Here is a 56448-nt window from a genome sequence, read left to right as displayed (position 1 = left end):
ATACACTCCAAAGGCGAGGGCCGTCATTCCGATTCCTACTGCCACTAGCGAGGCCACGGAAAAGGAAGCCCCGAAAAGGACTACGGCGCCTAACCCGAGAATGACTAACCACAGCGTGGAGAGCGCCCCTGAGAGCACGATGAACCAGCCGATGACCATGACACTGGCACCCCAGGCGCGCTGAACCTTGTATTGCAGCACAGTGGAAAGCGCTGGGCCGCCTGGCAGGCTGCTGGAAACAGCGTTGGCTGCCAACACCAACGCTAGGGCTTGTCCGCGCCCTACTTTGACGCCACCGGCCGCCATAAGGACGGCCATGACTTCGCCCATCGCTAGGAATGATAATGCGCATACCAGCACGGAAATCCCAACCCAGAGCGGCGAAGCGGTGCGTACCGCACCCACGCCTTGGGAAATGAATCCGAGCTGCTCGCGAAAGAAAAAGACCGCCCCGCCAAGTAGCGCTGCGGTCACTGCGACGCGGGCCCAGCGAGCGGAGGTCAGCTTGCTGAGCTCCGCCATTACTTCTTGTCCTGATTCAGACGCTTCATCAGTTCTGAGAATGGGACCAGATTGTCGTCGCTGGCTATGCTTCGGCCGCCGCGGATCGGCATATCGGTTGGGATCGCGTCCTGGATGGCGGTGTCCTCGTGATCAGATGCGGTCGGAATTGCATTCGCGGCAGGCTCGGGACGCCGTGGTCGATATGGTCGCAGCTCTGGTGTAGGTAGCGCCGAAGACTCGGCCGTAGCGCGGTGCCAATCGACGTCGTTAAGCGGTGCAGCAGCAGCCGGTGCGGGGGCAGGGGTGGCGGGAACCATCGAGCCATGGCCCATCCGCTCGGAGGCCTTCTTGATGAAGGCCGGAGCCCACCAGTTGTCCTCGCGCAGCAGGTGCATAACCGCGGGGACGAGCATCATACGGATGATCGTGGCATCCAAAATGAGAGCGGCGATCATGCCGAAAGCGATGTACTTCATCATCACGATTTCGGAGAAGCCAAAAGCGCCACACACTACGATCATGATGAGCGCGGCAGCAGTAATAATAAAGCCGGTGTGCGCGGTGCCGTACTTGATGGCTTGATCGGTGGACTCGCCGCGATTACGGGCCTCCACCATGCGTGAGACGAGGAATACCTCGTAGTCCGTCGATAGGCCGTAAACGATGGCGACGATCAGCACCAAGACCGGAGACATGAGGGGTCCGGCGGTGAAATCGAAGATGTTTGCGCCGATACCGTCGACGAACATCGCAGTCAGGACACCCAAGGTCGCGCCCAGGCCCAATACCGTCATGATGATGGCTTTGGCTGGCAAAATGAGCGAGCCGAAGACCAGCGCCATCAAGATGAAGGTGGCGATGACGATGTACGTTGCCATCCACGGCAGCTTCTCGAACAACGCCTCAATTGACTCGACCTCCAGGGCCGGAGTGCCACCGACGTGGAGTTCCACGCCTTCCGGAACTTCGATGGCGCGTAGCTGCTCGACGACGGCCTCGTTATTCTTGCGGTCAACGATGCCTGCGGCCAACACCGTAGTGCCGTCCTTTGTCGCGTGCGAAGGAGAGAACCGGCCAGTCAGCCCCTCGATCGCGTTCGCCTGCTGGTAGACCTCCACTAGCTGGGCGTTGTCCGCGCCAGTAACGACGAGCTTGATCGGCTCGGTGCGGAACTCAGGGAACTGCTCGTCGAACTTAGCTTGTGTGACGCGGGTTTCATTGGACGGTGGTAGGTAAGTTTCGTTGATGCCGCCGAATTTCACACCCACCAGTGGGAAAGTCATTGCTAACAGCAGTCCGACCAATCCGACGGTGACCAATTTCGCATGCTTCATTGACCAAGCCGGGATGCGAGCCCACAAGGTGGATTCCCATTTGGACTCGTCCCGCGTTGTCGAGCGGATGGCAAACTTATCGATGTTCTTGCCCAACATGCCAAACAAGGCTGGTAACACGGTGATGGACAAGAAGGCCGCTAGCCCGACGGCGGAGATCGCTCCATAAGCAATAGACTTCAGGAAAGCCTGTGGGAAGACGAACAACCCAGAAAGCGCCACCACCACCATGAGCGCGGAAAATACCACTGTCTGGCCGGCGGTAGCAGTAGTGTTGGCCACCGCAGTCTTGGTATCCCGGCCGAGGGCCATTTCCTCCCGGAAACGGGAGACCATGAACAAGCCATAGTCGATGGCCAATCCGAGGCCGAGCAGGGTGACTACTGACTGTGCAAAAACGTTCACCTGGGCTTGGGACGCCAGAATTGACAGCACTCCCAGCGAACCCGCGATGGAGAGTAACCCGACGATCAATGGCATCGACGCAGAGACTACGGAGCCGAAGACCAGGAGCAACAACAAAGCTACCAGCGGCAATGCGAAGATCTCTGCGCGCTTGATATCTCCAGCCATGCCGGAATCCAGGGCATCAGCCACTGCAGTGGCGCCAGCAACCTCGGTAGTAACCCCAGCCGGAAGCTGTTGCGGAGTGAGCTTATCTTCCACGGCTCGGAAAGACTTGAGCGTCTGTTCACCGTCTCCCTTGAGACCGATGGCGGCAAAGGCGGTGCGGTGATCAGCGGTAATCAGCTTTGCATTCTTCTTGTCGAAGTAGCTGGTCACATGCGCAACTTGATCTGGGTTTTGATCTTTAAGCTGCGTTAGATGCGTCTGGATGGCTTGAAAGGCAGCTGGATCGTCGAGAGTAGCGCCCTCGGGTGCTTCGAACATCAAGATGACGTCGCCGGAGTTGTCGCGACCAAAGGTCTCCAGCTCAATTTGTGCCGCTTGAGTGGAAGAGGAATGTGGATCATCCCAGCCCTCTTGGCTCATGCGGTCACCGAGTTGGGTTCCCTGAAAGAAGAACAGCCCAAGGATGGCAGCAATGATCAGTATCGGAACGGTGATGCGAAAGCGGTAGGCAATTTCGCCCCAACGATAGAACACGAATTGTTTCCCTTCGGTGTGAGCGGATTATCGGCTGGAAAGCAGCGCGGAAAGCGGGCGGAATGGCTGCAGCCAAGCACCCTCGGCAGGCAGAGCATCAAGACTAATACGCGGCAGCGGCTCACGGAATACGCCGGGGATTTCCTCTAGGTCCACAAAGTTGATCGTGTCGTGGCCTACCGCCCATGAGGCATGCTCATGGAAGCCAATGACGGTGGCGGGAATGCCTTGCTGAGCTAGTTTTTCAAGGAGCTCGCGGAAGTTCTGGCCGTCTGCCGAGGCGACAATCACACCCTTGAGCACGCCTTCGTTGAAGCGTCGCTTGATGTGATCCAGCATGTCCGGATCGACATCGGAGTCCTCACCGATCTTCGGCTTGGCAAAAACCGCGAAGCCGACATTGCGCAACGCTTCCACCCAAGGGCGCATGACATCTGCTCCGCCGCTTGGGATGTTGGTGAACACGGTGGCCTCTGGCTCAACATGCTCGCCAAGAGTTTCGCTTAGCTCCGAGCCCCGGTTAAGTAGCCAGCGGCCGATGGCGTCGAAACGCGGGCGGTAGGCAGCTGTAGGGCGGCTTCCCAAAATGGCGCCCAGCCCCATATCGATGTTGGGGGCATCCCAAACCAACAACAGGGACTGTGGGGGCTGAAAGTCCTGCGGGCGATCGGTGTAGTTATGCATGAATTCGTGCATGGACATTTATACGACCTCGCTCGGCTTATTGTTACGCTGCCACAGGAATTCTGTGATGATGTGATCTTTTTCTAGGCCCTTGCCCTCAAACTTGGTTATTACCTGGCGGTCGGTGAGCTGTGGGCATTCCGGCCATGGCCAGCTCTTGTAGTCCAGTAGTGGTTCGACATCCACGAGCTCCTTGATCCACTCCGCGTAGTCCGCGTGATCGGTAGCCACATGAAGTACGCCGCCGGGCTTCAGCCGAGTTGCAATGAGGTGCAGCACGCCGGATTGAATGATGCGTCGCTTGTGGTGCCGCGCTTTCGGCCACGGATCTGGGAAGAAGATGCGTACGCCGTCGAGTGAGGCAGGCTCAAACATCCGGTTGAGAACTTCCACACCGTCGCCGCGAATCATACGAATATTAGTGAGGCCCTCACGGACGGCAGCGCCCATGAGTTTGGCGAGACCCGGCTTGTAGATCTCGCAAGCAATAATGTTCGTGTCTGCTTCGAGGGGAGCCATTGCTGCGGTGGAAGTGCCGGTTCCGGAGCCGATCTCCAAGATGGTTTTTGCATCCGAGCGGCCGAACCACTCTGCTAAGTCAATGCGCTCATCAGAGAGAATCTTGCCTAGCCGCGGCCAATTCTCATTCCACATCTTGGTTTGATTTGCGGTGAGAGTGCCACGACGAAAGCTCATAGAACCAAGTCGCGGATAGTCGCGACCGTCGTCAAATTCGGATTGCGGCGGGCGCCCAAATGGGACGTTGCCGACGGAAGTATTGACCGAATCAGGATTATTGGGGGAATCAGTATTATGCATCCTATCCATTTTGCCTGTTGGCGTTCCCATACTCAACATGGCTCCCAAGTTGCGTGCGACTCGCCGATGGGGTGCAATTGGGGGAAGTGATCTAGATCAGTGGGGGCTGACGGATATGGGGAGCAATGATCTACAGGAGTTGCGCGACTTTTGCCGCCAATTTTCTGCTGATCCAGCAGTAGCTGCGTTGTTGGCGCGCAGTGAGGCGCTGCCGCGAGTCGGTGCCTGCACCCTCGAATATCCGGTGCGCATTAAGCTTCCCGACGCCCACAGCGTGCACCTCGCGTGGCCTGCGATTGGCGCGGATGTGGATGTTGTTTTCCTCGTGCACCCTGCTGCACTGCCAGCTCGTGTACGGGATCGAATCTCGGCTGGTCCTGCAGAGTTCGTGGTTGTTTCCGCTGCGACTGATATCCCGGCTGCGTGGTCGGAACTGGATCCTGCGCGGGTAGAAGCAGCCCGATTGCGGAGTTTGCATGCCGGACTCAGCTCCCTCGGATTGGAAGTGCCGGAGATTGCGAGTCCAGTGGAGGCCTCGGGGTCAGTGGTTGTTGGCGTGGTAGGGCCGGAAGAATCGGACCGGCAGCGGGTGCGCGAACAGGTGGCGGCCGCTGGGTTTGCGTTGGGGCAGGGGGTTCACGTGGATGTGGTTGTTGCGGTTGCTCCCGCCGGGGGTTGGCGGAAAGCCGATTACCCCAATTTGGATAAGGCGTTTGTTCAGGTGGGTCGCTTGATTATTACGGCACCGATTCCCAGCGGGGTGTGTCCAGAGGCGGTGCTGACCGCGGAGCAGGAAATTCCCCACGTAATAGACACTGTGGTGAAGAATCCTCCGTTGGCGCCACTGCCAGCTGTCAATCCACTGAGTTGGGAAAGGTCGGTGGCTCGGTTGGAACAGTTGCAGCGTGCGCAGCAGCTTCAGCGAGTGGAAAACGGTGGCCCAGATGATCTGTCCATTCCTTGGGGAGTGCTGGCCCTGGTTTTAGCTGACGCACTGGTTATAACGATACTGAGTTACGTGGGGCTATCTCGTGTAGTTGCGAGTGGATTTGCACTCGCAGTTGCGGTGTTGGTGGGGCTCGTGCGTGGCTGGGTGCAATTGCGGGATCGGCTGCAGGCATGGCGCCGAACTCGGGCGCGCCTGGTCAGCGCTACTGCGTCTGGGCCAGGCGCTTGGGTGCGTCGAAAATTGGCAACGCAGGTCTAGGGGGTACATGGTGGACATGAACTGGCTAAATGTTGTTGAACAGGTCCTATCGCAGTCTGGTATTTCCGAGGGTGTTCCCCTGCTGGCGGAAGCCGGGCAATCTCACGTTGAATATGACGATACGGGGCTGACGGTTTTTGCCGATGTGGATGGCGATGGAGTGATTGATCAGGTTTCTCGAATGGATTACTCGGGGGAGTATTGCACCCTGGTCGTTGGCGAAAACATGTCACTCGCTTCGGAGGCGAGCTGGGAGTTATGGGAGGAATCGACCCCCGAAAGTGGGCAACATGGCAATGCAGATTTCAAACAAGTTACTGGTTGGACATGCGCTGATTGGGGGTAGCTGACAGGTAATGACAAATTGTGGTGGTTGTCTCAAGCAACGGGCACAATTCGGCGCTCGTTGTGACTAGTCTTTAAAGGGAGAACGGAAAACGAGCCGGTTCGTCGGTCGCCCAGCTCAAAAGTTGGGGGCCGGTGACCGAAAAGTCAGGAGAAGCGATGACCGCTGCTGCAATTAAGGGCCTTGTGGGTAATGCCCCAACCAATAACGAAGAGCTACTGAGCTGGATTGCGGATGCGGTCGAGTTGTTCACCCCGGAGAAAGTCGTCTTTGCAGATGGCTCCGAAGAAGAGTGGGCTCGCCTCGGTCAGGAATTGGTAGATGCTGGCACCTTCATCAAGCTGAATGAAGAGAAGCGACCTAATTCTTTCCTTGCTCGCTCCAATCCATCCGATGTGGCGCGTGTAGAGTCCCGAACGTTCATCTGTACTGAAACTGAAGAAGGTGCTGGCCCGACTAATAACTGGGCCCCGCCGGCAGCTATGAAAGAAGAAATGCTGGCGCACTACAAGGGTGCGATGAAGGGGCGCACCATGTACGTGGTGCCATTCTGCATGGGTCCTATCAGCGACCCAGAACCGAAGCTTGGCGTGCAGCTCACCGACTCTGCTTACGTTGTTATGTCCATGCGCATCATGACCCGTATGGGAAAGGATGCCCTAGACAAGATCGGTGACAACGGCGATTTCGTGCGTGCTTTCCACTCCGTGGGTGCTCCGCTGGAGCCCGGCCAGGAAGATGTGGCTTGGCCATGCAACGACACTAAGTACATCACCCAGTTCCCGGAGACTCGCGAAATCTGGTCCTACGGCTCCGGCTACGGTGGAAACGCCATCCTGGCCAAGAAGTGCTACGCCTTGCGAATCGCTTCCGCAATGGCCCACGACGAAGGCTGGATGGCAGAGCACATGCTCATCCTGAAGCTGAACTCTCCTGAGGGCAAGAGCTACCACGTGGCAGCCGCTTTCCCGTCTGCTTGTGGCAAGACCAACCTGGCCATGCTGCAGCCAACCATCGAAGGCTGGACTGCTGAGGTTATTGGCGATGACATTGCGTGGATGCATATTCGCGAAGACGGTCGCCTGTACGCCGTGAACCCAGAGAATGGCTTCTTCGGCGTTGCTCCAGGCACCAACTACGGTTCCAACCCGAACGCAATGCGCACCATGGAGCCAGGCAACGCGATCTTCACCAACGTTGCACTGACCGACGATGGCGACGTCTGGTGGGAAGGCCTCGAGGGCGAGCCACAGCACCTCATTGACTGGAAGGGTAACGACTGGACCCCAGAGTCCAGTGAGCTCTCCTCCCACCCGAATTCGCGCTACTGTGTGCCAATCTCTCAGTGCCCAGTTGCAGCGCCAGAATACGACGATTGGAAGGGCGTTCCGCTCGACGCAATCCTCTTCGGCGGACGTCGTCCAGACACCGTGCCGCTGGTAACCCAGGCATTCGACTGGGAGCACGGCACCATGATCGGCGCCCTGCTGGCTTCTGGCCAGACCGCTGCTGCAGCTGAAGCCAAGGTTGGCTCGCTGCGCCACGACCCAATGGCGATGCTGCCATTCATTGGTTACAACGCTGGTGACTACTTGCAGCACTGGATCGACATGGGGCGTAAGGGCGGCGACAAGATGCCAGCTATCTTCCTCGTGAACTGGTTCCGTCGCGGCGAAGATGGCCGCTTCCTGTGGCCAGGATTCGGCGACAACTCCCGTGTCCTTAAGTGGATCGTGGATCGCGTCGAAGGCCGTGTCGAAGCTGACGCTACCGTTGCTGGCCTCACCGCACGCGTGGAAGATCTAGACCTGACCGGTCTGGATACCCCAATCGAAGATGTCAAGGAAGCGCTGACTGCTCCGGCAGAGCAGTGGGCAACTGACATGCCGGACAATGAAGAGTGGCTGACTTTCCTCGGTCCGAAGGTCCCTGCAGAGGTTCACTCGCAATTTGAGGCACTGAAGAAGCGCATCGCAGACGCTTCCTAAACCACAAGGATCCTCTCCGAATTGAGGCGTCCGCTCCAGCTCTTGGGGTGGGCGCCTCAGTTTTTGGTTTCCAGCAGTGGTGTGTCGCTTAGGGCAGTGCCTGTTCAGGATCAGTCTTGCGCAACACAATCACTAGGTTGCTGACCAAGAATTCTCGCAGCCCGGGGATGCGCACAAGCCACCATGCCCAGGCTGGGTGATAACGCGGGATAAGTGCCATCACCTCGGCATCCTTTAGGCTCTGCGCCCACCGAATCCCTTCGGCGCAGGAAAGATCGAACAGCGATTCCCCGAAGACGTTTTTCGGTGCGTGCCCATGCTTAAGGGCGTAGCGATCGCGCGCCCAAGCCCCGCCGATGTAGTGCTGCCATAATCCGGTCTCGTGTCCACCGAAGGGGCCGAGCCACACCGTGTAACTCAGCACCACCAGACCTCCGGGTTTAGCTACCCGCAGCATTTCTTCGCCCATCGTCCATGGCTGTGGCACATGCTCCGCGACGTTAGAAGAATAGACGAGGTCGAAGACACAATTGGCAAACGGAAGGCTCAGGCCGTCGCCACGCACGCTTTGCTTCGCTGGTAGCCCCGTGGCGTGCAACTCCGTCGCCGAAGGTTCGACAGAGAGATAGTGGGAGCCCTGTGCTGTGAAAGTGCTGGCGAAGTAGCCGGGGCCGCCGCCGACGTCCAACACCCGGCGACCGCGCAGACCGGTGCCAGAAATGTCCCGATGCAGAGAGTCGAGCAGATTAAATGTGTCCGTCGCGAGCCCAGAATAGAAGGCCTGAGGGCGAGTTTGCTCCATGGGGAAGGAACGCAAGAGTCGCCAAGAGCGGCGTAGCGTCGCTAAGGCGCGGGTGCGGTGGAGTTGGTTCACAAGAGCATTGTAGGCTGTCCAAATATATGAAGATTCTTCTGCTGTGTTGGCGCGATACCGACCACCCACAGGGTGGCGGCAGTGAACGCTACCTAGAGCGGGTCGCCGATTTTGCGGTGGCGCATGACCACCAGGTGATTTATCGAACGGCCTCATACCCCGGCGCGCCCCACCGGAGCATTCGCGACGGCGTGACTTTCCTGCGCTTTGGCGGGAGATACTCCGTATATGTCACGGCTGCGATCGAGATGTTGCTTGGGCGATATCGCGACGTAGACATCGTGGTAGATACCCAAAACGGCATCCCCTTCTTTGCCAAATGGTGGATCCGCAAACCAACGATCGTACTCACGCATCACTGCCATCGAGAGCAATGGCCGGTAGCCGGACCGGTGCTGGCACGCGTGGGGTGGTTCTTAGAGAGCCGCCTGGCACCGATTGCTTATCGACGCTCCCAGTACGTCACCGTGTCCGAGCCTTCGGCACTCGAGTTGGCGGGGCTCGGCGTGGCGCGCAGCCGCATTGCCATCATTCGTAACGGTGTGGACCCGGTGCCAGAATTTGCTCGGCTGCATGCCGACGGCCGCATCCACTTGGTTACCTTGTCGCGTCTAGTGCCACACAAGCAGATTGAGCATGCCATCGACGTAGTGGCAGCTTTGGCTACTCAACATGATGTGGTCTTGGACGTGATTGGCTCCGGCTGGTGGGAGCAGGAGCTGTGGGATTACGCCACTTCCGTTGGAGTGGGGGACCGCGTGATCTTTCATGGGCATCTCGACGAGACAGAAAAGCATGCGGTGCTTGACCGCGCCCAGCTCCATCTGATGCCGAGCCGCAAAGAAGGTTGGGGACTGGCCGTGATCGAGGCCGGCCAACACGCAGTTCCTACGATTGGGTATCGCAACTCTGCGGGATTGCGCGATTCCGTCATCGATGGTGAAACCGGAGTGTTGGTAGCAGACAAGGCGGCGCTGATCCGGGAAGTCTTTGACCTGTTGCGTTCGCCCGAACGGGCAGCGGAGATGGGGGAAGCTGCGAGGCGTCGCTCGGAGTCATTTTCTTGGCAACAAACAGGCGCAGACTTCCTAGCATTGCTGGTTAAGGTGGCACAGAAACAGGTGCCATCAACGAGCGGAAGCACGCCGGGAGATACTGCCACGGCCTAGCGCCCAACCGGCAAGGGCCAGCCATTCGATGAGAAGGGTCAGGCCCAGCCACCACTGCCAGCCTCGCTGTGGCCCGATGCCGGGGACCTCGATAAGATCCGCAGCGGTGGATGGATAAACTACCCCGATGCCAAGCTGCGCCAACTCCGGCACCGAGCCAGCTGCCCACAGTCGACTGGCCTCCTGAAACCTCGGTGAAGGGGAATCAACTTCAATGCCGTCGACAAGCAGGGCGCCATTTTCGACGAGTGGCACCGCTTTGGCCAGCGGGTTTACCGTGGGGGTGCCGTCGATAAGCACGAGCGTTGGTAGGCCGGGGACGAAGACATCTCGCCCTTGGGCAGCCTGCTGGATTTCAGTGATGGTTGTGGGCTCGGGGACGGGGCGAAGGCGCGCGACGGACCAAGGGGCATCCCACACTTGGAGTAGCGTCAGCGCGATCGCCAAGGTGGTGAGGAAGCGAGTACGCAGACTTGAGACGAGGGCGACGAATAGCGGCAGCGTAAGGAGAAGAAGCTTGTGGGAATCCCGCAGCAGCCCTCCGCCCGGCACCTCCGTACTGAGGAAGGTGGCGAGTGGGGGAACAAAAGCCAGCAACATGGCCGCACCCAGCCCCGTGCCACCGAGGACACTCAGCCGCAGCGGTACGCGCTGCACCCCAGCGAGCAGCAGCACAAAAAGAAATACCCCAGCGAGCGCAAACCCGGCTGACCTTGAGGGCGGGACCGCTGCAGAGTTCCAGATCCCGCCGAGCCCTAACAGCGCGCCTACCGTACCGACCATCCCCTCGGCGCGGGAAGCAAAGAGTTCGGCCCCTGCCCCGGAACTGGTGGGTGGGGAAAGCACGCTGGGTACCAGCCACGGCAGGCAGAGTAGGAAACCAAAGAGGGCAGTCCGCCAACGTGGCGCCATGACGAGCGCGACTGTCAGCCCGAATATTGCACCGGTTGGGGTGAGTGAACACAGCCATAACGCACAGAGGAGGGGTTGCCAGCGGCCCGAGCCACTCCAAGCCGCGACCCCCGGTAGTAGCCAGGCCGCGATCACGAGGCTCCACTGTCCTTGCAGGAGTCGCTCAATGACGAAGGGGTTGAAGATCGTCAAGGTGATCGCGGCTAGCTCTCCGAGGCGCGTCGATCCCACGAAGCGGGCTAGACTCAGCGCCCCGTAGGCCCCGAACAGTCCCGATCCCAGCAACAAGAGCCGGACGAACCAAGAAGCCGGGAGTACAAAACCAACCAGCGCCAACAACCCATCCTGCGGGGCGTTGCGCGCGGCTAAGTCGCCGAATCCTAAGGCAGCAGCAGAAAGCACTGGGCTGTTGATGACCGCCATATCGCGATGCAACAGCACTCCTGGGAAGAGTAGCGGCCACATTAGGAAACCGAGCAAAAGCACTGCCCAGCCACAGTACAGGCCCGGCCAAAGTGGAATGTGCTGCCGCAACATCTGCAAGCCTTAGACTCGTCGGCGCAGATAGAACAGGCCGAGCGCTCCGAAAACTGCGGCACCTGTCGTAGCTAGGACAACGCCAACCTGGACCGACTTGAGCACACGCAGCCCAGATTTCGCCCGAGTCCATGCGTCACCTTGGGAGGATTGATTCCAACGTAGGGTTGCGGTGTACAGCGTGCGCGGTGATTTTGGTGTCGTCTGCTCTGCTTCCGCAGTGTCGCCGGCGAGGAAAACATGCGGAATCTCAACACTATCCACGATCGTGCCCGTCTTCGGCTCGACCCACAATGTGCGGGTGATGGAGTAGTAGCGATTCAAAGCCACAACGCTACTGCCAGAGATTCCCTCCGCTTCCAGTTCCTGCTCGGTGTAAAACTGCCGGGCCAGGCCTGTGATCGGGGAGCCATCGAGCTGCGTTGGTTCGATGGCCTGGTGGAAACGATAGACGGTCTCGCCGCGCAGCTTCTCGCGATCATGAAAGTCGATCGGGGACGTTGTCGCCGAAAACTTATCAAAGTAGTCATAAGAGCGAAACTCGGTGGCAAACGGGAAGACATATTGCAGCCCGGTGCGGACTTGATCGTGAGTTTCATGGCTCAGCCCCTGGATGGGCGAGCTTGTTCGCAGTGACGCAATGGGCTCGTCCACGGGGAAAGAGGAGTGCCGTACAAAGCGTGCTTCGTCCTGCGAGGTGAACAGGACATTGTTGCTGTCCGCAGTGATGTCCTCGGAGACATGGAACTTGATGTCTTTCCGAGTCTCGCCAGGTTGCGAGGTGATCGTGCGGCTAGCGGTGACAAGGGGGCGCTCGATGAAGCACACAAGCGCGGGAGCGTGTTCGCATTCCGGTGATTTATCTACCGGAGTGCCAGCTTCCCAGGCTGCTGCATTGAACAACGTTGCTTCAGCTGATTCGGTAGTAGTCTGCATCGAAGCACCTACTTGCAGCAGCCGCACCTGCGAAGTGGCCAGGGCGGGGCCCACCATACGCAGCGCGAGCAAGATGAAGGTCAGCACGAACGCCGTCGTAGCCTTAGCCTTCGGTGTCACAGGTGCGCCTTTCCACTAGTATCCAGGTACAGCCACGTCGATAAAATCAGGAGGCCGCAGGGGTGTCAACAGCTCAAGTTTACGCACAGCGGCCCGGTTTTCTCCCACAGCTCGAAGGTCTGCGCGCGGTAGCGGCGTTTGGCATCATGCTCACCCATGTCGCGTTTCAGTCAGGCATGCGTCCGAATTCTGTCCTCGCGCGCTTTGACTTCTTTGTTCCAGTGTTCTTCGCGCTTTCCGCCTTTGTGCTGTGGCGACGCTACGAAAGTACAAGCAGTTGGAGGACCTATTTCCAGCACCGAGCTGTGCGCATTCTCCCAGCCTATTGGGTAGCCGTAGTGGGAGTGTTCTTGCTGCTTCCCGACGCCTTTGGCACGAGTATCTCTACCATCTGCGCCAACCTAGTGCTGGCTCAGATTTACGTTCCCGATGCACTAGCACCAGGCTTAACGCATCTGTGGTCCCTGTGCGTTGAAGTGACGTTTTATCTGGTGCTACCAGTGATCGCATGGGGATTGAGACGCTTTCGTTCCCGCACCCGCATCCGCGTCATCCTCGCAAGTTGTGCTCTAAGTCTGCTGTGGCCATTTTTGCCCTTCGTTGCAGATTCTCCAGCTCCCGGCCTAGCAAACCTGCAGATTTTTCCTATCTCCTATGTGTGTTGGTTTGCTGTCGGCCTGATCGCTGCTGAGCTAGAGGGAAGAGTTCGGGTGCCCGGGCCGTGGTGGGCATATTGGGCGCTTGGTCTCGCGGTCGCCTGGGTCGCGGCACAGTCATGGTTTGGTCCACTCGGTCTTGAACACCCCTCGCCGGCGGCGTTCGTGCGACGCGTGTTGGCGGGGGCTCTGTTTGGAGCGCTATTCCTCCTGCCGGTGGCGTTAGCACCTGGGCCACGGGTGCTCGCTTCCCCGATGGCGCAACTGCTGGGGAAGTGGTCCTATGCGGTTTTCCTATGGCATGTTCCGATGCTGTCGTGGGCATTCCCGTTGCTGGGGGTGCCACCATTTAGCGGGCATTTTGTTTTGGTGTTAGTTATGACGGTGGCGTTGACAGTTCCGGTAGCGGCAGCTAGTTACTACTTCGTGGAAGAACCGGTACTGCGTTGGTCCAAGTACCGTGCTGGCAAGACCAAGGCCGCGAGTGAAATACAACAGGCGAGGGTAGCGAACCATTGATCTCCCGCGTAGGTCCCAGATGGCCATGGGGCGTGCGCTAGCCACAGCCCGGCGATGCACACCCCGGCAGCTGCAAGGTGAGCACGGGTAATCAATGTGAACTTCAGGATCCCCGCAGCCATCACTAATGCCACTATTCCCGCCCAGCCGCCGACCACGCTGATACTGCAGATTCCGAGAGTCACCGGCCATGCCGTCAGTTGTGTCGGCACGGTCGTTAGCGAACGGCGACGCAGCAAAAACACGCAGCCGAGGGCAGTGAGGATCAACAGGGCAGTTCCGCCGAAGAGGCTGTACCGGTACGGGGTGTCACCGATAAAGGTCAGCCGTACCTCACCGTGGCTACCGGCGGGGATACGGAAAGCTTGGGTGTCGGCATCGACCCGCTCGGGTACAACTGGAACGCCACCGACCGTGGCCCGCAATCCAGGATTGAAAGCACGGCCGGTTACCAACAGCTGTTCTTGGGTCGATTCCGGGACGGTCTCGCCGATGGGTGTCGGCGGCGGAGCTGGTTGAAACTCCGGAGTAGTCAGGCTGATCCACCGGGCGGTGGTGGATAACTCATGTTGGCCGGGTTGCAGGGTTATCGTCTCGCCGCATGCGACCGGGGCAGCGTCGAGCAGGAAGTCATCACTGACTCCGGATTCATTTGCCGTTTTGGGTGATTCAGAACAGGAGGAGGCATTTACCCGCACCGTCATTTCTCGAGGCGCAGTAAATAGCCGATGGATGCGATCGGTGTTGACAAAGACGCGTTGGAATAGGAATTGCTGCACGTCCGGAGAAGTGTCGGCAACCTCGAGGATCCGGCGTGCGTCGTGGCTTTCCACCTTGACTTCAGCCAAACCGACTGGTTCACGGGATGCACCCAAGGTAATCGTGATCTTCTCGGCGTCGGCTACCGGTAGCTCCACTGTCAGTGGCGTACCGGGACGTGCGACTTTGTTGACGGTGGTTGTGTCTGCCGCGATGCTGAGAACGACCGGAGCCCCCTCGGTGGTGATGTGCACGACCGGCCGGTGGAAAGCACCGGTCATGCTGAACTTCTCGCCCTTTTGTTTCCCGGGCGCTGGGTACCAGGCGGTATCCGGTGATCCATCAACTGCGGCTGTTATCGAGCGAGCTGCATCGGCGCCGCCGAAGGCGGTTGCTTGTGCGGCAGCAGAGGAAGCCGCAACCTGAATGTCCCCGGTTGCGATGCGGCTTAATGGCCCGCCGGAGGGGTAATCCTTGACGGTGTTGCGGACATCTTCTCCCTCAGCAGTGGTGGCCAGTGGCGCGGACTGAGCGTTCCACACGCTGCCATAGTTCCTGGTGAGCAGCTGCGGCGTATCGGTGACGATCTGCGCATCGTTGTCGGTGATGCGGTAGGTGCTAGGGCCGTTCAGGTCGTCGAGTAGCGCGAGCGCCTCACCGCCACCAGCTACTCGCACCGGTTCCGCGGTGGTGACATGCATGTTGTGATCCAGGTTGAACTCGACGATGTCCACCTTTCCGAATTCGTGGACTTTGAGCCCCGCCTTCCGGAACTGGGTGCTCAGCGCCTTGGAGTTAGTAGCTCCAGCGAGGTCGTGTCGAATCACTGCTGCGCCCACACCGAGCCTGGCAAAACCCTCTGGGGTAGGGTGCGCCATCAGGCCGTCCAGGCCGCGGATCGTCTCGGGTGGTACCAGCGGAACTGCGTCGCGAACCACCCAGGGGACATCGAGGAGTGGCTGTAATGGTTCGTCCCTGGTCCAACCCCAAGTCTGGCGCGCGAAGGATGCCTGGGGCAGGATAACGGTGCGTGTGTTGCGGGCGTTGGTATTCAACCAATCGGCGGCCTCCTGCCAGTACCCCGGCACCTGTTCGTAGCCACCGCGAGGGGCAAGACGTGCACTCCACACCGGGGCGAGGCTGCCGAGCGCGACGGCGCAAATCAGCGCTATCGCCGCGTATCGACGCCCCTGGTGTCTAAAGCGAATGCTTGAAGCACAATGCACAAACCCAACCACGATGGGCAGATGCACTAGGGCATCGAATTTGTGCACATTGCGTAGCGGAGCGCCGGGGCCGTCGAGAAAGCTAAGGACCTCGGGGCCGAGGGGGCCGTGTGCTCCCGCCATAGTCATTGCGCCGACGAGCAGCAGGGAAATCCACAGCCGGCGCTGGGGCGCTGATGCCAACCCGGCTAGCCCCAGCGCGGCTACTGCCACGCTGAGCAGGACGAAGTAGGGAGACGTTGCCAGAATCGTACCGGCCATGCGTTCCGAATCGGCGAACGGCGCCCAGGACGTTGTTCCCCGCAGCATCTCCACCAGGTTCAACCACCGTGTGGTGACGTAGGAGCTTTCGATGAAATCCGTGAATGGTGGGGCATAGCGACCGAGAATCACTAGTGGCCCCAGCCACCACACGGAGACGGCGGCACAGCCGAGAACCCAGCCAAGCAATGGGCGCCATGCCCGTGCCAGAAGCAGCGCAAGAAATGCCGGGACGCAGGCCGCAGCCGTGGCGGTGGCGTTGACAGCGCCCATACCCGCGACAGCGAGGAGGGAAGCGGCGACTTGGCTCGACCGGGGGCGCGCTCCTACCAGTGGGAACAGTACCCAGGGGGCCAGCATGATGGGCCAAGCCTCGGAGCTGATCGCGCCGAGGGTGGTGATGACGCGCGGCGAAAACGCATACAAAAAAGCGCCGAGGATCCGCCACCCCGGAGTGCCGATGGTTAAGCGGTTGAGTAACAGGAGAAAACCCGAAAAGCCGACCCCAGCAACGAGGGTCCACCACAGTCGCTGCGCAACCCAATCCGGCAGTGGTTCGCTGAGGACGAAGAACAACCCTTGTGGGAAGAGATAGCCGTAGGCCTGATTCTGCAACTGTCCGAGCGGGAAGATATCGGTCCAGGCGTGCAGTGCATTCTTGAGGAAACCGATTGGGTCGGCAGCGAGATCGTGTTTGGTATCGGCAACCGTCAAGCCTGGGGACTGCGCAAAACTCAACAATAAGATGAGGAGCCAGCCCAGCAGGTGCGGGTGGTTCTTAGCTTTACTCGCGAGTGCCATACTCCGGGCCGCCTAGGAGTGCGGAATCCGCGTCGGCAGCGTGCCCAGCTGGAAGGGAATCCTGGTTGGATACGGTAGCGATGCCGATAACGGCCGCTACGCCCACAGCTACACCGACCACCGCGCTAGCAAGCGCAGGGCCGATCGAGCGGCGCACTAGGGTGTCGGATTCCAAAGCCATAGGGCGAACTATACCAATTCTTCTTCTACCGGAGGAACGATTAACACGGGTAACCCAGCGTTGCTCACGAGGTTCTCAGCGGTGGAGGAGGTAAATAGGGAGCGAATCCCCTTCAGTGCGCGGGTGCCGGTGACGATGACATCGGGGCGAAGCTCCTGCGCAGCATCGACGAGAGCACTCCAAATTGCGGTAGAAGATTCCACCAGGTGTGCGTGGGCCTCGAGGCCGTAGGACTCCGCAAGCGCAATTCCCTCCTGACAGGTCTCCAGTGCGTGAGTGTAGGCCGGGTCATCGCCCTCAGCTGCTTCAATCGCGGAGGAAAAATCAGTCTGCATCATCCCGGCTCCGCCGGCTGCCCGGGCCGCTTGCCGGTGTAGTGGCTCCCACGCGGTGAGGATCTGCACATGACTCGGGCGTAGTAGCTCTGCGCCGTATGCCAATGCGCGTTTGGATTCTTCGGAACCATCGAAGGCCACCAACATGACCTGCTCGTTCGGGGTTTTCACTGTACTTAACTCCTTGGGTACGCCTGTGGGTCCTTCTGTGCAGCCTAATCAACTTAGCGATATCGTGTCTGGGACACTACATGTGACGAGACGAACTATGGAGGTGACCTGCATGCGCAAAGTGCTGGCAGTTTTGGCAGCTTTGACGCTGGCTGGGTGTACTTCTGAAAGTGAGTCTATGCAGTTTGGCCCCCACCCGACGCTGGTGCAGAACTTGGCGGATCAGGCGAAGCAGGAAACGGAAGCCGTAGCAAAGGCTGCGGAGGAAGAGCAAGCTAATCGTCTTGGGGTGACTGTGGATCGGTTGCGCGAAGCGAAGTCGCAGCTACCAACCCAGCAGCGCGCTAAAGTAGCAACGCTGATGATGGTCGGGGTTCGAGACTACGACGATGCGAAATTTGCACTCGAGCAGGGAGCCGGCGGGATCTTCATCGGTTCGTGGACTTCGCCCGCACTGTTGACAGAGCCTGGGCGCGATCTGAAGGCCCTGCGCGCAGAAATTGGGCGTCCGTTTTCCGTATCTATTGATGCCGAAGGCGGTCGTGTCCAGCGGCAGCCAGCACTGTTCGGTGCGGTGCCTGCACCGCGTAGTATCGCGGAATCCAAAACGCCAGCGCAGGCCCGCGCGATTGGATTCGAACTAGGGCGGGGACTGCGCACGGCAGGCGTGACGGTGGACTTTGCGCCCGTGTTGGACGTGGACGGCGGCAAAGCTGGCGGCGCCATTGGGGATCGCAGCTTCTCCAGCGATCCGGACACGGCTGCCCAGTACGGTGCGGCGTTCGCCCAAGGGCTGCGCGATGCCGGGATTCAACCTGTGTATAAACACTTCCCTGGTCATGGGCGTGTCTCGGGAGATTCTCACTTTGAAGATGTCACCTCACCATCGTTGGAATCTGTCAAGAGTGTGGACCTCGCACCGTACGGTCCGGCGCTGCGAGAGGCTCCAGGAGCTGTGATGGTGGGGCACGTACGGGTTCCGGGCCTAGGAGATGCCAGCCCTTCCACTATTAATCCGGCTGCTTATGCGCTGTTGCGTAGCGGAGATTATCCGGGCGGCGCCCCACACCGTGGGGTGGTGTATACCGATGACCTGTCTGGAATGAAGGCGATTAGCAATCGTTTGTCTACCCCGCAGGCGGCAACTGCGGCACTCGTGGCGGGGGCCGACTGTGCGTTGTGGATTTCTACGGGGGCGTTGTCTGAGGCGATCGATTCCACTGACAATGCAGTTTCCGCGGGTACATATCCCCAAGCTCAACTGGAAGATTCTGCATTACGTGTGAAACTGCAACAACTTGATCAACAGGGGTTTCGACCCGCAGGCTAGGAATTTAGTGGCTATTGTCACTAGGGTTGGGGGAGTTAATAGTCACTTTGTGCATGGAGTTGTATGTCCTCAGATCATTCCTTGAAGCCTAAGCGGAAGCGTGGCGCGATAGTCGCTGGCGTTCTTGCTGGCTTATTCGGCCTGTGTGGCCTTGCATACGGTGCTGATTACTTCCTCACCCAGGATCAAGTACCTCGAGGGACCACGATCGCTGGCGTGCCTGTAGGTGGAATGTCGCCGGAAGCGGCCGCCGCGAAACTCGCGGAGGAATTGTCTGCGCGGACAACTGAACCAGTGGACGTGGCTGCGGGACAACGGCAGGCACACGTTGATCCAACTACTGCGGGGCTCACTGTCGATTGGCAGGCCACTGTCGATGCCGCTGGTGCGCAGCCGCTCAACCCAATTGACCGGGTGTCTTCTTTCTTCTCCGAGCGGGAAGTTGGGATAGTCAGCGCAGTTGATGAAGCTCGCTTTGCCCCTGAGCTCACGCGAGTGCAACAGGAACTGACCTTCGCGCCGTCGAATGCAGCGGTAGCTCTGGCAGATGGCAAGGTGGCACCGACGCAGCCTATCGACGGCCAAAACGTCGATACGGCAGCGCTGCGCTCTGCGCTAGTTAGTGATTGGCTCGATCCGGCCGGAGTTGCCGTGCAACCGGAGGTGACCAAGCCTGAGATTGGTGCAGCAGCGCTTCAGAAAGCCGTGGAAGGCGATGCGAAGGTGGCTGTTTCTGGCCCGATCGTAGTTTCAGGCCGTGACGGCGTTTCCGGTGAAATCCCAGTGGAGCGCATGGGGGAAGTGGTGACCTTCGTTCCGGAGGGGGCTGGCTTCAAAACCGATGTCAATGTGGAGGCCGCGCGCGGGATTCTCGCGGAGAACTTATCCAAGACGGAAGTGAAGAAGAAGAACGCTGATATCTCCTTTGCTGGTGGTGGCCGGGCGGTGACTCCGTCCGTTGACGGCGTGAAGATCGATTGGGAAAAGGTCTTGGCTGATTTCCCGGCGCGGGTTATTGGGGCAGCGCCGCGCACTTTCGAAGCCACTTACATTGATGAAAAGGCTACTTTCACTACCGAAATGGCGGAGACTGCCACTTTCGATGACACGATCGGATCCTTTACCACCGGTGGTTTCTCGGGGGCCTCGGGTACGAATATCGCTAAGACTGCTGCGCTGGTGGATGGGGCAATCGTGGCGCCGGGGGATACCTTTTCCCTCAACGGCTGGACCGGCCCACGTGGTCGCGCCCAGGGCTTTGTGGAATCTGGGATCATCATGAACGGTCACGCGGACAAGGCGGTTGGCGGCGGTATTTCGCAGTTCGCCACCACGCTTTATAACGCCTACTATTTTGCGGGCATGGAGGACGTCGCGCACACGCCACATAGCTACTACATCTCCCGCTACCCAGCAGGACGTGAGGCGACCGTTTTTGACGGCGCAATTGACTTGGTGTTCAAGAACACATCCAAGTATCCGGTGATGATCAGCGCCGGGGTGTCAGGTGATTCGGTGACGGTGGCGCTGAAGGGGGTCAAGACCGTGGAAGTCGAGTCCGTTTCTGGCGGGCGTTGGGCTCCTACCCAGCCGCGTGAGATGAAGGTGCCGGGAGATTCCTGCCAGCCGTCCAGTGGCGCGCCGGGCTTCACGACGTCCGATACCCGCATCATCCGATCCCTGTCGGGCGCCGAGATTTCTCGAGACACGTTCACCACCGTGTATGACCCGCAGCCGATCGTTAGGTGCGGTTAAGCTCCACCGTCCATTGCTTGCCACGCTGCCATACGTGCAGGGTGCGACCATCGATCAGGTGCGCTACAAGATCTGGCGTGGCCGCCACTGGTCGCGTGCGGAACTCAGCTACTGGCAGCGTACACATCGGTTCTTCAGTTGCTGGATCAAGGTACTCGATCCGGTCTTCGCTCTCGTAGCCGGCGATCGTGCCGAGCGGAACCGGCACGCCACGACCGTCATTGATCTCCTTGACCACTGCGAGCTCAGCATCGAGCAGATATCCGCTGCCCCAACCGAGTGACACCGCATAGCCGTCGCCCCAGCGCATCGCGTTGTCAATCAGCCGCTCGAGGACACGCAAGGGACTTACCTCGATGCGTCCATTTGCATCCACCTTGCCCACGGAGGCGATCATGTCAGACGCATTCCACAACCCGACCAGGCCATCGCGGAACTCGTTCATGATCGACCAATCCTGGGGCGCCTGTGGCATCGGCTGCGATTCCGGCATTGATTGCTTGGAGGCGAACTTATCGCCAAGTGAAAAGGCGGTGTTGCCGTCGCTAAGCTGGCCGGCAGCAAACCGCAGCCGCGTGCCGACGGGCACCGGAATCGTCGTACGTTTCGTCTGCGCGCCGGTGCGGATATCAAAGCCGTGCGCGATGGGGAGGTCGGCGTCGAGGAGCCACAACTGGCCGTCGATAATGGCCGCGTCCGACGTAGCTAGGTCGCGGGCCGGGGCGGGGCGGTCTGGGCCGCGCGTATCGACGTCCAACACAATGCACTCCACTGATGCATTGGGAGCTTGTGGCCGATATCCGGTCGTCGTGTCCACCTCGCGCCACGTGATGAAGTCACTGCCGAAGCTGCGTTCTTGGACGAAGAGTCGTTTGATGTAGAGCAGGCTGGCGGTAGGTCCGGGGCGATCTCGGTCGATTGCCACATAGCCGCGGATTTCGGTGTCGCCTGCCAGTGGCTCGGTGCTGCTCAGTTCAGCGGTCCAGCCTTCGCCTGCGGCGTAACCCAGCCAACGGTTGTGGGAGTAGCGGGCTGGAAGTGCGGTCACCCGGTGGGTGGCAAGCTTTTCAGGTGCGGTGTATCGATTTTCGGGGATGAGCTCTAGGCTCTGGCGGGTCCAGTCCCCGACGGTGAAGGGGAAAATTGCGCCTTCGAGGATATCGGAGGTCAGCCATACTCGAAGGTCATCGCGCAGCGGTGGCAGTTCTTGTGGGGTTTCCGTGACTTCGGGTGGAGCCGGTGGTGCGAAGTCGATGGCCTCTCCAGTCCAGGAGATGTCCGGAATTGCGGTGAGCACCTCGAAACTGCTTGCTTCCACCTCGAACTCATTGTTGGTGATGGCAAGCAGCACGCCGGTTTCTTGGTCGATTCGCAACGTGGCCTCCGGCATGCTGAAGTGCGCATCCCAGGTGTTTCTGCCAAGCAAGGAGCCTTGCGTGACTTCCATGAAGGTGGTTGGGAAATTAAGGGAATCTCCGCTGCTCAGGAAGGGGGCACCCCCACCGAAGGCGGCGAAGGAAGTCTCGCGGTAGTAGGTGGGCAGCTCATCGGGGCGAAACACCCAGCAGCCTTTCTCGGAGCGGCGGAACACGTCTGCTTCGCCGCGGTAGGCGCGGAGGTTTGCGCCGTGGCGCTCGATGCACAACCCATCCGGGTTGGCGGCCACGATCACGGGGGTCATGACCCAGCCGAAGTCCGCGCCTTCTGATTGCCTTATCGTGCGGAGCGTGATCCGGTGGGGGACGGCGTCGCTTGACTGGAGTAGCGAGATGAACTCGGGGAGACTCTGCATGGGTTTTAGCTTAGATTCTCTGTTGCGCTGGGGAGTTTTGTTGCGCTTCAAAAGACTGCTCCTATTGCAGCGGTGCTGCGATTTCTAACAATTCCCCCGAAACAGTGGCACAGATCACGCTATGGCGGTACGGTTGGAAACAAATTCGTACCGTGAAAGAAGGTGTCTTGTGACCAGTGAAGTAGTCATCGTAGGTGCAGCCCGCACGCCGTTCGGAAAGCTGCTCGGCGGCTTGTCTGGCCTGAAAGCCACGGAACTTGGCTCCTACGCCATTAAGGGTGCCTTGGGCGATATTGATCCGAATGTGGTTGAGGCCGTGGTCATGGGGCAGGTTTTGCAGGCCGGCGCTGGCCAGAACCCGGCCAAGCAAGCGGCATTGGGGGCAGGAATTTCACCGAACGCGCACACCAATACCGTGAACAAGGTGTGCCTGTCCGGCCTCACCGCGGTGATTGACTCTGCGCGACTCATCCGGGCCGGTGAGGCAGAAGTCGTGGTGGCTGGTGGCATGGAATCCATGTCCAACGCTCCGCACCTGCTGCCGAAGTCTCGTACCGGCACCAAATACGGTGAGATCACGATGGTCGACCACATGGCGTGGGATGGTCTGACCGATGCCGGCAAAGCCATCTCCATGGGTGAGCTGACCGAAGAGTTTGCGGACATCTATCCTGTGGCTCGCCAGGAACAGGACGCCCTGGCTGCAGAATCGCATAATCGAGCGGAACAACATCGCAGCATCTTGGCGCGTGAGATAGTCCCAGTGACTATCAAGCAGCGCAAGGCAGATGTCACTGTTGCTGAAGACGAGGGGGTTCGCTCCGGCGCAACTGCTGAGTCCATGGCTGGCCTGCGCCCTGCCTTCACCAAGGAGGGAACCATCACCGCGGGTAGTTCTTCCCCAATCTCGGACGGTGCCGCCGCTGTAGTGCTGACCACCCGTGAGCGAGCTGAAAAGGAGGGCTGGGCGGTCATGGCAGTGCTGCGATCCCCGGGGCAGGTCGCAGGCCCTGATGCCTCGCTACAGGCGCAGCCGGCACATGCTCTGGAAAAGGCGCTGGAGCGCGAAGGGTGGAGTGCCGCAGATCTGGACATCATCGAAATCAATGAGGCCTTTGCTGCTGTTGGCGTCTACTCCGCGAAGCAACTTGGCGTGAGCCTAGACAAGGTCAACCCCTGTGGTGGCGCTATTGCGTTGGGCCACCCGATCGGGGCCTCTGGAGCTCGACTTGTGGCACACTTGGCGCATCGCTTGGCTAATGGCGAGGCGAAGAAAGTCGGCGCTTCCCTGTGCGGTGGCGGTGGCCAAGGTGAAGCAATCCTGATGGAGGCGAACTGAAGAATGATCCGAACTGAGATCCGCGGCCACGCGGGCATCATCACCCTCGACCGTCCGAAAGCCCTGAACGCGCTCAGCCACGAAATGGCCAACAGCATCACCCTCGCGCTGGAAGATTGGAGCGATGATGACACCGTGCAGTTAGTTATCGTGCGCGGTGCAGGTGAGCGCGGCCTGTGCGCCGGCGGCGACGTCGCAGCCCTACGCGAGGACGCGCTTAACGACGGCCATGCGGGCGCAGACTTTTGGGCGGATGAATACCGGCTGAACCTGATGATTTCCCAGTTCCCGAAGCCGTACGTTGCCATCATGAACGGCATTGTCCTCGGTGGGGGCGTCGGTATCTCAGCTCACGGATCGCACCGGATCGTTACCGATTCCACCAGGCTGGGAATGCCAGAAACCGGGATTGGCTTCGCCCCAGATGTTGGTGGATCATGGATTCTGGGACACGCGCCGGATAACCTCGGTGTGCATTATGGACTGACAGGAATCCATGAGGGGGGCGCGCAGGCCATCGAAGCGGGGCTCGCTGACTATCTCATTTCGGATCAAGACATCGAGGCTCTAGTCGGCGAGCTGTGCCAGACGGGGCAGGTAGGGGTCATTGAGAAGTATGCGGTGCAGGCTCCAGTCGGATTCGGACCGCGACGTGCCGAAATCAACCGCATTTACAGCGCTGATTCTGTCGAGGAAATCCTTTCCCAGCTCGATGCGCATGAGGAAGAGTGGGCAGCTGATGCTGCCAAACGGATCCGTCGTAACAGCCCCCTAGCGCTGAAGGTGACCTTGGAATCCATCCGCCGAGCACGCAGCCTGACGCTGGCCGATGCCCTCCGTGCAGAATACCGAGTGTCCTGCCATCTCCAGCAGCAACCCGACTTTGCTGAAGGTGTGCGCGCCCAGATCATTGACAAAGACCGCAACCCACAGTGGCAACCAGCTACCCTCGAGGATGTCACTACAGAGCACATCGACGCCATTTTCGCGCCGCTAGAAAAGGAACTGGAAATCTAATATGTCGTTTGAAAACATCCTGGTTGAACGTAAAGGTCGCGTTGGCATCATCACGCTGAACCGCCCGAAGGCGCTCAACGCCCTCAATGATCAAACCATGCGGGAAGTCGCCGCAGCGGCGCAAGAACTCGACCACGAGGACATCGGTTGCATCATCCTCACCGGTTCTGAAAAGGCGTTTGCTGCTGGAGCCGACATCAAAGAGATGTCCACCAAATCGGGAACTGAAATGTTCAACTTGGACTGGTTCGCCGGTTGGGATGCATTCACCGCTGTGCGCACTCCAGTGATCGCCGCCGTAAACGGCTACGCCCTCGGTGGTGGCTGTGAAGTTGCGATGATGTGTGACTTCATCATCGCCGGTGACAAGGCGAAATTCGGTCAACCGGAAATCAACCTTGGTGTCACCCCGGGTATGGGTGGTTCGCAGCGCCTTACCCGCGCGGTAGGCAAGGCAAAAGCAATGGAAATGTGCCTCACCGGGCGCATGATGCCAGCGGAAGAAGCCGAACAGTCTGGTCTGGTTGCCCGCGTTGTGCCAGCAGAATCCCTGCTTGACGAGGCTCTGAAGACTGCGGAAACTATCGCAGCTAAGTCGCTCGTTGCGTCCCGCATGGTTAAGGAACAGATCAATGCCGCCTATGAGATGACTCTGGCTCAGGGCATCCAGTACGAGCGTCGTACCTTCCACTCCCTCTTTTCTTCTGAAGATCAAAAGGAAGGCATGGCTGCCTTCGTGGAGAAGCGCGAACCAGAATTCAAGCACCGCTAGCCCACGTCGGTAGGCGGCCTCGCCCCGAGCTCCCCAGCGCGTCATTGTTGTATAACGCACGTGGCTGGGGATGCTTGGGGTTTTAATTTTGAGGAGCGGATGGCCGTGATTTTTGCTATCACTTATAAAACGGGGATCGATATTCAATTTTCGCTTTAGAAATAGGTGTTGCAGGAGTCGTGAAGGTTCTCAAAGAATACGCACTTGTCATTGTCATGACGATTGCGCTCATCGCCGTCGTTCATGTCCTTGTCGGGCGGATGTATGTTGTTCCTTCGGGATCGATGGAACCCACGCTTCATGGATGCCCCGGGTGCCAGGGTGATCGCATCGTTGCGGAAAAGATTTCCTACTACTTTTCCGAGCCGCAACCGGGTGACGTGGTGGTGTTTGATGCCCCGGAGTCTTGGCACAATGAGCCCGCCACGTGGAGCGTCGTCAAAGCCTTGGGATCGATAGGGCTGGGACCGGGCGGAGATCACATAATGGTTAAGCGAGTTATCGCTGTGGCGGGGCAGACGGTGTCCTGCCAACCCGGTGATCCGGCGATCATGGTCGATGGAAAAGCAACGAACCAAGAGTTCATCCTGCAGCCTGCAGCCCAGCCAGTGGCCGTTGCGAGCGGATCGGAGAACTGTGGCGGCGCCTACTTCGGCCCGATCGTGGTTCCCGAAGACCGGCTATGGGTCATGGGAGATAATCGCACGATGTCTGCGGACTCACGGTTTCACATGGGGATTGAAAACGGTACCGTGCCGACTCAGAATGTGGCCGGTAAAGTCACGGCTAAGATCTGGCCATTGCAGCGGATCGAATTCGGGTTGACAGAGAAAATTGACTAGGAGCTCACAACGATGAAAACCCCAGCCAGCCGAATTGCCAAGCCGAGCAATTTTATCGAGAAACTGCTTGCCTGGCAGCCACTGCAGATCTTCACTGGCATTTACGGAAAAATTGCTATCGGTGGGCACTTGATTGTTAGCGATGATGCGGTGGTGTTTGAGCCACATGCAGTCAATCTCTCTAACGAGGTCGTGCGGATTCCGCGCGAGAACATTGCGAAGATACACAAAAAGCAGGCCTTAGCCGCCGCCATTTTGGTGGTGGAGCTTGTTGATGGCACAGTTGAGCAGTTCATTTCCTGGAAACGGAACGAGATTATCGCCGCCGTGGGGAAATAGCGCTCAAGCGTCACCCAATGTGCGTCGAAACGCCGTCAGCTCTGCTAACAAATCCGGCTGAACGTTGAGGGATTCAAAGAATTCGTTGAGCGCGGGGGTTGCCGAGGATACTAACGCGATGCCTTGGTCCGTGATGCTAACGAGGATCCCGCGCCCGTCTTTTGGGTCTCGGGATCGCGAAACTAGCCCGTCCTTTTCCAATACCGTGACCATGTGCGTCACGGAGGCTGGCGGAATGTTAAGCCGTGAGCTGGCCTTCTTCATGGGCAGTGCGCCGGAGCGGGAGAACATGAGCAGGGTCAGCAATTCGTAACGGGAAAAAGAGATCCCGAAGGGGCGCAGTATCGCGTCCGCTTGGACAGAGAGCAGCGCCCCGATGCGCACCAGCGAAGTAACCGTCGCCATCCCTTGGGAAGCTGACTCCCACCCCCGCTGCTGCCAATTGCGTTGCGCTTCAAGTACAGGATCAAAAGGGGTGGGCATGAGGAAATACTAACCCTTCAGTGAAGGAAAATCCGCGTCGGAGAACTCGGTGGATACCGAGGTAGCCCCGCCGTCGCCAGCGTGGATCTCACTTTCCCGCTTGCGCAGGTCAACGCGGCGAATCTTGCCAGAGACGGTCTTTGGAAGCTCATAAAACTCGATCCGGCGGATGCGCTTGTAGGGTGCCAAGGTCTCACGACAGTGTTTCAGGATCGACTCGGCCGTGTCTGCAGAAGGAGAAAACCCACTGGCCAATGCGATATAAGCCTTTGGTACGGCGAGGCGGATCGGGTCTGGAGAAGGAACCACTGCCACTTCCGCCACCGCCTCGTGCTCGATGACTGCGGACTCGAGTTCGAAGGGGGAAAGGCGGTAGTCGGAGGCTTTGAACACGTCATCGTCACGGCCGACGTAGGTGATGTAGCCGTCGTCGTCACGCTCAGCGATGTCGCCGGTGTGGTAGTAGCCGTCACGGAAAACCTCGGCGTTTTTCTCGTCGGCATTGTAGTAGCCCGGGGTCAGTCCGACGGGGCGGGGATCAATGGACAGGCAGATTTCGCCGTGATTGGTCTCCTCGCCGGTGATGGGGTCGATCAGGCGCACGTCCATGCCTGGTAGTGGACGCCCCATGGAACCTGGTTTTACGGGCTGTCCTGGGGTGTTGGCGATCTGCAGCGAAGACTCGGTCTGGCCGAAGCCATCGCGGATTGTGGTGCCCCAAGCACGTTCGACGGTGGCGATCATCTCTGGGTTGAGTGGCTCGCCGGCGGCAACCAGCTTGGTCGGTGGGGTTTTCAGGCGGGAAAGGTCCGCTTGGGCGAGCATCCGCCAAACGGTCGGTGGGGCGCAGAAACTGGTTACGCCTTCGCGGCCCATCGTATCCATCAGCGCTGCGGCGTCGAAACGAGAGTAGTTGTATACAAAAATGGTGGCGCCGGCAATCCACGGGGCGAAGAAGTTGGACCAGGCGTGCTTTGCCCAGCCGGGTGCTGCCACATTGAGATGCACGTCCTGTGGGGTCAGCCCAATCCAGTAGACGGTGGTGAGGTGGCCGACTGGGTAAGAGGTGTGGGTGTGCTGCACCAGCTTCGCCTTCGACGTGGTGCCGGAGGTGAAGTAGAGGAATAGTAGTTCGTCGGCCTGCGTTGCGACGCCAGCAGTGAACTCGGTGGCTGCCTGAAAAGACTCGGTGTACTGGATCGTAGGGTGCGTGTCCTGTACTGGGGCTTCGTTGCCGACCTGGATGATGGTGAGTTCACCGGTGACAGGGCCGAACTTCTCGGCATCCTCAGGGTTGACTACCACCCAGGACACCTCGGCGCGTTCGGTGCGATCCTGGAGGTCTGCGGTGCCGAGCATCGCGGTGGCAGGGTTCATGACAAAGCCACCCTTGATGCAGGCCAGCATGCATTCCCAGAGTTCGACTTGGTTGTTGAGCATCAGCATGATGCGCTCGCCGCGCTTAACGCCGATGTCGGTGAGCCAGTTGGCAACTTGGTCCGAGCGCTCCTTCAACTCGGCGAAGGTGCGGCGTGTCTCGGAGCCATCGATCTCGATGATGACGAGAGCCTCTTGGTCTTTGCTTTCTCCTGTGGCCAGGGCATCGAACCAGTCCAATGCGAAGTTGAAGTTTTCGAAGCGAGGCCATTCAAAGGCTTCGCGGGCCGCGGTGTAGTCCTGTTGATGCTTGATGAGGGTGTCGCGCGCCGCGCGGAACTGTTCGGTGATGGTGGACATGGTGGCTCCTTACAGTGAAGTTCAACTTCAATGACGGAGGTGAGAGTGAGCCAGCTCCGCCACAATGACAGTTGTGATCTAGGTCGCAATCCGAGCCTAGTTGCAAGTTGAACTAAATGCGAGGGCTTTCGAGAAAAAGTTAGTGCGGGGCGGAAATTCCATGCAGGACGAGCTGACCTAGCTCGCGGTAGGCATCTCCGAAGGGGATGGTGGCGGCGAAGTCTCCCTGCTGAATCTGCTCCATTGCGTGCTGAATAAGGAGGGTGACAAAGCTGGGAGAGGTGGCCGAAAACTCGCCGGATTTCACGCCGCGCTCAATAATGTCGGAGATCTTCTTGTTTGCGGCCACGGTGTTGAGTTCGTAGATTGGGCGGGCTACTTCTTCGGTTGCTAGGTCTCGCATGAACTCCGGCGATGCTGAGGAAAGTGCCGTGGTCATGGCGGAAAAATAGGTTTCCAAGATTGTCTTTTGAGAGCGGATCCCCGTCAGTTGGGCATCCACTCGGCGGGTGATCTCTTTAAAGAAGGTAACCAAAATCCGCCGGACGATCTCATCGCGAGAGGTTCCAAGCGCGTACATCGTCGACTTGGAGCAGTGGAACCTGGCAACTGCGCCGTCGATAGTGAATGAGTGAAATCCTTCGCTAAGGAAGGAAGTGTATAGGGCGTCGAAAAGCTCGCGTTGACGTGCGGTGAGCATAAAAACCCTTCAAAGTAGTGACGTGGCGCACATTAATCTGTACGCTTGGCAGTGAAATCGTACTAATTATCCTAGTTCACTAGAGGAGAAGGGCATGCCGCCACTACTTGGGAATCAACCTCACCTGGCGAATATCGAATTTCCTAACGCCGATATTCTCGCAGTTGCAGACATGCTTTCCCCCCAAGAACAGGAACAACTCCAAGTGATCCATGAGTTCCTGCAAACCGAGATACGGCCCAACGTGGGCGAGTACTGGGATCGCGAGGAATTGCCATTTGAGATGCTTCCCAAGCTCGCAGCCCACGGCCTTGGCGAACTGGACTTCATCTCCGACTCCCGCCTGTTCAAGGGATTAGTTTATGCGGAAGTGACCCGCGCTGACGTCTCCCTCTCTGCGTTAGTGGGTATCCATAATGAGCTGATCGTGGACTTCATCAACGCCATGGGCACTCAGGAGCAGCAGGACACCTGGCTGCCGGGGTTACGCCAGTTTGAGAAGGTTGGCTGCTTCGCACTCACCGAACCGGACCACGGCTCCGATATTGCCGGCGGATTGGCCACCACCGCGGAACGAACGCAGGATGGCTGGCTGATCAACGGCGCCAAACGCTGGATTGGTGCGGGTACCTTTGCGGACTTCGCCCTCGTCTTTGCGCGCGACGTTGCTGACAATGAGATCAAGGGCTTCCTCGTGGAGCTCGACCGCGAGGGGGTATCTACCAGCAAGATCTCCCGTAAGCTGGGCCTGCGCATCATGCAGAACGCCGACATGGAGTTCAAGAACGTCCACATCCCGGCCGAGAATCAACTCCCGGGCGCGGCCTCCTTCGCCGCCACCAACGTGCTGCTGCGCAACTCCCGCGCCTGGGTCGGCTGGCAGGGGGCAGGCATCCAGCTGGCCATGTTCGACGCCGCCCGGCGCTACGCAATCGAGCGCGAGCAGTTCGGCCGACCGCTGGCCAAGTTCCAGCTCATCCAGGAGCCGCTGGTGCGCATCCTGGGCAACGCAACGGCGTCGCTGTCGATGATGGCGCAGGTCGCTCGCATCCAGCAGGACGACGAAATGGACATGCCGCACGCGGCCCTGGCGAAGGCCACCACCACGCGCCTGGCCCGCGAGTCCGCCGCTGCCTGTCGCGGGATCTTCGGCGGCAATGGCATGTGCACGGACTTCGAGGCATCCAAGCTCATGGCCGATGCCGAGATCATCTTCACCTACGAAGGTACCTACGAAATCAACTCACTCATCGTCGGGCGCGCAGTCACTGGCCGCTCCGCATTCGTGTAAGGAAACTGCAATGGACATCAAGAACAAAGTAGCTATCATCACTGGCGGCGCATCCGGTCTCGGTGCCGCAACGGCCCAAGCGCTTGTCGACGCCGGCGTGAAAGTATTCTCCTTCGACCTACAGGCAGGCGACATCGAGGGCGTCACCTACCTGACCGTGGATGTCACTTCCCCGGAGGCAGTCACCGCGGCCGTTGCCGAGGCTGCCGCCGCTGGCGAGCTGCGCCTGCTCGTGGCCTGCGCCGGTATTTGCCCATCCCAGCGCATCATGGGGCGCAAGGGGCCGCATGACCTGGGCCTGTACGCCAAGACCATTCAGGTGAACCTCATTGGCACCTTTAACGTCCTGACCGCGTTCTCCGAGGTTGTCGCAGGCCTCGAGCCGGTAGATGAGGACGGCCAGCGTGGCGTGGCCATCATGACCGCCTCCGTCGCGGCCTTCGAAGGCCAGGTCGGCCAGGCCGCCTACGCGTCCTCTAAGGGTGGCATCTACGCCCTGACCATCACCGCCGCCCGTGACCTCGCATCGCTGGGCATCCGGGTGTGCTCCATTGCGCCGGGCGTGGTGAACACCCCGATGATGGCCTCGGTGTCCGACGAGTTCCGCGAGGAACTGGAGTCCCGCGTCCAGTTCCCTGGCCGCATGGCGCACCCGGCAGAGTACGCGCAGCTGGTCCAGCAGATCGTGGCAAACAACTACCTCAACGGCGAGACGATCCGCCTGGACGGCGGTTTACGCATGCCACCGCGCTAACCTGCGAGTTTGAGATCATCGCGACTGGTTAATCAGCCGGCTGGCAGGCGGAAAAGGATGCTGAAACGGGGCGCCTGTCGCAGACCCTAGCGGCTTGTGATCTTATCCACCTGGGCTTGCGCGAATCTGAGCAAGGTTTCATCGGGGACGTCTTGTGATGTAGTGACCTGGAAATAGGCACCATCGACCAGGCCGCCGATAACCTTGTGTGCCTTGCCGGCCTCGCCCATCGCTGCGATCTCACTGCCAGTCATGGTGACGCGCGCTGCCCGCAGATCTTCGGCGTTGTCGACTGAAAGGTCAAGCTTTTCGGCAGTGTAGGTAGTTTTCTTGTTGCTCCTGGCGAAACTCTCACAGGAGCCGATATCGGACGGAAGCATCTGATCAGCTGGTATGTCGCCACTGTTGACGCTGACCGTGATCGCGCCGTCAGAGTCGGAATCGAACTCGGAAATGGCAATACCGGTTGGATTTGCGATAACCTTTGCGATTGCGCTCATAGCAGTTGGTGCCAGCTGCGCGCACTCGGCTGGGTTTGTTTCCAAGTCAACTGCCATAGCAGTCATACGATCGCTGGAGCCGGGGCTTGCGAGCTCATTCTCTTCGATGAGTTTGGCGATGTCCGTGGCCTCGTATCCCGCTACTTCACGCAGCAGTACGTCTGGGGCGTTAACGGGTGTGGTGTTTTTCTCACGGGCGGGGGCAGCGCCATCGGAAGTGCTTGAGGAGCAGCCAGAAAGGGCGCCGAGGGTACAGGCGCTTAGCGCGACGAATGTCGCTATGGACTTGATACGCATGTGCTTGAAGCTACATCGGGTGTTGGACACTGTTTGATTCTGGAGGATCTCACAGATAAGGCTGCAGTCCCCAATATGGGAACACTGCCTTTGAAGTCGCTTTCATTGTCGGGCTAGCTGAGTGCATGATTTGGTCGAGGGAGAGATCCCGCATCGGCCCGGCAGCCCCGGGATCTCCCCAAGTTACCGAGCAGGGCGCGCCGACGCGTCGGGACCAGTTGTGGGGCATCGGGGCCGCTGCCTCGAACGGCACCCCAGCGACGGCAGCCAACAGCGCCACCCAGATGCGCGCAACGCTGTCACGCTGATAGCCACCACCGCCCAGCGCAACCCAGCGCCCAGACGCGTAGCGGTCGGCCCACCTGCCGATCGAAGAATACGCCCGGTATAGCGCATCCACTGAGAGGGAAAGATCGGCGAGCGGGTCGGAAAAGTGCGGGTCCGCGCCGTGCTGGGAGATGATGATTTCCGGCCGGAACACCTTCAGCAGTTGCGGGATGATCGAGTGGGAGGCGCGCAGCCATTCCGCGTCGCCGGTATCGCGATCCAGGGCGATATTGACCGCGGTTCCTAGCGCCGAGGGGCCGCCGATGTCGTGGGCGAATCCCGTGCCGGGAAACAGATAGAGTCCGGATTCGTGAATGGAGATGGTGAGTACCCGCGGGTCGTCCCAAAATTCTTGCTCCACACCATCCCCGTGGTGTGCGTCGACGTCGATGTACGCCACCCGCGTTGCACCATGGTCGAGCAGGCGTCGAATAGCGATCCCTGCGTCGTTGTACATGCAAAACCCGTGCATCTTGTTGGCGTGCGCGTGGTGGAGCCCACCGGCTATGTTGATTGCTCTCTTCCGTTCCCCGTTCCATACGGCATCAGCAGCGGCCACGGTAGCCGACACAATGTGCGCCCCAATCGAGGTCATAACGGGGTTCACCACCGGATTGTCTGCCACACCGATGCCATGCTCGAGCGAGGGCTCGCCAGTCAGCAGCGCTTCTATATAGCCAGGGGTGTGAACGAGTTCCAGCAGTGATCGCGTCGGCTCTGGTGGCACCTCCACATCAAATTCCGAGAGGATGTCAAAGTAGTCCGCGAGTTCCACGGCCAGCCGAACGCGGTCCGCTCCCATCGGGTGGGTGTCGCCCAGGTTGTATCCATACAGGGCGTCGTCGAGAAGCAGCAGCGGTTTCATAGTGAGCGCGCTAACGGGTCGCGTTCAATGGCTAGTGGGGCGAGACGGATGCGGGCGCCCACGACGGTGGTGCCGTCGGAACTGGCGATGGCTGGGGTAAGTTCCACGTCGACGATCGCAGCGATGTCATCTTTCAGGCGCGCTACCTGCATAATAAGGTGCTCAATCTCGCTGAGCGGCGTAGGACGGGAGCCGCGGTAGCCCATGAGGAGTGGGGCGGCGCGCAGTTGCTTGATCATGGCGCGAGCGTCGGTGCGACGCAGTGGCGGCACGCGCCAGGCGGTATCGCCGAGCAGTTCCGACGGCGGGCCAGCGACACCGAGGGAGACCATCGGTCCGAGCACCGGATCTTCAATCGCGCGGATGGTGAGCGTGGTACCCGGTTTTACGGTCGGCTGCACGACCATGTCGGCGCCAATACCCAAGTCAGTAGCCATGGTCTCTAGGGTGTGCCAGGCATCTTCCAATGCAGACGGCGTGGTGATGTGCCGCATCACCGCGGACAGCTCAGGTCGCCCGCGTACGGCCGAGTGAATGTTCTTGAGTACCACGTTCCAGCCATAACTCTCCGCGGCCGTAATCGCCTCGTCGAGCGTGGTAACCGGTGTCCACGGCACCAGGTAGATGCCGTAGGTGCGCAGCAGCTCGGCAGATTCTTCGTCGCTGGCCCAACGACCCTCAGACGACTCTGCCAGGATGCGCTGCACGAGCTGCGTGGCGGCGGCCTTGTCGCCCTGCCCAAATTCGTCTGTCGGAGTCGGCCGAGCTGCGGCGCGCTGCTCTTCGGAAGTCAAGATGAGCGACACCGCTTCGATAGCATCAGCGTAGGTGCTAAACACCGGCAATTGCCCGCGCTTTTCGACGCCTCTTCGATCCTCTTCCAGTGCCCGGAAACCGACGAATGTACTGATCAGCGGGGTGGTTTCGGTGGTTGCTGCGAGTTCCTTCAGGCCCTCGTACGCTGCTTCAAAGAGTTGCTCGCCGATCTCCACGATGCCGCTAAGAACCACGTCAGATTCGGCCAGGGCCTTTTGGGTGGCTTCGAGAATGCCGGAGACCGGGTCCTCCAACACAGTGATTGCTGTAGCTTCGAGACCGAAGCGCTGGGCTGACTGGGCCATTTGTGCGGTGAGCCCCGCGGAGTTGGAGATCACAGTGATCCGCTTGCCGCGCGGTACCGGCTGCCGGGCGAGGAGCTGGGCGATGTCGAACATCGTCTCCCTGCGGGTGACTACCATTGCGCCAGTGTTGCGAATGACCTCATCCAGCGCGGTAGTCGAGGCGGTCTCCAAGTTGGATTGGTCGTAGTGCCGTGCCGATTTCAAGGCACGGGAAGGGATGAAAACCACCACGCGCTTTTCCATGGCCAAGCGGCTGAGCACGCGGAAGAACTTGCGCGGGTTACCGATCGTGTCGAGGGAGAGCAAACAAATGTTTGTGGCGTCATCATCTGCCCAGTATTGGATGACATCGTTGCCGGTGACATCGCCAAAGGAGCCTGCGCCGATGAACGAGCTGAGCCCGCAGCCGCGATTCAACGCGTAGGACAGCGTGAGCGTCGCTATGCCCGCGGACTGTGTGAACAGCCCGACCGTGCCTGCGCGTGGCATCGGCGCAGGTGAGGCGTTGAGCTGCGTGTGTGTGTTGATGAGGCCGACTGCCGCTGGGCCCAACGCACGCAGACCATAGTCGCGCGCCTTATCGACGAACGTTCGTGCATCTTCGAGGGCAACTCCAGGATTCTTGGACCCGGCCAGCGCCACCACTCCGAAAGCATTCTTTTCGGCGGCGTTTTTGAGTGCGGCTTCAAAGGTGTCAGGGTCGTGCTCGACGATGACGAGGTCTGTATTTTCTGGAATTTTCTCGTAGTCGGTGGTGCCGGTAAGGATGCGCAGTTCACCCTGGAAACGGGCCTGGGTGAGGTTTGGGACAACTGATTGCATGCGATCTACATCGCCGATCACAGCTACCGATGTTGGTTGGAGCAAGCGGCGGATCGAGTTCGCCTCGGCGCGCAGTTCGCGACGAGCCATGACCTCACGGGAGGTTTCCGTCGGGTCGATGGGGAAGTTGACGGTAATGAAGCCGTCTTCCAGCTCCGGATTGACCTGATAGCCGGCCTTGATAAAGGTCTGCACCATGGTGCGGTTTTGGGTGAGCATTTCCGCGAAGAAGGTTTCGATGCTGCATTCCCGGCCGATCTGGGCCAGGTGCTCGAGCAAAATATTGGCCACACCCTTGTGGTGGTGGTCATCCTGGACCAGGAAGGAGACATCGGCGGTCCTGGTCTCGCCGGGGATGAGAGCGTACTTCGCAGTGGCGACGATGTCTTCGCGGTCCACCATCACTAGGGTGACCCGGTCGTGGTGGTCCACGTCCATCCAGTTCTTGAGATCTTCCTCCGTGAGTACCGGGTGTGCGGCGAAAAACCGCAGGTACTTGGACTTATCGGAGACCCTTGCGTAAAAGTTCTGGAGCTCTTCGCGGTCCTCGGGGCGCACGGGGCGCAGCGTGACGATATCGCCGTCATTGAGGACGACGTCGGCTTCCCAATGCTGCGGAGTGTTCATGTGGCCTAGCCTACAAAGATTCGATGAAGATCTAGGGCTAATGACAAAAAGAGAGCGGTTTTGTAACCGAGGTGCCGATTTTACTGAACTAGCCAATGAAGTCTTCGAAATTGCAGTAGACCGGATTGTGAAAGAACTCTGTTTGAGAGACCGCGACGAGGCGTAGAAATGATCGAAGAATGGGCCCCTGATAAGACGACCACGGTCTGGATGAACGTGGTCGGTCTTGGAACCACGATTGCTGGGCTTGTCGGGTTCGCAACCTTGTATGCGGCAGTCAATTCTGGGACGGTGGCTTTTGCCATTTCCGCTCGTGAGCTGGTGCTCATACTGCTCACGTTCTTAGTATTCGCACTGCTCATTGTGGTGCATGAGCTGCTGCATGGCTTCGCTCTGCGAACATTGGGCGCCAAGCCGAAATACGGCGCCACGATGGTAGGCGGGGCGATGCCGGCGTTTTATTGCACGTCGCCGGGTGTGCTGCTCTCGAAGAAGGCGTTCACCTATGTGGCATTGTTGCCGGGGATTGTGCTGGCTGTGATGCCCGCACTGTGGATCATTTTTCACGGCCCGTTTGCAGGATGGCTAGTGGTGCCAGCTGCGATGTTGCTGGGTGGCGCGGTAGGGGATTGGTTCATGACAGTTGTCGCACTTCGCGCGCCACGCGGGGCGCTGATTGAAGACAACAAAGAGGGGCTGCGGATTCATCTGCCTGCCGAGTAAGACTGCAGTGATTTGCTAGCTCCAGGCAGTGGGGAGCGGAACATCCAGATCAAAAGCAAAGATCATTGCTTGAGCCAAAAGGGTTTCCTGCTGATAGGTGAGAAATCCGACTGTCTTGCCGAGTTTGTCGCTGGGAATAGTGATGGTGTTGTCCACTGTGCAGGCGCACCTATGGTCTAGGCCGTTGCGCTGATCCAGGACAACTTCGCTGGACAAACCTCGGATTGTTGTGGTGATAGGAGCAACCGTTACCCGCATCATTGCTGGTCTGGCTAGCTCTCGGGTAAGTACAACCACAGGGCGCGTCTTGTCCAAGTTAGCTAAGCAGATCTCACGCATAGTGTTGTCCGGCCCAATCGATGAGGAGATCCAGATCATCGGATTCGCTGGAGTTGGCCAAGATGTGGGCATCCCGAATCGCCATGCGACGACGAATCTCGCGCTCGACCGCGCTCGTGATGACCTCAGTTCGGCTACTGGCTTCGCCTGACTTAACTAATCCGTCCAAGAACACAACCTGCTCATCAGGTAACCGGATTGCAATTTGAGTGGACATAATTGAAGCGTATCCCATTTTGGGATACGCTTCAACGGTTGACCGTCTGGTATATCCGTCGTAATGTCAGATATATAAGACATGGAGGTGTTGGGGATGGCGAAGAATCTGAGACTCAAGGCAGCACGCGTGGCTATTGGCCTGACGCAGCAGCAGCTTGCCGATGACGTAGGAGTTACTCGCCAAACGGTCAATGCCATCGAGCAGGGAAAGTACAACCCCACTATTTCCCTGTGCCTCGCACTGTGTCGCAGGACCGGCAAAACCCTTGATGATCTGTTTTGGGAGGACAACCATGAAATATGACGAGCGCCAACTCCAAGCCCGCGGCAGAATCGGGAACCGATCGCTAGCACTCGCGATGATCCTGCTCATGGTGTTAGCGAGCGCACAAGAGTTTGGGCTGCTGAACGCAACCCCGTTGGCGGCTGCCCACACAGTGCTGTGGACAACGTTGAGCTATTTCTGCGTGGCAGCAATTCGCTCGGATGCGTACCTGGAACGGGGCATGAAGTGGCCACCCATACTCGCAGTATTTGGCGGGTTCATCTTCCTCTACGTTGTTGTGGCGGTCAAGAATATTGCTAAAGGAACGTTCTTTCCTGACGGGAAGCTGGACACGGAATGGTCCATGTTGATGATGCTCGTTTTCTTTGTCATTACCTTTTCCGCTGGCCTGTGGAAGTCGCGTGAAGAGCGAACGCTTGAGTAGCTAAGTGGTGGCCGATGGCGTTCAAGAAGCGGGGGGGGGCAAACAATCTCCGCCACCACAGCACGACGAGGCCGAGCAGCAGAACGTTGATAATCGCACTGAGCACGATGCCTAGGGTGGTGAGGTTATCGCCCGCAAGGAAAGCCGTGAAGTCATAGACGAAATGCCAGACGATGCCCGCCCACAGGCTGCGCGTGAGTGCGACGAGTTCTGCGAGCAGTAACCCGATGAGGAACGCGTAGATCACTTGCAAGAAGAGGTAGATCGGCCACTAAAGGCGTTGCTCAAATGCAGTACGCCGAATAAGACGCCGGAAACAACAATTGCGAACTTTTCACCGCGAATGCGTAGCGCGGCGAGCAGCAGGCCACGGAACCAAATCTCCTCATTAAATGCGACAGTCAAAGTGAACAGTAAATAGGGAACCACGAGCGATGCCCCGATGTGAACACCCTCGACCAAATTCAATACTGGGAGAATAAACAGCGGCAGACCAACCGCCCAGCCAACCGGCGTCCGGAAGCCATACTCTGCAAGCGAATGCTTGCTTACTTTCATCCACAGCACACCAAGCAGAGCAGAAAGTGAGATGAATCCGACGAGGACGTAAATGACTGTGGCGTCGTCAAGCTGCATCACCTGGCCGACCGCCGACCCCACCGCGGTGAGCAGCGTACCGAGGATGGCGATCCCGATACCGACAAGGATTGGGTGCTTAGTCTTCCAGGTGGTCATGAGGCATCCTTCAATTGGGGTTGCCTACAAGAATACGCTGGTTAATCCCGCATTCTAGGAAAAGTAGACTTCCTGCTGTGTCTGCTTGATCACCGGTGCCATGTCCTGTCCACGCAGCTCAGATAGCGTCTCCAAGGTGCCTCGCAGGGACGTGACCACGTCCCCGGCGCTCACCACCGCGCTTGTCGACGCCGGTAGGTCACTTTCCAGCAGAAGTCGATTTTCAGGCACTTGCTTCACATATGCCCGGCCTTTCTTTCCCTCCAGCACGCTGGGATGCACGGAAAAGTAGCCACCGATCTGCATTAACCGAGTGAGCTCATCGCTTGTTCCCGAGAAACGGTGGAAGACGGGGATTACGTTGTCGGGCAGCATATCCAGGACTTCAGTCGCCGCCCGCACCGCATGAATGGAGAGCACGTAGGGGCGGTCCTTCAAGAAGGCAAAGATTCGGCGCAGTGCCTCAAGCTGCAGTGGAGCTGATTCAACCCGGCGCGGGCTGAAATCCAGGCCTATCTCGCCGATACAACGAGTCTGGGGGAGATTGTTGGCGAAAGTTTCCAGTTCTTCCTCGAAAGTCGGCCCGACCCACCATGGATGAAATCCCAGCGAAGGGAGAGTGCCGGGCTGAACCTGGAATTCGGAAGGAAGCACAGTCTGTGCCACCACCTGCACGTCGGATTCGGCAAGCTCTGCTAGCAACGTGGTGCGTTGGGATGCAGGCACAAAGTCCAGGTGAAGGTGGGTGTCTAGGAGCACGGTGTCGCCTCGTCCACGGCCGCCAGAGCTTCCTCGCGGGTCCGGAACAATCGTGGTGGTCGAGCCATGGGTTCCAGCCCCGCCAATCGCTGGATCACCTTGCCGGCAATCATTAACCCCATGATCGGTGGCATGTAGCTCATTGAGCCAAGACTCTCACCTTTGGTTCGCCCCGCATTCAACTTCACTGGTACCTCGGTGGAAAACAACACCTCAACGCCCTTGATTCTGCGCTTTTGGCACTCCAGGCGCATCACTTTCGACATTTGGCACTGGGTGGTTTTGCGCAGGTTGGCGAACTTCAGCAGGGAAGGATCCATCCGGTTCGCCGCGCCCATCGAGGAAAGTAGCGGCAATCCCTCTGCGGCGCACCAATGCGCGATGGCGAGTTTCTGGGAGATGGTGTCGATGCAGTCCACAACATAGTCCGGCCGGGGGAGCTCGCCCAAGACGGAAGCAACATTGTCTGGGGCGAGAAAGATGTGCTGTGCGACTATCTCGCAAGAGGGGTTGATATCCTGCACCATCTCAGTCATCACCTCGGTTTTGGCACGACCGATGGTGGAGGTAAAAGCGATTGCTTGGCGGTTGATGTTGCTCGGTTCCACTACATCGCGATCAAGGAGAATTAGCTTGCCAACGCCACCACGTGCAAGCGCCTCCGCACAAGCGGAACCAACGCCACCGAGGCCGAGAACCATGACGGTTGAGTTCTTGAGATTGCCTAAACCGTCGTCGCCAAGCAAAAGATGTAGGCGAGCGAATCGCTCAGAATGCACTAACAAAAGCCTTCTCAGTAAGTGGAGCCGATGACGGGAATCGAACCCGCGTATGCAGCTTGGGAAGCTGCCATTCTACCATTGAATTACATCGGCATATTGCTCTGCAATAGCGACTATCCTAGCACTGCAGGAAGCTACTTAATAAATCACCGCACGGGTCGGTCGTGTGTGCTTCCGCCACAAAGTTTGAGTGGGATCTAGCGTCGCTGGTCGATGGCGTCGATAAGCTGGTGGCAAATATCACCGCGGTGGAGCCTGCCCGACAGATAGGAGCTGGAGACCATGGTGGGCGCGATCTTCCAGACGGCGGACAAAGATCAGGCGGAGCAGATGCCGCCTCGATTGGCGGCCCGGGATTGGGTAGTTTCCCGTGTCCGAAGTGCAGGAACTAGACTTGTGGGCATGCTGCTTTCAGATCGTGATATCCGCGCTGCAATTGATACCAAAGAACTGGGAATTGAACCGTTCGCTCCGGAGATGATTCAGCCGTCGTCCATCGACGTGCGTATGGATCGATTCTTCCGCGTCTTCAACAACTCCAAGTACACGCACATCGACCCGAAGCAGCAGCAGGACGAGCTGACCAGCGAGATCGAGGTCAAGGACAACGAACCATTCATTCTGCATCCGGGTGAGTTTGTGCTGGCCGCGACATTTGAGAAGTTCACCCTGCCTCCGCACCTCGCGGGTCGGTTGGAGGGTAAGTCCTCACTGGGGCGCCTCGGCTTGCTTACGCACTCCACCGCTGGCTTTATCGACCCGGGATTTTCCGGTCACATCACTCTGGAGCTGTCCAACGTGGCCAACCTTCCGATCGCGCTGTGGCCGGGGATGAAGGTGGGCCAGCTTGCGCTGTTCAAGATGAGTTCCCCGGCAGAGACTCCTTATGGCAGTGGCAAACTCGGCAGTAAGTATCAGGGGCAGCGTGGCCCTACCCCGTCGAAGGCATATCTGAACTTTAGGTAACGTACGCAGCGCCCGCGCCCAAATACCGGTAAGAATGACTCTTATGCGTATGACAGTCATCGGAACCGGATATTTAGGCGCCACCCACGCCGCCTGCATGGCCGAACTGGGCCATGAAGTCCTCGGAGTGGACGTAGACGAGCAGAAGATCGAGGCGTTGCGAAACAGTACCGTTCCGTTTTATGAACCGGGGCTTCCTGAGGTTTTGGAACGCAACATTGCTGCAGGTCGGCTGGCTTTTACTACTTCCTATGATGAGGCGGCCGAGTTTGGCAATGTCCACTTCCTGGGCGTTGGTACTCCGCAGCAGCGCGGCTCCTATGCTGCAGACCTCAAATACGTCTACGCCGTGATAGAGGATCTCGTGCCAAAGCTGAAGGGCAAGCACGTCATCTTTGGCAAGTCCACCGTGCCAGTGGGGACTGCCACTGAGTTGCAGAAGATGGCTGACGAGCTGGCCCCAGCAGGTACTGAAGTAGAGATCGCCTGGAACCCCGAGTTCTTGCGCGAAGGCTTTGCAGTCAAGGACACGATCACCCCAGACCGCATTGTTCTAGGAACGCGCGCCGAGAACTCCACCGCGGAAGAGATTGCCCGCGAAGTGTATGCCACCCCACTGGCGGAGGACACTCCATTCATCGTTACGGATCTGCAGACCGCTGAGCTGGTTAAAGTATCTGCGAACGCCTTCCTGGCGACCAAAATCTCCTTCATCAACGCGGTCTCCGAGGTGTGCGAATTGGTGGGCGCGGACGTCGTTAAGCTTGCCGACGCCATTGGTCACGACGACCGCATCGGCCGCAAATTCTTGGGTGCCGGCCTTGGTTTCGGCGGTGGCTGCCTGCCTAAAGACATCCGGGCATTCATGGCCCGCGCTGGCGAACTGGGCGCTGACCAGGCTCTGACTTTCCTACGCGAAGTGGACGCGATCAATATGCGTCGCCGCGATCGCATGGTGCTGCTCGCCCGTGAAGCATGCGGTGGCAACCTACTGGGCCACAACGTGACAGTCCTCGGTGCTGCCTTTAAACCGAACTCGGACGATGTTCGAGATTCACCGGCGCTGTCTATTGCAGGTTCGTTGTCGCTGGCTGGAGCCCAAGTCACCGTGTATGACCCGCAGGGCATGGATAATGCCCGCAAGGTTTTCCCAACCCTGAATTATGCTTCCTCCACTGACGACGCGCTGCGCGGTGCTGACGTAGTGGTGCTTGCCACCGAGTGGCAGGAATTCCGCGACCTTGATCCGGTCCACGCCGCTACGCTGGTACGCGAGAAGAAGATTCTCGACGGCCGCAACGTGCTGCCGGTCGAGGAGTGGAAAGCTGCCGGATGGACTATTCAAGCATTAGGACGATCCTTGTAATCCTCTTTGTCCTCTGGAGTCCGGCCTCGCTATGGATGCTTTATGATCGCGGCGAGGTCTACTGCGGGATCGGTGTCGCAATGTCGGCGCTGGTCCTCATCGCCTATTGCGTCCGGCCCCGCGGTGTGGTGGGGAGCATCGGCGCGATGATCGCCGGCATCGGATGGGCAAACGATACGTATATTGCGATGACTTCCGGTCCCAATGATCCGGTAATCAATGTCTTCGGATTGGTGCTGTATGTCGGCGTGGCCTTGGTGGTGCTGCAGTTGATCGCCGACAGGAATGACCGCCGTGCCCGATCAGGAAAGGCGAACGGCCCCGCCTGAGCTGGGCGAGGCCGTTATCTGTACTGCTTGTAGTGCTTGTAGTGCTTCAGGAACTCAGCAAAGTGGTGACACTGCAAAAGCTGGCTGGGGCGAAACAACTTCGAGGTGGAGTTCTGCGAGCCAAAGTCTTGAACCGACCTATTGCTTGTAATGCTTCAAGAAGTTGCCGAGTCGGCCAATTGCTTCCGTCAGTTCCGCAGCGTGTGGCAATGTGACCACGCGGAAGTGGTCCGGCTTATCCCAGTTAAATCCGGTGCCGTGAACGAGCAGGATTTTCTCCTGCCTAAGTAGATCCAGCATCATGCGGGAGTCGTCCTGGATCGGGTACATCTCCAGGTCGATCTTCGGGAAGGCGTACAGTGCGCCCATCGGCTTCACACAGGACACTCCCGGGATCTCGTTGAGGGCTTCATAGGCGGCGTTGCGCTGCCGCAGCAAGCGCCCGTTTTTCCCTGTCAGGCCATAGATGGACTGCCGGCCACCGAGCGCGACTTGAATGCCATGCTGTGCGGGAACGTTGGGGCACAAGCGGGTACCGGCAAGTAGGTCCAAACCTTCGATGAAGCCTTCCGCATGATGCTTCGGGCCGGTCAGTACCATCCAACCGGCACGATAGCCTGCCACACGGTATGCCTTGGACAGGCCATTAAAGGTAATGCACAGCAGGTCGGGACATAGGGTGGCTATGGAGATGTGCTCAGCATCGTCGTAGAGGATGCGGTCGTAGATTTCATCAGCGAGAACGAGTAGCTCATGCTCGCGGGCGATGTCTACAATTCGCTGCAGCACCTCGCGCGAGTACACGGCGCCAGTTGGGTTATTTGGGTTAATCACCACGATGGCTTTGGTGCGGTCCGTGATCTTCGCCTTGATGTCCTCGATGGACGGGTTCCAGTCGTCTTCCTCGTCACAGAGGTAGTGCACGGCCTTGCCTCCGGCAAGGGAAGTGGCGGCGGTCCATAGCGGATAATCTGGGGCTGGGATTAGCACTTCATCGCCGTCGTTAAGCAGCGCTTGGGTCACCATGGAAATAAGCTCGGAGACCCCGTTGCCGAGGTAGACATCGTCGATATCGAACTCAGGGAAGCCGTCGATCAGCTCATAACGGGTCACGATGGCGCGACGTGCAGGGACGATGCCCTTGGAGGTGGAGTAGCCTTGCGACGTTGGCAGCGCAGCAATCATGTCTCGCATGATCACATCCGGAGCATCGAAACCGAAGACGGCGGGATTGCCTGTGTTGAGCTTGAGGATTCGAGACCCTTCCGCTTCGAGGCGCTCGGCTTCGGCGGCTACGGGTCCACGGATCTCATATAAGACGCCCTTCAATTTGTCGGACTGGTCAAAGATGCGTGGTGGCTTTTGAGTATTCACCTGTCCCATCATGCCACCGTAGACAGGGGGGAATAAAGCCCCTGCCATCAGGAGCCTGGCTCAGGTTAGGAATTCGGTGGATTCGCTGGGCGAAGATGCCGTGAGGGGCGTGGTCTTTTGTGGGGGAGACTTGCCAAAGCAAAGCCGCATCACAGCTCAAGTGTGATGCGGCGCGAGGTGCTCGGGATTTACTGCTCAGCTTCGGGATCGCCCTTTGGATCAACCTTCGGCGCTCCCACTTTGGTAGCCAAACCTGCTGGCGCTTCCGCAGGTGGTCGTCTGCGGCCTAACTTGGAGAACTTGTCCCGGATTGCTTCGAATGCATCCTCTGCAGTGGCGGTATTGCCAGCAGCGCGGGACGTTTCGATCTGGATTTCATCTACAGTGAGCTCGCCAGAGCGCAGGGAAACCAGGTCGCCGTGGTAGCGCAGCCATACCGCGATGCTCGCAGCCACCGGCACGGCCAGGAAAGCGCCGATGATTCCGAATAGGCTGGAACCCACCGTCACAGAGAGCAACACGATTGCCGGGTGTAGATTCATCGCCTTGGACTGCAGGATCGGGGAAAGCACATTCCCCTCGAGCTGCTGCACGGCAATAATAAGGATGAGCACGAAAATTGCCGTCGTAGTGCCGTTGGAGACCAGTGCCACCAGCACCGCCAATGCACCTGCGGTGACGGCACCAACGATTGGAATGAAGCCGGCAAAGAACGTCAGTACGCCCAGGACGAAAGCGAGCGGAACGCCAAGAATGACGAGGCCAGCACCGATGATGATGGCGTCGATGAGGGAGACGATCGCCTGTGCCCGGATGTAGCCCGCCAAGGTGTTCCATGTGCGGGTAAGGGCTTCAGTTAGGTGCCAACCAGCATTGGCTCCGGTAGTGCGACGGATCCACGGCAGGAAGCGATCGCCGTCTTTAAGGAAGAAGAACGTCAGCACGAGCATGACGCCGAGGGTGACAAGGACGGAGGAAGCGGTGGATACGCCTTGCGCCACCCCGGAAGCAATATTGCTTGCCTGCTCCTGTGCCTTCGCCATGATGTCGTTGAGAAACCCGGTGATTTGATCGATGTTGAGATTGAAAGGCGGGCCCTGCAGCCAAGTCTCAAGTTTGTCCAAGCCTTCGGAAGCCTTGTCAACGAGTTCCTTGGATTGCTTCCCGATGCTCGGAGCCATAGCGGTAAAAATGCCGACGATGGTTCCGATCGACACTAAAAGCACCGTGGTAACGGCAAGTGCGGGCGGCCACTTCTTGCTGCGCAACCATTTGACTGGTGGCCATAAAACGGTGGAAACCAAGATCGCCAAGAGGATCGGCAGTAGCCCGGTCCACACCTTGCCCAGGCCTTTCCAGGCAATGAATCCAGCAATCGCAAGGATGACAAAACGCAGCGCCCAGCCGGCCACCCACCGGCCGTCTTGGCCGAGGATTGCGGCGCGGTCGATCCTCTCCGAGTGGAGTGGTTCAGCGCCAAGCTGCTCGGGCAAGTCAATCAATTTGTCGAGGTTATCTTTGTTGTGTATGTCCATCAGATCACCAATTGTGCCAGAGCAACCCCCATTTGTCCTTGGCTCACAGGGGATACCGCGCAGCAATACTGATGTTGTGATCCATATCTCATGCGAAAGTTGAGTCCGCTGGGAACAAGTTTGCTCGCAGCGCCGTTGTGCTAAGTGAACAGGTTGAGTGACGCCCGCTCAAGGCATTTGCTAGGATTGCAGAAGTTGAGCCAATGGGTATCAATCTGTAGCAAATGTAGTCCAACAAAATAGGAGGAAACACATGGGACGTGCAGTAGGTATTGACCTCGGAACCACCAACTCGGTTGTATCCGTACTGGAAGGTGGCGAGCCAGTAGTAATCGCCAACTCTGAGGGTGCTCGCACCACGCCATCGGTTGTTGCATTCGCAAAGAATGGTGAAGTGCTCGTTGGTCAGTCTGCCAAGAATCAGGCGGTCACCAACGTTGACCGCACGATCCGCTCCGTCAAGCGCTACGTTGGTACCGACTGGAACGTAGATATCGACGGCAAGAAGTACACTCCGCAGGAGATTTCCGCTCGTACGCTCATGAAGCTCAAGCGCGACGCTGAATCTTACCTGGGTGAAGAAGTTACCGATGCCGTGATTACCGTTCCTGCCTACTTTGAGGACGCACAGCGCCAGGCGACCAAGGAAGCCGGCCAGATCGCTGGCCTCAACGTGCTCCGTATCGTGAACGAGCCAACTGCTGCTGCTCTGGCATACGGCCTGGAGAAGGGTGATAGCGAACAGACCATCTTGGTATTCGACCTCGGCGGCGGCACCTTCGACGTCTCCCTGCTTGAAATTGGCGACGGTGTCGTTGAGGTTCGCGCAACTTCCGGTGACAACGAGCTGGGCGGTGACGACTGGGATCAGCGCATCGTCGATTGGCTCGTGGAGAAGTTCAAGAACGCCAATGGCATTGACCTAACCAAGGACAAGATGGCACTGCAGCGCCTGCGTGAGGCTGCGGAGAAGGCCAAGATTGAACTGTCCTCCTCGCAGTCTGCCAACATCAACCTGCCTTACATCACCGTTGACGCAGACAAGAACCCTCTCTTCCTGGACGAGAACCTCTCCCGCACTGAATTCCAGAAGATCACTCAGGATCTGCTGGACCGCACCAAGGCGCCATTCAACCAGGTGATTAAGGATGCCGAGCTCTCCGTCAACGACATTGACCATGTGGTGCTGGTTGGTGGCTCTACCCGTATGCCAGCCGTCACCGAATTGGTGAAGGAACTGACCGGCGGCCGCGAGCCGAACAAGGGTGTTAACCCGGACGAGGTCGTTGCAGTCGGTGCTGCGCTGCAGGCCGGCGTGCTGCGCGGTGAAGTGAAGGACGTGCTGCTTCTCGACGTCACCCCGCTCTCCCTCGGCATCGAAACCAAGGGTGGCGTGATGACCAAGCTCATCGAGCGCAACACCACCATCCCAACCAAGCGTTCGGAGACCTTCACTACAGCGGAGGATAACCAGCCTTCCGTACAGATCCAGGTCTTCCAGGGCGAGCGCGAGATGGCTTCCGCCAACAAGTTGCTCGGTTCCTTCGAACTGGGTGGCATTGCGCCTGCCCCACGTGGCGTGCCACAGATCGAGGTCACCTTCGATATTGACGCCAACGGTATCGTCCACGTCACCGCTAAGGACAAGGGCACCGGCAAGGAAAACACCATCAAGATCCAGGACGGTTCCGGCCTCTCCAAGGAAGAGATCGACCGCATGGTGAAGGACGCCGAGGCGCACGCAGAAGAGGATAAGAAGCGCCGCGAGGAGCAGGAAATCCGCAACTCTGCCGAGTCCCTGGCCTACCAGACCCGCAAGTTCATGGAGGACAACTCCGACAAGGTTTCTGAGGACATCAAGAACAAGGTTGAAGAGGCTGCCAAGGGCGTCGATGAAGCTCTCAAGGGTGAAGACATCGAAGCCATCAAGACCGCAGTAGAGACCCTGAACAAGGAATCTCAGGAGCTTGGTAAGGCAATCTACGAGGCACAGGCTGCGGAAGCAGGCGCTGAAGGTGCCGCGGCAGATGCTGCCACTGACGACGGCGTTGTTGACGCAGAAGTCATCGACGAGGAAGAAGAGAAGAAGTAATGACTGAGCCGAATCGCGACATGTCGCAAAACCCGGGAGATCCCGACATCACGGATCAGGAGGCTACCTCTCCGGAGGCCGCTGAAGCTGAGGCGGCTGCCGCTGAGGAGGCTCAAGCAGAAGCTGATCTGGAAGCCCAGGTCAACGAAGCCCTCGCAGATGTCGACCTCGATGAAGACGGCGAAGTTAACGATGTAGAAGCGCAACTCGCCGAACGCACCGAGGACCTGCTGCGGATGACCGCTGAGTACGCGAACTACCGCAAGCGGACCGAGCGGGATCGAGTAGGAGCCATTGCGGCCGCCAAGGCAAGCATGATCGAAAAGTTCCTGCCCATCTTGGATGACCTCGATCTTGCGGAAAAGCATGGTGATCTTGCGGAAGGGCCGCTGAAGGCTTTCGCAGACAAGTTCACCAACATCGTGACTGCGCAGGGCCTCGAAGCTTTTGGGGCGGAGGGTGATCCCTTCGACCCAGAGCGGCACGAAGCAGTGCAAGATTTATCCAACGGTGAAGAAAAAGTCATTGGAACAGTGCTGCGTAAGGGGTACCTCGTGGGCGAGCGACTCGTGCGCACCGCGATGGTGATCATCGCCGACCCAGCCGAAGCTGCTGGCGAAGCACCGGCGTCGGAATAACTTCGGACGTCGAAAAGCAAGGTAAATGCAGAAAGGAGGAGATGCCCGATGACGCAACGCGAATGGGCGGATAAAAATTACTATGCGGACTTGGGGGTCTCCTCGTCTGCTGATCATGCCGAGATTAAGAAGGCTTATCGCAAGCTAGCGCGCGATAACCACCCGGACAAAAACCCTGGCGATAAGCTTGCAGAAGAGCGTTTCAAGAAGGCTGCCGAGGCATATGACGTGCTCGGCGACGAAAAGAAACGCAAAGAATACGATGACCTGAAAGCCATGCTGGCATCCGGAGGTTTCGGCGGATTCAGCGGACGAGGAGGTCCGGGCTTCCCCGGTGGGTTTCAAGGTAGCCAAGGATTCGAGGACATTCTCCGAGACGGCGGATTTGCTAGCGAAGGTGGCATTGGGGATATCTTCGGTGGCCTTTTCAACCGCGGTGGCCATAGCCGCACAGCAGCTGCGCCAACGCGGGGGGCCGACGTCGAAACGTCCATCACCCTGGAATTCCGCGAAGCGGCCAAAGGGACCACGATCCCCATTCAACTGAGTGGGGAAGCGCCCTGCACTGATTGCCACGGATCTGGATCCAAATCCGGAAACCCATCCGTATGTGGGGATTGCAGTGGCACGGGATATACCTCGGAAAATCGAGGGGCCTTCGGGTTCTCTGCACCGTGCACCAAGTGTGGTGGTTCTGGACGCGTGATCACCGATCCGTGCGCAACCTGCACTGGAACTGGGACTGTGCGTCGTACTCGATCCATCACGGTGCGTATCCCAGCCGGTGTTGAGGATGGTCAGAAGGTCCGGCTCGCCGGGCAAGGCGAAGCGGGACCCAATGGCAAGCCGGCGGGCGACCTATTCGTCACGGTGTCCGTCAAACCTGACAAGGTATTCACCCGAAAGGGCGATGACCTGCAGGTGACGGTTCCAGTAAGCTTCGGTGAGCTCGCACTTGGCGGGACAATCGCTGTTCCGACTTTGGATGCCCCGGTGCGGGTGAAAATACCGGCAGGAACCCCTTCTGGGCGCGTGCTGCGAGTCCGGAATCGGGGAGTACATCGTGCTTCTGGAGCGCAAGGTGACCTGTTGGTGAAGGTAGAAGTCCACATTCCTCAAAACATGGGTGCAGCAGAAACTTCTGCATTGCGCAGCTATGTCCAGGCCGAAAAGGACGCGGGGCATGATCCTCGTGCCGATTGGGTCGGGGCGGAATAAGGAGGAATCTGATGAGTAGCCGAGGGGCGGATAACGAGGTCTTCGTTATTTCTGTCGCTGCGGAACTCGCGGGAATGCATGCCCAAACGCTGCGGACCTACGACAGGATAGGCCTGGTTATTCCGCAGCGGACAAGGGGAGGCGGCCGGCGATACTCGCGTCGGGACGTAGATTTGCTGCGCGAGATCCAGCGACTTTCCCAAGAAGAAGGTGTGAATCTTGCGGGAATTAAGTCCATCATCGAGTTGACCCAAGAAAACGAAAAGCTCAAGGCGGAAAACGAACAATTGAAACGTGAACTCGCAGACAACCAACGTCCGCGCAGTCATGGTGAATTGGTTCACGTGCCACGCTCCACCGCTGTGGTGATGTGGGAACCGCGTCGAAAACGGCGCAAGCCTTAGCTAGTCCGCCCGTCAGTGTTTCGCTGGCGGGCTTTCGCATGTCCGAAATTTGCCTAATTAACAAAACCTTTCCTAGCTGCGACCTTTCAAAGAAGGGACTGCAAATATAGTAAATGTGATTGCGGACACATTTTCCCCTGGTTAGGCTGAGCGAAATTCAACCATTTCCCACGCTCAGCACTTGAAAGGACGTCCCCAATGGCGGTATACGCAAACCCTGGCACCGAGGGCTCGATCGTAGAATTCAAGCAGCGCTACGAGAACTTCATCGGTGGAGAGTGGGTGGCTCCAGTTAATGGCAACTACATGGATAACCTCTCCCCAGTCAACGGTGAAGTCTTTTGCCAAGTCCCCCGCTCTGATTCCGATGACATCGAGAAAGCGCTCGACGCGGCGTATGCCGCAAAGGATGTATGGGGCAAGACCAGCCCGGCGGAACGAGCAGCATTGCTGCTCGCCATAGCCGAGCGCATGGAAGAGAACCTCGAAAAGATTGCGGTCGCGGAGACCTGGGACAACGGTAAAGCTGTGCGCGAAACTCTTGCTGCCGATATCCCCCTGGCAATCGATCACTTCCGCTACTTTGCGTCGGTGGTGCGCACCCAGGAGGGGCGCATGTCGCAAATCGACGACAATACCGTTGCCTACCATTTCCTCGAGCCAATCGGAGTGGTGGGGCAGATCATCCCCTGGAACTTCCCGCTGCTCATGGCTGCGTGGAAAATCGCGCCTGCCCTCGCCGGCGGTAACTGCATCGTCCTCAAGCCCGCTGAGCAAACGCCGGCATCAATCCTCTACGTCATCGAACTCATTGCAGACCTATTGCCAAAGGGCGTGCTGAATGTGGTGAACGGCCTCGGTGCTGAGGCAGGTGCCGCCCTGACGGCTAGCTCGCGGATTAGCAAAATCGCGTTTACGGGCTCTACCGAGGTCGGCAAGATCATTCACTCCGCAGTTTCGGACAAGATCATTCCGGTCACTCTGGAACTCGGTGGCAAGTCGCCGTCGATCTTCTTCCCGGACATCATGGATAAGGATGATGACTTCCTAGACAAGTGCGTGGAGGGCCTTGCCATGTTCGCACTCAACCAGGGCGAAGTGTGTACCTGTCCATCTCGGGCGCTCATCCATGAAGACATCGCGGAGGAGTTCCTCAAGCGTGCGGTGAAGAAGGTGGAATCCCTTAAATTTGGCAACCCGCTTGATACCGAAGTGCAAATGGGCGCGCAGGCTTCTCAGGAGCAGATGGACAAGATCACCGGCTATCTCAAATCCGGCCCTGCTGAGGGTGCAGAGACGCTCACTGGCGGTGGCATCAACAAGATCGACGGTTTGGAAGGCGGCTACTACATCGAGCCGACCATCTTCAAGGGTTCCAATGACATGGCGTGCTTCCGAGAGGAAATCTTCGGCCCTGTTCTCGCAGTGACTACCTTCAAAACCTTCGAAGAAGCCATGGAGATTGCTAACGATACGATCTACGGCCTCGGTGCTGGGGTGTGGAGCCGAAACGGCAACACCGCCTACCGGGCTGGCCGCACGATTCAGGCGGGCCGAGTGTGGGTGAACAACTACCACTCCTACCCGGCGCATGCGGCCTTCGGCGGCTACAAGCAATCGGGCATCGGCCGGGAAAACCATGCCATGATGATGAGCCACTATCAGCAAGTCAAGTGCATGCTGGTGTCCTATGACGAGAAGCCGACCGGCTTGTTCTAATCCTCAAGGATTCCTATCCTGCAGTGTGCGCAACCGGCGGTGAAACTCCGGATCAGTCCAGTATGCCGAGTGCCCGCCGGCTGCCGGCCATACCTCCGCCCCAAATTCCGGGTCGGCGGGATCAGGACCGTGGACACCGCTGCGGGCGGTCACCGAGAGCCCGATCGGATCTGCAGTGGAGGTCGTGGCGATCACCCGTGGACGCTCAGACTTGAGGTTGAGCTGATCGGCACGGTGTACTCCGACACCGGGACTACCCGCGAACACCACTGCATCAGCGGTTAGACCACGGCCCTGCGCAGCATGGCCGGTGACAACTGACCCGTAGGAATGACCAACCACCGTGAGATGAGGTTCATTGCCCACTCGCGCGGCCCGCCGCTTGAGCTCCGCCTGAAAGTCTCGCAGCCGCGTAGCACCGATACTCGCGGGGCCAGTAGCGGTAGCCGCGAGTAGGTTGTTCGGCGCGCGATAGTCGATCCAGAGCACTGCGGCGCCACCCGTGGTGCGCGAGATTCCTTGTGCCCGGGTGGCGTACTCTGCCCAGTCTGCAGGATCTGCTGACCCCACTCCTGGCACGAGGGTAGTGACGGCGGGTGCGGTGTCTATCTCACCAAAGGCCAAGATAACGCCGTCGCTGGCCGGCATGAAACGAGCTGTGGGGAATCGCTCGGCTAGGGCGCGGATTTCTGGACCGGCGGTACTGACCACAAACTCGTGGATTTCTTGCTGGCTGGCATTAGAAAAGTCACTGAGCGTGGTGTTCGTTGGTTGTTGTTCAGTGCAAATGGCAGTGATTTCCTGCGCGCAAGCCCGATCCACCGCCTTTCCTAACTCAGCAATCTCCGCTAGGAGGAGATCTACTGAACGGGAGCGCTGCCCGATGCGATCCAGGGAAGCAGTGAGCTTATCGACGTCAATCTCCAGCGCAGCGGCAACCTCCGCAGCCCGGGAGAGCACCCCAGCGACAGCACTCATCTGACTGATTACTTGCGCTTGTTGTTTCGCAGTCGCGGAATCGGAACGCCGGGCAGCCTGTAGAAAGTCGGCATCGCTACCGGCTGCAAAGAGGGTTTCCCACCGCTGGTCATTGGCGTGGAGAGCTTGAGACTGCCGGGTGGCGAGCTGGGAAAGCTGGCGGGCGGCGTCGTAAAGCTCAGGTGCCCTAACCGGCAGCACGCAGCGTCCTTGTGATCATGTCGTCCTGCGTCCGTAGCTGCGCGATGGTCCTGAGTACTTGCCGGTGGCTCGCCTGCAGGGATTGGGAGCGCCGGTTGGATTCTTCTCGCCACTTCGCGCTCGCGGTGGACAACGCTGCCGCGGTGAGCGAACTACCTGGCAGATCAGGGAAATGTGTGGGGAACTCAAGTGGTTGTGTGGGTGTGGTGGTGATGTTCATGCCCTGCATGGTGCGGACTGGATGCTATGTGAGCAAGGTCCGGTTTCGCAGATCTGTGGATAGTTTGTGGCTATCCACATAAGCTTGGGGGCCATGAAGATCGCATTGGCACAGATCCTTTCCTCTGGAGATAAGCTAGACAACCTGGCTCGTATTCAAGACACAGCGCGGGAAGCTGCGCAACGTGGAGCTGAGCTGATCGTCTTTCCAGAAGCGGCGATGAAAGCTTTTCAATCGGGGCGGCTGGATGAAGCCGCAGAACCCATCGATGGTCCCTTCGGTACGGCCATTAAGGAACTCGCCGCCGAGGTCAAGGCCATGATCGTGGTCGGAATGTTCACCCCGGCGGATACCCAGGGCAAGTTCAACCGGGTGCACAACACACTGTTGATCACAGACGGTCAGGCTGTTAAACGCTACGACAAAGTGCATACCTATGATGCCTTCGGATACACCGAATCGGATACGGTCGCGCCCGGGGCGGAGCTGGTGACCTGGGGAGAGTTGGGTTTTGCTACCTGCTATGACATTCGCTTCCCAGAGCAATTCAAGGCACTAGCTAGTAGCGGCGCCAAAATCATCGTCTTGCCGGCATCATGGGCTAATGGAGAAGACAAACTGCGGCAATGGCAGCTGCTGGGGAGCGCTCGTGCATTGGATTCCACCAGCTTCGTGGTTGCGGTGGGCCAGGCACAGCCGCCGGAGGCTACACCCGGCGATCCCACGGGAATCGGTCATTCTGCACTTATCAGCCCGACCGGGAAACGCATCGTTGAAGCTGGCTACGGTGAAGAGTTGCTGGTAGCCGAGATTGAACTCAGTGACGTAGATAAGGCGCGTGCTGCACTGCCCGTCCTACAGGGCTAGCACCTGGATGTTGTCTGCTGGGGTGCCAGCTTCGATCAACTGCGCACGTGTTTGCTGCGCCCACTCGGGAGCGCCGGAAATGAGTACCTCGCGATCCGCCCAGGTTCCCCACGAACTCACCGAAGCAGCAAGTGTCCCCACCTGCTGCAGGTGCAATCCGCGCGGAGCCTGAGAGTGTTCGGTCGCACCAACCCACCACTCGTCCGCGGACTTCTCGACGACCGGTGTCACCGACAACCACGGCGTGTTTGCTGCAATGTGCCACAATCCCTGCAAATCATAGAGCTCCCCGGGGAACTCCGCGCCGAAGAACAGGTGTATCCGGTTCGTGGTGCCACGCATAATTTGGTCTAGCAGGATTGCCCGGAGTGCCGCGAGGCCGGTGCCCCGCGCGATCAAAAGCGCATCGTTTTCGCCGCTCAGATGCAGGTTGCCATGCCCGGGCCCGAAGTACCACTCGTCACCTGGCTGGGATACCGCGAGTCGCGAAAGTTCCGGGGTCTCGGAGAGGTGAAACTCGATGAAACCGGCGTCGCTAGATGGCAGTGCAGGAGCGAGGTGTGGCCAATAGCCACGGGCGAGCGAAGAAGAGACGGCGAGGTATTGGCCCGGCAGGTACTGGATCGGATTGGGGCATTCGAGGCGAATCACCGTGATCCGGCGTGAGCGACGCTGCACTTCTACAACCTTGCCCCATCCGGGGGGGGGAATCTCTGAAAGCGTGGACACCAACAGTTTTGACAGTTTGCTGAGTTTTTGGTCGGCGACGTGAACCTCCGAATAGGGGAGGTCAGTGCAGAACTCCCGGATGCATTTTCGGATGATGTCGAGGCCTGTTTGGGCGATCTCCGGTGTGAGTCCGAAGGCGCGGTGGTCCCGGGCAAAGGTGACTACCAGATCTTCGTTTAGCTCGTTATCCAGTATAAATGAGAGTGCAAACACCAATTCTTGGTGCGCATCTTCTTGTTTTGCGGGAAACAACAGGCGGGTTTCTGGGCGCGTGAGAAAGAGCTCGCTCAGTACGCGTTCGCGGAACGCCTTCTGCTCAGCGAGCAATACATTCGTAATTGGCCCTGGCACACGTCCATTGTGCCGTTAGGATCTTCACATGGACAACTCCGCCTCCATGTGTGCACAAAGTCGCACGCAGCGTTTGGAAGAACTACCAGTCACCCGCAAACACGCCCGTTTGCTCAGTGTTTCCGGGATTGGGTGGGCGCTCGATGCCATGGACGTTGGACTGATTTCTTTCATCATGGCAGCCCTAGCGGTGCAGTGGAACCTCAGCAAACAGGAGGTGTCTTGGCTAGGTTCTGTCGGTTTCGTCGGGATGGCCATCGGTGCATCATTGGGCGGCTTGCTCGCCGACAAAATCGGGCGTCGACAGGTTTTCGCCGCAACGCTGCTGATCTATGGAATCGCTACTGGGGCATCGGCCCTCGCAGGGTCGCTCGCAGTGCTAATGATCCTGCGATTTTTTGTGGGGCTTGGGCTGGGAGCGGAGCTTCCTGTGGCTTCCACATTGATTGCCGAGTTCTCCCCGCGGGCAGTGCGGGGGCGGATGGTAGTGCTGTTGGAAGCATTCTGGGCGGTGGGTTGGATTCTCGCTGCGGTCGTCGGCACGTTTGTTGTTGCCAACGGCCATGACGGTTGGCGGTGGGCGCTTGCGCTAGGGTGCATCCCGGCGCTGTACTCGATCATTGTGCGCGTCGGTATGCCGGAGTCGGTGCGTTTCCTTGAATCGCGTGGGCGCCACGAGGAAGCCGAGACGGTAGTGCAGTCTTTTGAGCAATCGCGGATCCCGTTTAAGGTGACGCCAGCGCGGGCGATGGAAACTGCGGTTGTTGCTGATTCGATTTGGGATAGGGCTGTGCGTTCTCGGACTGCGGCGCTGTGGGTGATTTGGTTCTGCGTCAATTTCTCCTACTACGGCGCGTTCATCTGGATTCCTTCGCTGCTGCACGCGCAGGGCTTCACCCTGGTGAAGTCTTTCACCTTCACGTTGATCATCACGGTGGCACAGCTCCCGGGATATGCCGTTGCGGCCTATCTCATCGAGACATGGGGGCGCCGATCCACCCTGGCAGCCTTCCTTGTCGGCTCTGCTGTTGCCGCGGG

The 56448-nt window shown here is 58.8% G+C and carries 55 protein-coding genes and 1 tRNA gene (2 of these 56 only partly in view); 27 read left to right on the top strand and 29 right to left on the bottom strand.

Translation table 11 applies throughout. The features are described from left to right. The 4 genes in view from WG936_RS05080 to trmB are tightly spaced (at most 27 nt apart) and all read right to left on the bottom strand, a layout consistent with a single transcriptional unit that may run on beyond the window. Nucleotides 1-522: the 5' portion of a lysylphosphatidylglycerol synthase transmembrane domain-containing protein gene (locus tag WG936_RS05080; protein ID WP_339564092.1), read on the bottom strand. 507 nt of this gene lie to the left of the window's left edge; 522 of the gene's 1029 nt are visible here — the first part of the coding sequence; the start codon lies at nt 520-522; the stop codon falls past the left edge of the window. Continuing rightward, entirely contained in the window at nt 522-2945 is a 2424-nt protein-coding gene (locus WG936_RS05075; protein WP_339572276.1) for an MMPL family transporter, read from the bottom strand. The genes WG936_RS05080 and WG936_RS05075 overlap by 1 nt, the downstream gene beginning before the upstream one ends. A 27-nt stretch (nt 2946-2972) precedes the next feature. Then, a complete protein-coding gene (locus WG936_RS05070) occupies nt 2973-3647 on the bottom strand; it encodes an NYN domain-containing protein (protein WP_339564090.1) in 675 nt (224 codons plus the stop codon). Then, complete coding sequence (gene trmB, locus WG936_RS05065; RefSeq protein WP_339564089.1) at nt 3648-4448, bottom strand: tRNA (guanosine(46)-N7)-methyltransferase TrmB; 801 nt, start codon at nt 4446-4448, stop codon at nt 3648-3650. A 37-nt stretch (nt 4449-4485) separates the two neighbouring features. Here trmB and WG936_RS05060 point away from each other — a divergent pair, with 37 nt between their 5' ends. The 3 genes from WG936_RS05060 (at nt 4486) to WG936_RS05050 (ending at nt 7989) form a co-directional block, all read left to right on the top strand. After that, nucleotides 4486-5655 (top strand): hypothetical protein, encoded by a 1170-nt coding sequence (locus tag WG936_RS05060; protein ID WP_339572275.1) that lies wholly within the window; start codon nt 4486-4488, stop codon nt 5653-5655. 16 nt (nt 5656-5671) lie between these two features. Then, nucleotides 5672-6001, top strand: a complete 330-nt coding sequence (locus tag WG936_RS05055; protein ID WP_339572274.1) for a hypothetical protein — start codon at nt 5672-5674, stop codon at nt 5999-6001. A 158-nt stretch (nt 6002-6159) separates the two neighbouring features. After that, entirely contained in the window at nt 6160-7989 is a 1830-nt protein-coding gene (locus WG936_RS05050; RefSeq protein WP_339572302.1) for a phosphoenolpyruvate carboxykinase (GTP), read from the top strand. An 88-nt stretch (nt 7990-8077) separates the two neighbouring features. Here the strand turns inward: WG936_RS05050 and WG936_RS05045 are convergent, their stop codons facing one another. Continuing rightward, nucleotides 8078-8863 (bottom strand): class I SAM-dependent methyltransferase, encoded by a 786-nt coding sequence (locus tag WG936_RS05045; RefSeq protein WP_339572273.1) that lies wholly within the window; start codon nt 8861-8863, stop codon nt 8078-8080. Between the two features lie 26 nt (nt 8864-8889). On the opposite strand from WG936_RS05045, the gene WG936_RS05040 reads away from it, so the two are divergent. Then, nucleotides 8890-10032, top strand: coding sequence for a glycosyltransferase family 4 protein (locus tag WG936_RS05040; RefSeq protein ID WP_339572272.1), 1143 nt, complete (start codon nt 8890-8892; stop codon nt 10030-10032). On the opposite strand, the gene WG936_RS05035 is transcribed toward WG936_RS05040, so the two are convergent. Continuing rightward, nucleotides 9991-11481, bottom strand: coding sequence for a hypothetical protein (locus WG936_RS05035; protein ID WP_339572271.1), 1491 nt, complete (start codon nt 11479-11481; stop codon nt 9991-9993). The genes WG936_RS05040 and WG936_RS05035 overlap by 42 nt on opposite strands. 9 nt (nt 11482-11490) lie before the next feature. Then, nucleotides 11491-12537 (bottom strand): DUF3068 domain-containing protein, encoded by a 1047-nt coding sequence (locus WG936_RS05030; protein WP_339572270.1) that lies wholly within the window; start codon nt 12535-12537, stop codon nt 11491-11493. A 62-nt stretch (nt 12538-12599) separates the two neighbouring features. Here WG936_RS05030 and WG936_RS05025 point away from each other — a divergent pair, with 62 nt between their 5' ends. Further along, complete coding sequence (locus WG936_RS05025; protein WP_339572269.1) at nt 12600-13712, top strand: acyltransferase family protein; 1113 nt, start codon at nt 12600-12602, stop codon at nt 13710-13712. Here the strand turns inward: WG936_RS05025 and WG936_RS05020 are convergent. Genes WG936_RS05020 through WG936_RS05010 form a run of 3 tightly spaced genes read right to left on the bottom strand, consistent with a single transcriptional unit; the run spans nt 13613 to nt 17422 of the window. Beyond that, nucleotides 13613-16759 (bottom strand): alpha-(1->3)-arabinofuranosyltransferase domain-containing protein, encoded by a 3147-nt coding sequence (locus WG936_RS05020; RefSeq protein WP_339572268.1) that lies wholly within the window; start codon nt 16757-16759, stop codon nt 13613-13615. The two genes, WG936_RS05025 and WG936_RS05020, sit on opposite strands and share 100 nt — an antisense overlap. Then, entirely contained in the window at nt 16743-16940 is a 198-nt protein-coding gene (locus WG936_RS05015; RefSeq protein WP_339564080.1) for a DUF2613 domain-containing protein, read from the bottom strand. Before WG936_RS05015 ends, WG936_RS05020 begins: the two co-directional genes overlap by 17 nt. A gap of 8 nt (nt 16941-16948) precedes the next feature. After that, the gene (locus tag WG936_RS05010) at nt 16949-17422 is read right to left on the bottom strand and encodes a universal stress protein (protein ID WP_339564215.1); all 474 of its coding nucleotides are present in this window, start codon (nt 17420-17422) and stop codon (nt 16949-16951) included. A 136-nt stretch (nt 17423-17558) separates the two neighbouring features. Between WG936_RS05010 and WG936_RS05005 the strand changes: the two genes are divergently transcribed. Together WG936_RS05005 and WG936_RS05000 are read left to right on the top strand one after the other, a co-directional pair. Continuing rightward, complete coding sequence (locus WG936_RS05005; RefSeq protein ID WP_339572267.1) at nt 17559-18776, top strand: glycoside hydrolase family 3 N-terminal domain-containing protein; 1218 nt, start codon at nt 17559-17561, stop codon at nt 18774-18776. Between the two features lie 63 nt (nt 18777-18839). Further along, on the top strand, nt 18840-20531 hold the full coding sequence (locus WG936_RS05000) for a VanW family protein (protein ID WP_339572266.1): 1692 nt from the start codon (nt 18840-18842) through the stop codon (nt 20529-20531). On the opposite strand, the gene WG936_RS04995 is transcribed toward WG936_RS05000, so the two are convergent. Continuing rightward, entirely contained in the window at nt 20518-22323 is a 1806-nt protein-coding gene (locus WG936_RS04995) for a hypothetical protein (RefSeq protein ID WP_339572265.1), read from the bottom strand. The two genes, WG936_RS05000 and WG936_RS04995, sit on opposite strands and share 14 nt — an antisense overlap. Nucleotides 22324-22444: 121 nt before the next feature. Here WG936_RS04995 and WG936_RS04990 point away from each other — a divergent pair, with 121 nt between their 5' ends. The 5 genes from WG936_RS04990 (at nt 22445) to WG936_RS04970 (ending at nt 26632) form a co-directional block, all read left to right on the top strand. Further along, entirely contained in the window at nt 22445-23662 is a 1218-nt protein-coding gene (locus tag WG936_RS04990; protein WP_339572264.1) for an acetyl-CoA C-acyltransferase, read from the top strand. Between the two features lie 3 nt (nt 23663-23665). Further along, a complete protein-coding gene (locus tag WG936_RS04985) occupies nt 23666-24679 on the top strand; it encodes an enoyl-CoA hydratase/isomerase family protein (protein ID WP_339564075.1) in 1014 nt (337 codons plus the stop codon). Nucleotide 24680: 1 nt separating this feature from the next. Then, the gene (locus tag WG936_RS04980; protein WP_339572263.1) at nt 24681-25451 is read left to right on the top strand and encodes an enoyl-CoA hydratase; all 771 of its coding nucleotides are present in this window, start codon (nt 24681-24683) and stop codon (nt 25449-25451) included. A 179-nt stretch (nt 25452-25630) separates the two neighbouring features. Next, nucleotides 25631-26293 carry a signal peptidase I gene (gene lepB, locus WG936_RS04975; protein ID WP_339572262.1) on the top strand — a complete coding sequence of 221 codons (663 nt, stop codon included), beginning with the start codon at nt 25631-25633 and terminating at the stop codon, nt 26291-26293. 12 nt (nt 26294-26305) lie between these two features. After that, nucleotides 26306-26632 (top strand): hypothetical protein, encoded by a 327-nt coding sequence (locus WG936_RS04970; RefSeq protein WP_339572261.1) that lies wholly within the window; start codon nt 26306-26308, stop codon nt 26630-26632. Between the two features lie 3 nt (nt 26633-26635). On the opposite strand, the gene WG936_RS04965 is transcribed toward WG936_RS04970, so the two are convergent. The 3 genes from WG936_RS04965 to WG936_RS04955 form a co-directional block, all read right to left on the bottom strand. Continuing rightward, the gene (locus WG936_RS04965; RefSeq protein ID WP_339572260.1) at nt 26636-27115 is read right to left on the bottom strand and encodes a MarR family transcriptional regulator; all 480 of its coding nucleotides are present in this window, start codon (nt 27113-27115) and stop codon (nt 26636-26638) included. A gap of 9 nt (nt 27116-27124) precedes the next feature. Further along, nucleotides 27125-28852, bottom strand: a complete 1728-nt coding sequence (locus WG936_RS04960) for an AMP-binding protein (RefSeq protein ID WP_339572259.1) — start codon at nt 28850-28852, stop codon at nt 27125-27127. Between the two features lie 139 nt (nt 28853-28991). Further along, nucleotides 28992-29552: a TetR/AcrR family transcriptional regulator gene (locus WG936_RS04955; RefSeq protein WP_339572258.1), complete on the bottom strand. Its 561-nt coding sequence runs from the start codon at nt 29550-29552 to the stop codon at nt 28992-28994. A gap of 94 nt (nt 29553-29646) precedes the next feature. Between WG936_RS04955 and WG936_RS04950 the strand changes: the two genes are divergently transcribed. Further along, nucleotides 29647-30843 carry an acyl-CoA dehydrogenase family protein gene (locus WG936_RS04950; RefSeq protein WP_339572257.1) on the top strand — a complete coding sequence of 399 codons (1197 nt, stop codon included), beginning with the start codon at nt 29647-29649 and terminating at the stop codon, nt 30841-30843. 10 nt (nt 30844-30853) lie between these two features. Further along, nucleotides 30854-31597 carry an SDR family NAD(P)-dependent oxidoreductase gene (locus WG936_RS04945; RefSeq protein ID WP_339564067.1) on the top strand — a complete coding sequence of 248 codons (744 nt, stop codon included), beginning with the start codon at nt 30854-30856 and terminating at the stop codon, nt 31595-31597. Between the two features lie 86 nt (nt 31598-31683). On the opposite strand, the gene WG936_RS04940 is transcribed toward WG936_RS04945, so the two are convergent. Genes WG936_RS04940 through WG936_RS04930 form a run of 3 tightly spaced genes read right to left on the bottom strand, consistent with a single transcriptional unit; the run spans nt 31684 to nt 36156 of the window. Beyond that, entirely contained in the window at nt 31684-32394 is a 711-nt protein-coding gene (locus WG936_RS04940) for a hypothetical protein (protein ID WP_339572256.1), read from the bottom strand. A 49-nt stretch (nt 32395-32443) separates the two neighbouring features. After that, entirely contained in the window at nt 32444-33586 is a 1143-nt protein-coding gene (locus tag WG936_RS04935; protein WP_339572255.1) for an acetoin utilization protein AcuC, read from the bottom strand. Beyond that, a complete protein-coding gene (locus tag WG936_RS04930) occupies nt 33583-36156 on the bottom strand; it encodes a GNAT family N-acetyltransferase (RefSeq protein WP_339572254.1) in 2574 nt (857 codons plus the stop codon). The genes WG936_RS04935 and WG936_RS04930 overlap by 4 nt, the downstream gene beginning before the upstream one ends. A 168-nt stretch (nt 36157-36324) precedes the next feature. Here WG936_RS04930 and WG936_RS04925 point away from each other — a divergent pair, with 168 nt between their 5' ends. After that, nucleotides 36325-36879 (top strand): DUF3267 domain-containing protein, encoded by a 555-nt coding sequence (locus WG936_RS04925; RefSeq protein ID WP_339572253.1) that lies wholly within the window; start codon nt 36325-36327, stop codon nt 36877-36879. Between the two features lie 15 nt (nt 36880-36894). Here the strand turns inward: WG936_RS04925 and WG936_RS04920 are convergent, their stop codons facing one another. Both WG936_RS04920 and WG936_RS04915 read right to left on the bottom strand, forming a co-directional pair. Continuing rightward, entirely contained in the window at nt 36895-37218 is a 324-nt protein-coding gene (locus tag WG936_RS04920; RefSeq protein WP_339572252.1) for a type II toxin-antitoxin system PemK/MazF family toxin, read from the bottom strand. After that, a complete protein-coding gene (locus WG936_RS04915) occupies nt 37211-37435 on the bottom strand; it encodes a ribbon-helix-helix domain-containing protein (RefSeq protein ID WP_339564061.1) in 225 nt (74 codons plus the stop codon). Before WG936_RS04915 ends, WG936_RS04920 begins: the two co-directional genes overlap by 8 nt. Nucleotides 37436-37531: 96 nt before the next feature. Here WG936_RS04915 and WG936_RS04910 point away from each other — a divergent pair, with 96 nt between their 5' ends. Next, nucleotides 37532-37741 (top strand): helix-turn-helix transcriptional regulator, encoded by a 210-nt coding sequence (locus WG936_RS04910; RefSeq protein ID WP_339572251.1) that lies wholly within the window; start codon nt 37532-37534, stop codon nt 37739-37741. After that, complete coding sequence (locus tag WG936_RS04905) at nt 37731-38147, top strand: hypothetical protein (protein WP_339572250.1); 417 nt, start codon at nt 37731-37733, stop codon at nt 38145-38147. Before WG936_RS04910 ends, WG936_RS04905 begins: the two co-directional genes overlap by 11 nt. Here WG936_RS04905 and WG936_RS04900 read toward each other — a convergent pair. The 5 genes from WG936_RS04900 to WG936_RS04880 form a co-directional block, all read right to left on the bottom strand. After that, nucleotides 38095-38394 (bottom strand): CPBP family glutamic-type intramembrane protease, encoded by a 300-nt coding sequence (locus tag WG936_RS04900; RefSeq protein WP_339572249.1) that lies wholly within the window; start codon nt 38392-38394, stop codon nt 38095-38097. The two genes, WG936_RS04905 and WG936_RS04900, sit on opposite strands and share 53 nt — an antisense overlap. Next, nucleotides 38391-38882 carry a CPBP family intramembrane glutamic endopeptidase gene (locus WG936_RS04895; protein ID WP_339572248.1) on the bottom strand — a complete coding sequence of 164 codons (492 nt, stop codon included), beginning with the start codon at nt 38880-38882 and terminating at the stop codon, nt 38391-38393. Before WG936_RS04895 ends, WG936_RS04900 begins: the two co-directional genes overlap by 4 nt. Before the next feature lie 54 nt (nt 38883-38936). Then, nucleotides 38937-39641 carry a TatD family hydrolase gene (locus WG936_RS04890; protein ID WP_339572247.1) on the bottom strand — a complete coding sequence of 235 codons (705 nt, stop codon included), beginning with the start codon at nt 39639-39641 and terminating at the stop codon, nt 38937-38939. After that, nucleotides 39632-40420: a tRNA threonylcarbamoyladenosine dehydratase gene (locus tag WG936_RS04885; protein WP_339572246.1), complete on the bottom strand. Its 789-nt coding sequence runs from the start codon at nt 40418-40420 to the stop codon at nt 39632-39634. Before WG936_RS04885 ends, WG936_RS04890 begins: the two co-directional genes overlap by 10 nt. Nucleotides 40421-40442: 22 nt before the next feature. Continuing rightward, nucleotides 40443-40516: transfer RNA gene (locus tag WG936_RS04880), tRNA-Gly, on the bottom strand. A gap of 309 nt (nt 40517-40825) precedes the next feature. On the opposite strand from WG936_RS04880, the gene dcd reads away from it, so the two are divergent. From dcd to WG936_RS04865, 3 genes are read left to right on the top strand one after another with little or no spacing between them, the layout of a single operon-like run. Then, nucleotides 40826-41389: a dCTP deaminase gene (gene dcd, locus WG936_RS04875; protein ID WP_339564214.1), complete on the top strand. Its 564-nt coding sequence runs from the start codon at nt 40826-40828 to the stop codon at nt 41387-41389. Nucleotides 41390-41432: 43 nt separating this feature from the next. Beyond that, a complete protein-coding gene (locus WG936_RS04870; protein WP_339572245.1) occupies nt 41433-42755 on the top strand; it encodes a UDP-glucose dehydrogenase family protein in 1323 nt (440 codons plus the stop codon). Continuing rightward, on the top strand, nt 42722-43084 hold the full coding sequence (locus tag WG936_RS04865; RefSeq protein ID WP_339572244.1) for a hypothetical protein: 363 nt from the start codon (nt 42722-42724) through the stop codon (nt 43082-43084). Before WG936_RS04870 ends, WG936_RS04865 begins: the two co-directional genes overlap by 34 nt. 138 nt (nt 43085-43222) lie before the next feature. On the opposite strand, the gene WG936_RS04860 is transcribed toward WG936_RS04865, so the two are convergent. Continuing rightward, nucleotides 43223-44458, bottom strand: coding sequence for a pyridoxal phosphate-dependent aminotransferase (locus tag WG936_RS04860; RefSeq protein ID WP_339564053.1), 1236 nt, complete (start codon nt 44456-44458; stop codon nt 43223-43225). A gap of 188 nt (nt 44459-44646) precedes the next feature. Continuing rightward, on the bottom strand, nt 44647-45993 hold the full coding sequence (locus WG936_RS04855) for an AI-2E family transporter (protein ID WP_445227933.1): 1347 nt from the start codon (nt 45991-45993) through the stop codon (nt 44647-44649). Nucleotides 45994-46246: 253 nt separating this feature from the next. Between WG936_RS04855 and dnaK the strand changes: the two genes are divergently transcribed. From dnaK to exaC, 5 genes are all read left to right on the top strand, one after another. Further along, nucleotides 46247-48085, top strand: coding sequence for a molecular chaperone DnaK (gene dnaK / locus WG936_RS04850; protein ID WP_339572243.1), 1839 nt, complete (start codon nt 46247-46249; stop codon nt 48083-48085). After that, entirely contained in the window at nt 48085-48723 is a 639-nt protein-coding gene (gene grpE, locus WG936_RS04845) for a nucleotide exchange factor GrpE (RefSeq protein ID WP_339572242.1), read from the top strand. Before dnaK ends, grpE begins: the two co-directional genes overlap by 1 nt. Before the next feature lie 48 nt (nt 48724-48771). Beyond that, complete coding sequence (gene dnaJ, locus WG936_RS04840) at nt 48772-49941, top strand: molecular chaperone DnaJ (RefSeq protein WP_339564050.1); 1170 nt, start codon at nt 48772-48774, stop codon at nt 49939-49941. Nucleotides 49942-49952: 11 nt separating this feature from the next. Next, complete coding sequence (locus tag WG936_RS04835; RefSeq protein WP_339564049.1) at nt 49953-50345, top strand: heat shock protein transcriptional repressor HspR; 393 nt, start codon at nt 49953-49955, stop codon at nt 50343-50345. Nucleotides 50346-50543: 198 nt separating this feature from the next. Beyond that, a complete protein-coding gene (gene exaC, locus WG936_RS04830; RefSeq protein ID WP_339572241.1) occupies nt 50544-52064 on the top strand; it encodes an acetaldehyde dehydrogenase ExaC in 1521 nt (506 codons plus the stop codon). 3 nt (nt 52065-52067) lie between these two features. Here the strand turns inward: exaC and WG936_RS04825 are convergent, their stop codons facing one another. Next, on the bottom strand, nt 52068-53243 hold the full coding sequence (locus tag WG936_RS04825; RefSeq protein ID WP_339572240.1) for an alpha/beta hydrolase: 1176 nt from the start codon (nt 53241-53243) through the stop codon (nt 52068-52070). Then, nucleotides 53230-53463: a hypothetical protein gene (locus tag WG936_RS04820; RefSeq protein WP_339572239.1), complete on the bottom strand. Its 234-nt coding sequence runs from the start codon at nt 53461-53463 to the stop codon at nt 53230-53232. The genes WG936_RS04825 and WG936_RS04820 overlap by 14 nt, the downstream gene beginning before the upstream one ends. Before the next feature lie 93 nt (nt 53464-53556). On the opposite strand from WG936_RS04820, the gene WG936_RS04815 reads away from it, so the two are divergent. Then, nucleotides 53557-54330 (top strand): carbon-nitrogen hydrolase family protein, encoded by a 774-nt coding sequence (locus tag WG936_RS04815; protein ID WP_339572238.1) that lies wholly within the window; start codon nt 53557-53559, stop codon nt 54328-54330. On the opposite strand, the gene WG936_RS04810 is transcribed toward WG936_RS04815, so the two are convergent. Continuing rightward, on the bottom strand, nt 54319-55410 hold the full coding sequence (locus tag WG936_RS04810; RefSeq protein ID WP_339572237.1) for a hypothetical protein: 1092 nt from the start codon (nt 55408-55410) through the stop codon (nt 54319-54321). The two genes, WG936_RS04815 and WG936_RS04810, sit on opposite strands and share 12 nt — an antisense overlap. 28 nt (nt 55411-55438) lie before the next feature. Between WG936_RS04810 and WG936_RS04805 the strand changes: the two genes are divergently transcribed. Next, on the top strand, nt 55439-56448 hold the 5' portion of the coding sequence (locus tag WG936_RS04805; protein WP_339572236.1) for an MFS transporter. 310 nt of this gene lie beyond the right edge of the window; 1010 of the gene's 1320 nt are visible here — the first part of the coding sequence; its start codon is at nt 55439-55441; the stop codon falls past the right edge of the window.

Origin of the sequence: Corynebacterium sp. H127, from assembly GCF_037482665.1 — a bacterium.
Lineage (GTDB): Bacteria > Actinomycetota > Actinomycetes > Mycobacteriales > Mycobacteriaceae > Corynebacterium.
This window is presented reverse-complemented; position numbering and strand designations above follow the sequence as displayed.

Bases quoted from the DNA above. Each gene is read 5' to 3' on its own strand.
- WG936_RS05070 (WP_339564090.1), bottom strand. From the start codon at position 3,647: ATGTCCATGCACGAATTCATGCATAACTACACCGATCGCCCGCAGGAC.
- trmB (WP_339564089.1), bottom strand. From the start codon at position 4,448: ATGCATAATACTGATTCCCCCAATAATCCTGATTCGGTCAATACTTCC.
- WG936_RS05060 (WP_339572275.1), top strand. From the start codon at position 4,486: ATGGCTCCCAAGTTGCGTGCGACTCGCCGATGGGGTGCAATTGGGGGA.
- WG936_RS05055 (WP_339572274.1), top strand. From the start codon at position 5,672: ATGAACTGGCTAAATGTTGTTGAACAGGTCCTATCGCAGTCTGGTATT.
- WG936_RS05050 (WP_339572302.1), top strand. From the start codon at position 6,160: ATGACCGCTGCTGCAATTAAGGGCCTTGTGGGTAATGCCCCAACCAAT.
- WG936_RS05040 (WP_339572272.1), top strand. From the start codon at position 8,890: ATGAAGATTCTTCTGCTGTGTTGGCGCGATACCGACCACCCACAGGGT.
- WG936_RS05035 (WP_339572271.1), bottom strand. From the start codon at position 11,481: ATGTTGCGGCAGCACATTCCACTTTGGCCGGGCCTGTACTGTGGCTGG.
- WG936_RS05020 (WP_339572268.1), bottom strand. From the start codon at position 16,759: ATGGCACTCGCGAGTAAAGCTAAGAACCACCCGCACCTGCTGGGCTGG.
- WG936_RS05015 (WP_339564080.1), bottom strand. From the start codon at position 16,940: ATGGCTTTGGAATCCGACACCCTAGTGCGCCGCTCGATCGGCCCTGCG.
- WG936_RS05010 (WP_339564215.1), bottom strand. From the start codon at position 17,422: ATGTTGGTGGCCTTCGATGGTTCCGAAGAATCCAAACGCGCATTGGCA.
- WG936_RS05005 (WP_339572267.1), top strand. From the start codon at position 17,559: ATGCGCAAAGTGCTGGCAGTTTTGGCAGCTTTGACGCTGGCTGGGTGT.
- WG936_RS05000 (WP_339572266.1), top strand. From the start codon at position 18,840: ATGTCCTCAGATCATTCCTTGAAGCCTAAGCGGAAGCGTGGCGCGATA.
- WG936_RS04995 (WP_339572265.1), bottom strand. From the start codon at position 22,323: ATGCAGAGTCTCCCCGAGTTCATCTCGCTACTCCAGTCAAGCGACGCC.
- WG936_RS04990 (WP_339572264.1), top strand. From the start codon at position 22,445: ATGGCGGTACGGTTGGAAACAAATTCGTACCGTGAAAGAAGGTGTCTT.
- WG936_RS04985 (WP_339564075.1), top strand. From the start codon at position 23,666: ATGATCCGAACTGAGATCCGCGGCCACGCGGGCATCATCACCCTCGAC.
- WG936_RS04980 (WP_339572263.1), top strand. From the start codon at position 24,681: ATGTCGTTTGAAAACATCCTGGTTGAACGTAAAGGTCGCGTTGGCATC.
- WG936_RS04970 (WP_339572261.1), top strand. From the start codon at position 26,306: ATGAAAACCCCAGCCAGCCGAATTGCCAAGCCGAGCAATTTTATCGAG.
- WG936_RS04965 (WP_339572260.1), bottom strand. From the start codon at position 27,115: ATGCCCACCCCTTTTGATCCTGTACTTGAAGCGCAACGCAATTGGCAG.
- WG936_RS04960 (WP_339572259.1), bottom strand. From the start codon at position 28,852: ATGTCCACCATCACCGAACAGTTCCGCGCGGCGCGCGACACCCTCATC.
- WG936_RS04955 (WP_339572258.1), bottom strand. From the start codon at position 29,552: ATGCTCACCGCACGTCAACGCGAGCTTTTCGACGCCCTATACACTTCC.
- WG936_RS04950 (WP_339572257.1), top strand. From the start codon at position 29,647: ATGCCGCCACTACTTGGGAATCAACCTCACCTGGCGAATATCGAATTT.
- WG936_RS04945 (WP_339564067.1), top strand. From the start codon at position 30,854: ATGGACATCAAGAACAAAGTAGCTATCATCACTGGCGGCGCATCCGGT.
- WG936_RS04940 (WP_339572256.1), bottom strand. From the start codon at position 32,394: ATGCGTATCAAGTCCATAGCGACATTCGTCGCGCTAAGCGCCTGTACC.
- WG936_RS04935 (WP_339572255.1), bottom strand. From the start codon at position 33,586: ATGAAACCGCTGCTGCTTCTCGACGACGCCCTGTATGGATACAACCTG.
- WG936_RS04930 (WP_339572254.1), bottom strand. From the start codon at position 36,156: ATGAACACTCCGCAGCATTGGGAAGCCGACGTCGTCCTCAATGACGGC.
- WG936_RS04925 (WP_339572253.1), top strand. From the start codon at position 36,325: ATGATCGAAGAATGGGCCCCTGATAAGACGACCACGGTCTGGATGAAC.
- WG936_RS04920 (WP_339572252.1), bottom strand. From the start codon at position 37,218: ATGCGTGAGATCTGCTTAGCTAACTTGGACAAGACGCGCCCTGTGGTT.
- WG936_RS04915 (WP_339564061.1), bottom strand. From the start codon at position 37,435: ATGTCCACTCAAATTGCAATCCGGTTACCTGATGAGCAGGTTGTGTTC.
- WG936_RS04910 (WP_339572251.1), top strand. From the start codon at position 37,532: ATGGCGAAGAATCTGAGACTCAAGGCAGCACGCGTGGCTATTGGCCTG.
- WG936_RS04905 (WP_339572250.1), top strand. From the start codon at position 37,731: ATGAAATATGACGAGCGCCAACTCCAAGCCCGCGGCAGAATCGGGAAC.
- WG936_RS04895 (WP_339572248.1), bottom strand. From the start codon at position 38,882: ATGACCACCTGGAAGACTAAGCACCCAATCCTTGTCGGTATCGGGATC.
- dcd (WP_339564214.1), top strand. From the start codon at position 40,826: ATGCTGCTTTCAGATCGTGATATCCGCGCTGCAATTGATACCAAAGAA.
- WG936_RS04870 (WP_339572245.1), top strand. From the start codon at position 41,433: ATGCGTATGACAGTCATCGGAACCGGATATTTAGGCGCCACCCACGCC.
- WG936_RS04865 (WP_339572244.1), top strand. From the start codon at position 42,722: ATGGACTATTCAAGCATTAGGACGATCCTTGTAATCCTCTTTGTCCTC.
- WG936_RS04855 (WP_445227933.1), bottom strand. From the start codon at position 45,993: ATGGACATACACAACAAAGATAACCTCGACAAATTGATTGACTTGCCC.
- dnaK (WP_339572243.1), top strand. From the start codon at position 46,247: ATGGGACGTGCAGTAGGTATTGACCTCGGAACCACCAACTCGGTTGTA.
- grpE (WP_339572242.1), top strand. From the start codon at position 48,085: ATGACTGAGCCGAATCGCGACATGTCGCAAAACCCGGGAGATCCCGAC.
- dnaJ (WP_339564050.1), top strand. From the start codon at position 48,772: ATGACGCAACGCGAATGGGCGGATAAAAATTACTATGCGGACTTGGGG.
- WG936_RS04835 (WP_339564049.1), top strand. From the start codon at position 49,953: ATGAGTAGCCGAGGGGCGGATAACGAGGTCTTCGTTATTTCTGTCGCT.
- exaC (WP_339572241.1), top strand. From the start codon at position 50,544: ATGGCGGTATACGCAAACCCTGGCACCGAGGGCTCGATCGTAGAATTC.
- WG936_RS04820 (WP_339572239.1), bottom strand. From the start codon at position 53,463: ATGAACATCACCACCACACCCACACAACCACTTGAGTTCCCCACACAT.
- WG936_RS04815 (WP_339572238.1), top strand. From the start codon at position 53,557: ATGAAGATCGCATTGGCACAGATCCTTTCCTCTGGAGATAAGCTAGAC.